At 36.7% G+C, this 56281-nt stretch carries 66 protein-coding genes (1 of these 66 cut by a window edge); 37 read left to right on the top strand and 29 right to left on the bottom strand.

The window, feature by feature from the left end; all coding sequences use genetic code 11:
• Positions 1-293, top strand: the 3' portion of a protein-coding gene (locus DN410_RS12725; RefSeq protein WP_140417451.1) for a YutD family protein. 16 nt of this gene lie to the left of the window's left edge; the window shows 293 of its 309 coding nt (coding positions 17-309); its start codon lies beyond the left edge, outside the window; the stop codon is at positions 291-293.
• 45 nt (positions 294-338) lie between these two features.
• On the opposite strand, the gene DN410_RS12720 is transcribed toward DN410_RS12725, so the two are convergent.
• From DN410_RS12720 to glpX, 3 genes are all read right to left on the bottom strand, one after another.
• Positions 339-836 (bottom strand): cytoplasmic protein, encoded by a 498-nt coding sequence (locus DN410_RS12720; RefSeq protein WP_149176789.1) that lies wholly within the window; start codon positions 834-836, stop codon positions 339-341.
• A gap of 369 nt (positions 837-1205) precedes the next feature.
• The gene (locus tag DN410_RS12710; RefSeq protein ID WP_000392610.1) at positions 1206-1472 is read right to left on the bottom strand and encodes a DUF3055 domain-containing protein; all 267 of its coding nucleotides are present in this window, start codon (positions 1470-1472) and stop codon (positions 1206-1208) included.
• A 17-nt stretch (positions 1473-1489) separates the two neighbouring features.
• A complete protein-coding gene (glpX, locus tag DN410_RS12705) occupies positions 1490-2461 on the bottom strand; it encodes a class II fructose-bisphosphatase (protein WP_000439091.1) in 972 nt (323 codons plus the stop codon).
• 147 nt (positions 2462-2608) lie between these two features.
• Here glpX and DN410_RS12700 point away from each other — a divergent pair, with 147 nt between their 5' ends.
• The 3 genes from DN410_RS12700 to DN410_RS12690 all read left to right on the top strand — a co-directional run bounded on the left by DN410_RS12700 (position 2609) and on the right by DN410_RS12690 (position 4634).
• Positions 2609-3049, top strand: a complete 441-nt coding sequence (locus DN410_RS12700) for a DUF86 domain-containing protein (protein WP_149176787.1) — start codon at positions 2609-2611, stop codon at positions 3047-3049.
• Between the two features lie 79 nt (positions 3050-3128).
• Positions 3129-3761 (top strand): helix-turn-helix transcriptional regulator, encoded by a 633-nt coding sequence (locus DN410_RS12695; protein WP_149176786.1) that lies wholly within the window; start codon positions 3129-3131, stop codon positions 3759-3761.
• 108 nt (positions 3762-3869) lie between these two features.
• Positions 3870-4634, top strand: coding sequence for a TIGR01457 family HAD-type hydrolase (locus DN410_RS12690; protein WP_149176785.1), 765 nt, complete (start codon positions 3870-3872; stop codon positions 4632-4634).
• 152 nt (positions 4635-4786) lie between these two features.
• On the opposite strand, the gene DN410_RS12685 is transcribed toward DN410_RS12690, so the two are convergent.
• A complete protein-coding gene (locus tag DN410_RS12685; protein WP_098265696.1) occupies positions 4787-5368 on the bottom strand; it encodes an NAD(P)H-dependent oxidoreductase in 582 nt (193 codons plus the stop codon).
• 196 nt (positions 5369-5564) lie between these two features.
• Here DN410_RS12685 and DN410_RS12680 point away from each other — a divergent pair, with 196 nt between their 5' ends.
• From DN410_RS12680 to DN410_RS12665, 3 genes are all read left to right on the top strand, one after another.
• Positions 5565-6353, top strand: coding sequence for an ABC transporter ATP-binding protein (locus DN410_RS12680; RefSeq protein ID WP_098068396.1), 789 nt, complete (start codon positions 5565-5567; stop codon positions 6351-6353).
• Entirely contained in the window at positions 6337-8910 is a 2574-nt protein-coding gene (locus tag DN410_RS12675; protein WP_149176784.1) for an FtsX-like permease family protein, read from the top strand. Before DN410_RS12680 ends, DN410_RS12675 begins: the two co-directional genes overlap by 17 nt.
• Positions 8911-9414: 504 nt before the next feature.
• The gene (locus DN410_RS12665; RefSeq protein WP_149176783.1) at positions 9415-9894 is read left to right on the top strand and encodes a GNAT family N-acetyltransferase; all 480 of its coding nucleotides are present in this window, start codon (positions 9415-9417) and stop codon (positions 9892-9894) included.
• Between the two features lie 20 nt (positions 9895-9914).
• On the opposite strand, the gene DN410_RS12660 is transcribed toward DN410_RS12665, so the two are convergent.
• Positions 9915-10406: a phosphatidylglycerophosphatase A family protein gene (locus tag DN410_RS12660; protein ID WP_000665103.1), complete on the bottom strand. Its 492-nt coding sequence runs from the start codon at positions 10404-10406 to the stop codon at positions 9915-9917.
• Positions 10407-10526: 120 nt separating this feature from the next.
• On the opposite strand from DN410_RS12660, the gene yutH reads away from it, so the two are divergent.
• On the top strand, positions 10527-11528 hold the full coding sequence (gene yutH, locus DN410_RS12655; RefSeq protein ID WP_149176782.1) for a spore coat putative kinase YutH: 1002 nt from the start codon (positions 10527-10529) through the stop codon (positions 11526-11528).
• Between the two features lie 61 nt (positions 11529-11589).
• Here yutH and DN410_RS12650 read toward each other — a convergent pair whose 3' ends face one another.
• Together DN410_RS12650 and DN410_RS12645 are read right to left on the bottom strand one after the other, a co-directional pair.
• A complete protein-coding gene (locus tag DN410_RS12650; protein WP_149176781.1) occupies positions 11590-11805 on the bottom strand; it encodes a carbonic anhydrase in 216 nt (71 codons plus the stop codon).
• Positions 11806-11998: 193 nt separating this feature from the next.
• Positions 11999-12235 carry a NifU family protein gene (locus DN410_RS12645; RefSeq protein WP_000431159.1) on the bottom strand — a complete coding sequence of 79 codons (237 nt, stop codon included), beginning with the start codon at positions 12233-12235 and terminating at the stop codon, positions 11999-12001.
• 206 nt (positions 12236-12441) lie between these two features.
• Here DN410_RS12645 and DN410_RS12640 point away from each other — a divergent pair, with 206 nt between their 5' ends.
• The 6 genes from DN410_RS12640 (at position 12442) to phnA (ending at position 16862) form a co-directional block, all read left to right on the top strand.
• On the top strand, positions 12442-12750 hold the full coding sequence (locus DN410_RS12640; RefSeq protein ID WP_149176780.1) for a YuzD family protein: 309 nt from the start codon (positions 12442-12444) through the stop codon (positions 12748-12750).
• Between the two features lie 52 nt (positions 12751-12802).
• Complete coding sequence (locus tag DN410_RS12635) at positions 12803-13597, top strand: nucleotidyltransferase domain-containing protein (protein ID WP_149176779.1); 795 nt, start codon at positions 12803-12805, stop codon at positions 13595-13597.
• 121 nt (positions 13598-13718) lie between these two features.
• Positions 13719-14387, top strand: coding sequence for a hypothetical protein (locus tag DN410_RS12630; protein WP_149176778.1), 669 nt, complete (start codon positions 13719-13721; stop codon positions 14385-14387).
• A 365-nt stretch (positions 14388-14752) separates the two neighbouring features.
• On the top strand, positions 14753-15538 hold the full coding sequence (locus tag DN410_RS12625; RefSeq protein WP_149176777.1) for a DUF2628 domain-containing protein: 786 nt from the start codon (positions 14753-14755) through the stop codon (positions 15536-15538).
• Between the two features lie 101 nt (positions 15539-15639).
• Positions 15640-16317: a hypothetical protein gene (locus DN410_RS12620; RefSeq protein ID WP_149176776.1), complete on the top strand. Its 678-nt coding sequence runs from the start codon at positions 15640-15642 to the stop codon at positions 16315-16317.
• A gap of 203 nt (positions 16318-16520) precedes the next feature.
• A complete protein-coding gene (phnA, locus tag DN410_RS12615; protein ID WP_000212737.1) occupies positions 16521-16862 on the top strand; it encodes an alkylphosphonate utilization operon protein PhnA in 342 nt (113 codons plus the stop codon).
• A gap of 197 nt (positions 16863-17059) precedes the next feature.
• On the opposite strand, the gene DN410_RS12605 is transcribed toward phnA, so the two are convergent.
• From DN410_RS12605 to DN410_RS12590, 4 genes are all read right to left on the bottom strand, one after another.
• Positions 17060-17857, bottom strand: a complete 798-nt coding sequence (locus tag DN410_RS12605; RefSeq protein WP_149176775.1) for an ABC transporter permease — start codon at positions 17855-17857, stop codon at positions 17060-17062.
• Positions 17841-18500 carry an ABC transporter ATP-binding protein gene (locus DN410_RS12600; RefSeq protein WP_149176774.1) on the bottom strand — a complete coding sequence of 220 codons (660 nt, stop codon included), beginning with the start codon at positions 18498-18500 and terminating at the stop codon, positions 17841-17843. Before DN410_RS12600 ends, DN410_RS12605 begins: the two co-directional genes overlap by 17 nt.
• A gap of 64 nt (positions 18501-18564) precedes the next feature.
• Positions 18565-18738 carry an aspartyl-phosphate phosphatase Spo0E family protein gene (locus DN410_RS12595; RefSeq protein ID WP_149176773.1) on the bottom strand — a complete coding sequence of 58 codons (174 nt, stop codon included), beginning with the start codon at positions 18736-18738 and terminating at the stop codon, positions 18565-18567.
• Positions 18739-18971: 233 nt separating this feature from the next.
• Positions 18972-20042 (bottom strand): NAD(P)/FAD-dependent oxidoreductase, encoded by a 1071-nt coding sequence (locus DN410_RS12590; RefSeq protein ID WP_149176772.1) that lies wholly within the window; start codon positions 20040-20042, stop codon positions 18972-18974.
• Between the two features lie 368 nt (positions 20043-20410).
• Here DN410_RS12590 and DN410_RS12585 point away from each other — a divergent pair, with 368 nt between their 5' ends.
• The 3 genes from DN410_RS12585 (at position 20411) to DN410_RS12575 (ending at position 22159) form a co-directional block, all read left to right on the top strand.
• Positions 20411-20650, top strand: a complete 240-nt coding sequence (locus DN410_RS12585; RefSeq protein ID WP_000595025.1) for a YuzB family protein — start codon at positions 20411-20413, stop codon at positions 20648-20650.
• Between the two features lie 247 nt (positions 20651-20897).
• A complete protein-coding gene (dapF, locus tag DN410_RS12580; RefSeq protein WP_149176771.1) occupies positions 20898-21764 on the top strand; it encodes a diaminopimelate epimerase in 867 nt (288 codons plus the stop codon).
• Positions 21765-21805: 41 nt separating this feature from the next.
• Complete coding sequence (locus DN410_RS12575) at positions 21806-22159, top strand: HesB/IscA family protein (protein ID WP_000573825.1); 354 nt, start codon at positions 21806-21808, stop codon at positions 22157-22159.
• A gap of 106 nt (positions 22160-22265) precedes the next feature.
• On the opposite strand, the gene DN410_RS12570 is transcribed toward DN410_RS12575, so the two are convergent.
• On the bottom strand, positions 22266-22829 hold the full coding sequence (locus tag DN410_RS12570) for a GNAT family N-acetyltransferase (protein WP_149176770.1): 564 nt from the start codon (positions 22827-22829) through the stop codon (positions 22266-22268).
• 744 nt (positions 22830-23573) lie between these two features.
• On the opposite strand from DN410_RS12570, the gene DN410_RS12565 reads away from it, so the two are divergent.
• Positions 23574-23927, top strand: a complete 354-nt coding sequence (locus DN410_RS12565) for a YxeA family protein (RefSeq protein ID WP_149176769.1) — start codon at positions 23574-23576, stop codon at positions 23925-23927.
• A 29-nt stretch (positions 23928-23956) separates the two neighbouring features.
• Here the strand turns inward: DN410_RS12565 and DN410_RS12560 are convergent, their stop codons facing one another.
• Complete coding sequence (locus tag DN410_RS12560; RefSeq protein ID WP_149176768.1) at positions 23957-24418, bottom strand: 2-thiouracil desulfurase family protein; 462 nt, start codon at positions 24416-24418, stop codon at positions 23957-23959.
• A gap of 80 nt (positions 24419-24498) precedes the next feature.
• On the opposite strand from DN410_RS12560, the gene DN410_RS12555 reads away from it, so the two are divergent.
• The gene (locus DN410_RS12555) at positions 24499-25380 is read left to right on the top strand and encodes a helix-turn-helix domain-containing protein (RefSeq protein ID WP_149176767.1); all 882 of its coding nucleotides are present in this window, start codon (positions 24499-24501) and stop codon (positions 25378-25380) included.
• A gap of 17 nt (positions 25381-25397) precedes the next feature.
• Here the strand turns inward: DN410_RS12555 and DN410_RS12550 are convergent, their stop codons facing one another.
• From DN410_RS12550 to DN410_RS12540, 3 genes are all read right to left on the bottom strand, one after another.
• Positions 25398-26645, bottom strand: coding sequence for an MFS transporter (locus tag DN410_RS12550; RefSeq protein WP_149176766.1), 1248 nt, complete (start codon positions 26643-26645; stop codon positions 25398-25400).
• 214 nt (positions 26646-26859) lie between these two features.
• Positions 26860-27336: a GyrI-like domain-containing protein gene (locus DN410_RS12545; protein ID WP_149176765.1), complete on the bottom strand. Its 477-nt coding sequence runs from the start codon at positions 27334-27336 to the stop codon at positions 26860-26862.
• 125 nt (positions 27337-27461) lie between these two features.
• Positions 27462-28451 carry an NAD(P)/FAD-dependent oxidoreductase gene (locus DN410_RS12540; RefSeq protein WP_149176764.1) on the bottom strand — a complete coding sequence of 330 codons (990 nt, stop codon included), beginning with the start codon at positions 28449-28451 and terminating at the stop codon, positions 27462-27464.
• A gap of 461 nt (positions 28452-28912) precedes the next feature.
• On the opposite strand from DN410_RS12540, the gene DN410_RS12535 reads away from it, so the two are divergent.
• The 5 genes from DN410_RS12535 to pepA all read left to right on the top strand — a co-directional run bounded on the left by DN410_RS12535 (position 28913) and on the right by pepA (position 33416).
• The gene (locus DN410_RS12535) at positions 28913-30121 is read left to right on the top strand and encodes an NAD(P)/FAD-dependent oxidoreductase (protein ID WP_149176763.1); all 1209 of its coding nucleotides are present in this window, start codon (positions 28913-28915) and stop codon (positions 30119-30121) included.
• Between the two features lie 123 nt (positions 30122-30244).
• Positions 30245-30751: an NUDIX hydrolase gene (locus DN410_RS12530; protein ID WP_149176762.1), complete on the top strand. Its 507-nt coding sequence runs from the start codon at positions 30245-30247 to the stop codon at positions 30749-30751.
• Complete coding sequence (locus DN410_RS12525) at positions 30748-31065, top strand: YuiB family protein (protein WP_000027019.1); 318 nt, start codon at positions 30748-30750, stop codon at positions 31063-31065. Before DN410_RS12530 ends, DN410_RS12525 begins: the two co-directional genes overlap by 4 nt.
• 85 nt (positions 31066-31150) lie before the next feature.
• Positions 31151-31777 (top strand): 3D domain-containing protein, encoded by a 627-nt coding sequence (locus DN410_RS12520; RefSeq protein ID WP_141439228.1) that lies wholly within the window; start codon positions 31151-31153, stop codon positions 31775-31777.
• A 154-nt stretch (positions 31778-31931) separates the two neighbouring features.
• Positions 31932-33416 (top strand): cytosol aminopeptidase, encoded by a 1485-nt coding sequence (gene pepA / locus DN410_RS12515; RefSeq protein WP_149176761.1) that lies wholly within the window; start codon positions 31932-31934, stop codon positions 33414-33416.
• Positions 33417-33501: 85 nt separating this feature from the next.
• On the opposite strand, the gene cdaS is transcribed toward pepA, so the two are convergent.
• The gene (cdaS, locus tag DN410_RS12510; protein ID WP_149176760.1) at positions 33502-34107 is read right to left on the bottom strand and encodes a sporulation-specific diadenylate cyclase CdaS; all 606 of its coding nucleotides are present in this window, start codon (positions 34105-34107) and stop codon (positions 33502-33504) included.
• 143 nt (positions 34108-34250) lie between these two features.
• Between cdaS and DN410_RS12505 the strand changes: the two genes are divergently transcribed.
• Positions 34251-35975: a phospho-sugar mutase gene (locus DN410_RS12505; protein WP_149176759.1), complete on the top strand. Its 1725-nt coding sequence runs from the start codon at positions 34251-34253 to the stop codon at positions 35973-35975.
• A 108-nt stretch (positions 35976-36083) separates the two neighbouring features.
• Complete coding sequence (gene galU, locus DN410_RS12500) at positions 36084-36971, top strand: UTP--glucose-1-phosphate uridylyltransferase GalU (protein WP_000757814.1); 888 nt, start codon at positions 36084-36086, stop codon at positions 36969-36971.
• Positions 36972-37061: 90 nt separating this feature from the next.
• On the opposite strand, the gene DN410_RS12495 is transcribed toward galU, so the two are convergent.
• Both DN410_RS12495 and DN410_RS12490 read right to left on the bottom strand, forming a co-directional pair.
• Positions 37062-37655 carry a biotin transporter BioY gene (locus DN410_RS12495; protein WP_149176758.1) on the bottom strand — a complete coding sequence of 198 codons (594 nt, stop codon included), beginning with the start codon at positions 37653-37655 and terminating at the stop codon, positions 37062-37064.
• A gap of 50 nt (positions 37656-37705) precedes the next feature.
• A complete protein-coding gene (locus DN410_RS12490) occupies positions 37706-38449 on the bottom strand; it encodes a DUF3298 and DUF4163 domain-containing protein (RefSeq protein WP_149176757.1) in 744 nt (247 codons plus the stop codon).
• A gap of 95 nt (positions 38450-38544) precedes the next feature.
• Here DN410_RS12490 and DN410_RS12485 point away from each other — a divergent pair, with 95 nt between their 5' ends.
• On the top strand, positions 38545-38928 hold the full coding sequence (locus DN410_RS12485) for a hotdog fold thioesterase (protein ID WP_001140615.1): 384 nt from the start codon (positions 38545-38547) through the stop codon (positions 38926-38928).
• A 38-nt stretch (positions 38929-38966) separates the two neighbouring features.
• Here DN410_RS12485 and DN410_RS12480 read toward each other — a convergent pair whose 3' ends face one another.
• Positions 38967-40343, bottom strand: a complete 1377-nt coding sequence (locus tag DN410_RS12480; protein WP_000287143.1) for a glycine--tRNA ligase — start codon at positions 40341-40343, stop codon at positions 38967-38969.
• Between the two features lie 348 nt (positions 40344-40691).
• On the bottom strand, positions 40692-41405 hold the full coding sequence (locus tag DN410_RS12475) for a DNA alkylation repair protein (RefSeq protein WP_149176756.1): 714 nt from the start codon (positions 41403-41405) through the stop codon (positions 40692-40694).
• A gap of 117 nt (positions 41406-41522) precedes the next feature.
• Here DN410_RS12475 and DN410_RS12470 point away from each other — a divergent pair, with 117 nt between their 5' ends.
• Positions 41523-41990 (top strand): hypothetical protein, encoded by a 468-nt coding sequence (locus DN410_RS12470; protein WP_149176755.1) that lies wholly within the window; start codon positions 41523-41525, stop codon positions 41988-41990.
• Between the two features lie 55 nt (positions 41991-42045).
• Here the strand turns inward: DN410_RS12470 and DN410_RS12465 are convergent, their stop codons facing one another.
• A complete protein-coding gene (locus DN410_RS12465) occupies positions 42046-43371 on the bottom strand; it encodes an ArsB/NhaD family transporter (protein ID WP_149176754.1) in 1326 nt (441 codons plus the stop codon).
• A 288-nt stretch (positions 43372-43659) separates the two neighbouring features.
• On the opposite strand from DN410_RS12465, the gene kapD reads away from it, so the two are divergent.
• Positions 43660-44283 carry a 3'-5' exonuclease KapD gene (kapD, locus tag DN410_RS12460; RefSeq protein ID WP_149176753.1) on the top strand — a complete coding sequence of 208 codons (624 nt, stop codon included), beginning with the start codon at positions 43660-43662 and terminating at the stop codon, positions 44281-44283.
• Between the two features lie 40 nt (positions 44284-44323).
• On the opposite strand, the gene kapB is transcribed toward kapD, so the two are convergent.
• Positions 44324-44707 (bottom strand): kinase-associated lipoprotein KapB, encoded by a 384-nt coding sequence (gene kapB / locus DN410_RS12455; protein ID WP_149176752.1) that lies wholly within the window; start codon positions 44705-44707, stop codon positions 44324-44326.
• Positions 44708-44877: 170 nt separating this feature from the next.
• Between kapB and DN410_RS27965 the strand changes: the two genes are divergently transcribed.
• Together DN410_RS27965 and DN410_RS12450 are read left to right on the top strand one after the other, a co-directional pair.
• Positions 44878-45054 (top strand): hypothetical protein, encoded by a 177-nt coding sequence (locus DN410_RS27965; RefSeq protein ID WP_000982763.1) that lies wholly within the window; start codon positions 44878-44880, stop codon positions 45052-45054.
• A 68-nt stretch (positions 45055-45122) separates the two neighbouring features.
• Positions 45123-45662 (top strand): superoxide dismutase family protein, encoded by a 540-nt coding sequence (locus tag DN410_RS12450; protein WP_149176751.1) that lies wholly within the window; start codon positions 45123-45125, stop codon positions 45660-45662.
• A 66-nt stretch (positions 45663-45728) separates the two neighbouring features.
• Here DN410_RS12450 and DN410_RS12445 read toward each other — a convergent pair whose 3' ends face one another.
• Positions 45729-46880, bottom strand: coding sequence for a MalY/PatB family protein (locus tag DN410_RS12445; protein WP_149176750.1), 1152 nt, complete (start codon positions 46878-46880; stop codon positions 45729-45731).
• A gap of 117 nt (positions 46881-46997) precedes the next feature.
• Here DN410_RS12445 and DN410_RS12440 point away from each other — a divergent pair, with 117 nt between their 5' ends.
• On the top strand, positions 46998-47249 hold the full coding sequence (locus DN410_RS12440) for a YugE family protein (protein WP_000537642.1): 252 nt from the start codon (positions 46998-47000) through the stop codon (positions 47247-47249).
• Positions 47250-47289: 40 nt separating this feature from the next.
• On the opposite strand, the gene DN410_RS12435 is transcribed toward DN410_RS12440, so the two are convergent.
• On the bottom strand, positions 47290-48129 hold the full coding sequence (locus DN410_RS12435; RefSeq protein WP_149176749.1) for an alpha/beta fold hydrolase: 840 nt from the start codon (positions 48127-48129) through the stop codon (positions 47290-47292).
• A gap of 109 nt (positions 48130-48238) precedes the next feature.
• Positions 48239-49231, bottom strand: a complete 993-nt coding sequence (locus tag DN410_RS12430) for a 2-hydroxyacid dehydrogenase (protein WP_149176748.1) — start codon at positions 49229-49231, stop codon at positions 48239-48241.
• Positions 49232-49497: 266 nt separating this feature from the next.
• Here DN410_RS12430 and DN410_RS12425 point away from each other — a divergent pair, with 266 nt between their 5' ends.
• The 3 genes from DN410_RS12425 to yugI all read left to right on the top strand — a co-directional run bounded on the left by DN410_RS12425 (position 49498) and on the right by yugI (position 51781).
• The gene (locus DN410_RS12425; protein WP_000255699.1) at positions 49498-49995 is read left to right on the top strand and encodes an Lrp/AsnC family transcriptional regulator; all 498 of its coding nucleotides are present in this window, start codon (positions 49498-49500) and stop codon (positions 49993-49995) included.
• Positions 49992-51182, top strand: coding sequence for an aminotransferase (locus DN410_RS12420; RefSeq protein ID WP_149176747.1), 1191 nt, complete (start codon positions 49992-49994; stop codon positions 51180-51182). The genes DN410_RS12425 and DN410_RS12420 overlap by 4 nt, the downstream gene beginning before the upstream one ends.
• Positions 51183-51436: 254 nt before the next feature.
• Entirely contained in the window at positions 51437-51781 is a 345-nt protein-coding gene (yugI, locus tag DN410_RS12415) for a S1 domain-containing post-transcriptional regulator GSP13 (protein WP_000003765.1), read from the top strand.
• Positions 51782-51893: 112 nt separating this feature from the next.
• Here the strand turns inward: yugI and DN410_RS12410 are convergent, their stop codons facing one another.
• Complete coding sequence (locus DN410_RS12410; protein WP_149176746.1) at positions 51894-52127, bottom strand: DUF378 domain-containing protein; 234 nt, start codon at positions 52125-52127, stop codon at positions 51894-51896.
• A 274-nt stretch (positions 52128-52401) separates the two neighbouring features.
• Here DN410_RS12410 and DN410_RS12400 point away from each other — a divergent pair, with 274 nt between their 5' ends.
• The gene (locus DN410_RS12400; RefSeq protein WP_149176745.1) at positions 52402-53754 is read left to right on the top strand and encodes a glucose-6-phosphate isomerase; all 1353 of its coding nucleotides are present in this window, start codon (positions 52402-52404) and stop codon (positions 53752-53754) included.
• 73 nt (positions 53755-53827) lie between these two features.
• A complete protein-coding gene (locus tag DN410_RS12395) occupies positions 53828-54241 on the top strand; it encodes a YugN-like family protein (protein ID WP_149176744.1) in 414 nt (137 codons plus the stop codon).
• On the opposite strand, the gene DN410_RS12390 is transcribed toward DN410_RS12395, so the two are convergent.
• Entirely contained in the window at positions 54228-55223 is a 996-nt protein-coding gene (locus DN410_RS12390; protein WP_149176743.1) for a potassium channel family protein, read from the bottom strand. The two genes, DN410_RS12395 and DN410_RS12390, sit on opposite strands and share 14 nt — an antisense overlap.
• A 92-nt stretch (positions 55224-55315) precedes the next feature.
• Positions 55316-55996 carry an MgtC/SapB family protein gene (locus DN410_RS12385; protein ID WP_149176742.1) on the bottom strand — a complete coding sequence of 227 codons (681 nt, stop codon included), beginning with the start codon at positions 55994-55996 and terminating at the stop codon, positions 55316-55318.
• Positions 55997-56281: the final 285 nt, after the last annotated feature.

Here is a 56281-nt window from a genome sequence, read left to right as displayed (position 1 = left end):
AGCAAGAGATTCATGCTACGGTGAGCATCAATAATGTTCAGTACGAAGTAATTAAAAACTTTCGTGACGGTTTTAGTGAAGAAGCATTTAAAGAGCGCTATGCAGAAATTTTAAATAAATATGATTACATCGTTGGGGACTGGGGTTATGAGCAACTTAGATTGCGCGGATTCTTTGATGATAGTAACCAGCGTGCGACATATGATACGAAAATTAGTACGTTATCGGAGTATTTATACGAGTACTGTAACTTCGGTTGCGCACATTTTGTATTACGAAAAGTGAAGAAATAAAAAAATCCTCTTACGATTGTAAGAGGATTTTTTGCATATTCTCGCTTACAAACAAATCGAGATATGATCGCCTTCAGAAAGTATTGTATTTGGTTTCATTTGTTGTCCGTTCAATTGAATATCCCCGTTTTTAATTTTATCCACAATGCGTGTACGGCTCCAGTCGGAAATATATGTGGATAATGCTTTATCCATTCGGTGGGAACCGAAAACGATATCTAATACGATTGTGATTTCAATTATGCCACTTTCTTTATGCTGTGTAATGGAAATAGTAGTACTTGTTTCTGTTTGATCTTCATAGGGCATATCAACCGTTTCTACATGATCAGTAAATGATTTATAAATACGAAGCTTTTGATTCCACGTATGATCTTTCGGACATTTATAAATAGCAAAGCGGTATATGTTTTTTCCGTTGGCGTTATGCCTACGAATATTTGTGTCGGTAAATAGGGTAGTGCGTCTGCAATTTTTACAATACTTTTCGATTGTATTTTGCTCGTTTTCATATAAACTCCAAGAAAGTTGTACTTTCTGCATTTTCCTTCACCTCTTATATTAGTGGCAAAGGAACGTAATACAGCTATTTGGATGTCTTGTAGTATGAAGGCATGAGAAATAGACAAAAATAAAAGGAGATTCCCTTAGGAAGCTCCGTAAACATCATACTACAGATGCGTTACGCTCCTTTGTAATGGGAATGGGCAGACTACTCCCTTGAAAAAGCACGGTGCTTTTTTGAGAGTAATGCTATCCAATTGCTGGTCCATTACAAAGTAAATGTTGGCATACGTAGATAACGTCCTTTCTATCCAAATAGATTTATTCTTCATTATAACATAGAAGATTGAAAATTCAAAACTCTTGCGATGAAAAAACACCAGCTAAAAAGCTGGTGTTTGAGATAAATTATATAAGTTCAAATAAAAATGAGCGTAGTTCTTCTGCAATTTCTTCAGTCATAGAAAATGCGTGCTCTAAGTAGCCTGGTTCGTTTAAATCGTCAGTGCCGATGATTGCGAATTTATTACGCTGCATATCAAGGACAATTGTTTTACCGTAATGACGATCGGAGTATAATAGCGCTAAATCGTGACGCTCATTTTCTCCCATAAAGCTAACGAAACGAGTTTTTGTAGCGACAGTGTCGTCGTACAGAAAGAAACGTTCTTCCATACACATGGCTCCTTTTATTAAATATCTAAGTTTAAGTGTGGCTTGTGATCTAAATGGTGATGCGTTTTAATGAATCGTACTGTTCTTGTTTTGTAACGCATTACGATAGAGTATGTTTCAGCTAAATCTCCGCCTAGGAATTTCACGCCGTCTAATAACTCACCAGCAGATACACCAGTTGCTGAGAAGATTGCATCATCACCAGATACTAAGTCTTCTAGCATTAGAAGTTGACGAGGATCTTCTAGTCCCATTTCACGACAACGAGCTTCTTCTTCTTCGTTCATTGGAACTAAGCGAGCTTGCATTTCACCTTCAAGGCATTTTAATGCTGCTGCAGAAATAACGCCTTCTGGAGCGCCGCCGATACCTACGAATAAGTCGATACCTGTTCCAGGTAGTGCTGTTGCGATTGACGCACCAACATCACCGTCACCAAATAATTTTACGCGTGCACCTTTTGCACGAACACGGTCAATAATATCTTGATGACGTTCACGTTCTTGAACGATAACTGTTAGATCGCGAATCTTTTTATTGTTAGCTTCTGCTACAATTTCAATTGTTTTTTCAATTGGATCATCTAAGCTAATTTTACCAGCTGCTTTTGGACCAACCGCGATTTTTTCCATGTACATATCAGGAGCATGAAGAAGGTTTCCTTTATCTGCGATTGCGATAACTGCCATTGCATTTGCAAGACCTTTTGCAACGATGTTTGTACCTTCTAATGGGTCAACGGCGATATCTACCTCTGGACCGTTACCTGTTCCTAGTTCTTCACCAATATATAACATCGGTGCTTCATCAAGTTCTCCTTCACCAATTACAACTGTACCTGCCATGTTTACTGAATCGAACATATCACGCATTGCTGTAGTTGCTGCATCATCTGCTTCATTCTTCTTTCCGCGGCCCATCCACTGTGCGGATGCTAATGCTGCTGCTTCTGTTACACGGACAATTTCTAGTGCGAGTTCACGTTCCAAGATTCCATTCCTCCAATTTCAAAAATCATACAAATATAACTATAACAAATAACGGAGAAAAGGTGAATTCGAAAAATTGTCGATTTTTTCAGAAGAAAGCGTTACAATTAAAATGTAAATGCTTTAATTTCCAGGTAGGTGACATTCATGTATTTTGTAGACAGAAAGAAAATAGAACAAATGCTAGTATGTTTAGAACGAGCAACAAGTACATTTCAAGAGAAAAAGATATATGAAACCGAGTTTGAATTTTACGCATTAGAACGCATAGCTCATCTTATGATTGATTGTGTATTAGATGTAGGGAATGCGATGATTGATGGATTTATTATGCGCGATCCAGGAAGTTATGAAGATATTATCGATATTTTGATGGACGAGCGAGTGATAAATGCAGAAGAAGGACAAGGGATGAAAGAAGTGATTCTCCTTCGAAAAATGCTTACGCAAGATTATATTCAAATGAATCATGATGAATTATATAAGACGATTCAAAAACATATTGCAGTGGTAGAGAAATATCCAGCAAATATTCGCGGTTATTTAGAAAAGGAATTAGGACCTGTATCTGCATTTGTACCAGAATAATTATGCTTATAAGATCCCCAAGGTACCTTTTTGGGGATCTTATATTGTATGTGAGAAAGAAAAGGGAGATGGATGAAGTATGGGGGGAGCACGTACGACGAAAGACGAGATTGTCCAATTGTTGAAAGTAAAGGGAGAGCATACAGTAGCGGAACTAGCTGACGTTTTAGAGATTACAGAAATGGCGATTCGAAGACATTTAAGTAATCTTGAAAAAGAAGGACTTATTTATTCGAAGATGGTAAGACAACATGTTGGAAGACCAACTTATTTGTATGGATTAAGTGAAAAGGGAGAAGACACATTCCCAAAAGAATATAAGCAATTTGCAATTGATGTGTTAGAAGATTTAGCTCGAATGGGCGATGAAAGAATACTTCGTTACGTTTTAAAAGAGAGAACGAAGCGTATGGAAGAACAGTTGCAAAAGAGAGTGAGTAATCAAAAGAATTTAGCATATAAAGTGCAAGAGATAGCAGCAATGCAAGAGAGAAATGGTTATATGGTTCAAATAAAGAGAGATGGAGAGAACTCTTTCGTAATTGAAAAACAAAACTGTCCGTTAAAAGAAATTGCAGAGAGATTCCCGCAAGTATGTGAAGATGAAAAAGAGATGTATAATCGTTTATTTGCAGGGGCAGATGTAAAGACGCTAGCAAACATGTGCGAGGGCGATTGCAGTTGTTCTTATCAAGTAAAAGAGAAAAAATGAACGTTATGGGGCGCTTTAAGGTAAAGCGTTTTTTTCTTTTGGAAAAACGGGTAATATAAGAGTAGTATGATAGGTGAGAACGTTAGCATAGAAGGAGAGACATAATCGATGTATAAAGGTTACTTAATTGATTTAGATGGTACAATGTATCGCGGAGAAGAACAAATTGAAGAAGCAAGCGACTTCGTAAAAGCATTAGGAGAGCGCGGTATTCCGTATTTATTCGTTACGAATAATTCAACTCGCAAACCAGAACAAGTGGCAGAGAAGCTTGTTCGTTTCGATATTCCAGCGAAAGCGGAGCAAGTATTCACAACGAGTATGGCGACAGCGAACTTTATTTATGAACGTAAACAAGATGCAACTGTGTATATGATTGGTGAAGAAGGCTTGCATGATGCACTTGTGGAAAAAGGATTTGAACTTGTGGATGAAAATCCTGATTTCGTTGTTGTCGGTTTAGATCGTGATATTACATATGAAAAATTAGCAAAAGCATGTCTTGCTGTGCGTAACGGTGCAACATTTATTTCCACAAATGGGGATATTGCTATTCCGACTGAGCGCGGATTATTACCAGGTAACGGTTCATTAACATCAGTTGTAACAGTATCAACAGGTGTAGATCCAATCTTTATCGGAAAACCAGAATCAATCATTATGGAACAAGCATTAAAAGTGCTTGGTACAGAAAAAGATGAGGCGTTAATGGTTGGGGATAATTACGATACAGATATTTTAGCAGGAATAAATGCTGGCATGCATACCCTTCTTGTCCACACTGGAGTCACAACTGTGGAGAAGTTAACAGAATATGAAGTACAACCGACGCAAGTTGTGCATAACTTGACGGAGTGGATTGAGAAGATGTAATGAAGAAAGCTGGTCCAAATTTTGGAGCAGCTTTCTTTTTTATTTCGTTGTGACTAGTGTCGATTTTTGTCGGTAAGTCGATATATTTGAAAAATTGCTGATATAATCTGAGTTGCGCTGATATATTTAGAAAATCGCTGATATAACTTTATTTAAAACGCACGATTCACAACGTCTTTCACTTCTTCAAGATATTGTTTACGCACATCATTATCCACAGAAGGGACACTTGTATAGAATGTATGCTCAAGTGTTTCAATACCTGTAAATTCAAAAATACCAACATCCGCTGTTTTCTTCATTGCGTCAAACATACCGCCTGCTGTGTATGCTTCTTTCGAATTCCCCATTGTAGATAATAATAAGCCTTTTTTACCGCTTAATAGTTTTTCAATACCATTTTCACCGTAAGCATAAGCGAAGCCATGGCTAAATACACGGTCAACGTATCCTTTTAAAATAGCAGGAAGTCCCGCCCACCAAACTGGGTAAATGAATGTAATGCTATCAGCCCAAGAGATATGCTCTTGTTCTTCTTTAATATCTTCGGGTGTGTTTCCTTGAGAAAATGAGATGAAATCGGAAGCGCCTAATACTGGATTGAAGTTTAATTCGTATAGATCGCGAACGCGTACTTCATGACCTTTTTCTTCTAATTCACTTTTTACCGTTTCTAAAATCGCATGGTTGAAGCTTTCTGTATTTGGGTGTGCATAAACGATTACATGTTTCATTGTTCTTCCTCCTATTTGTGGATATGTGAGTAGTTTTTTGTATTTGTGTAACTAGTATGGTTACTTTTTTTACGAGAGTCAATTTTTCTGACATGAGAAATGTTAGTATGTGACAAAAAAATACAAAATAGTAGGGATTTTGCATTTTTGAATAGAATATATAGATTGGTAAATAGAGAGAGAAGGGGATATAGGGATGAATATTATTGAAATTGAAAGGTTAGAAAAATCGTTTGATATTGGGGATAGTAAAGTAAAAATATTAAAGGGCATTAATCTTCAAATTCAAAAAGGAGATTTTGTTTGTATTATGGGGGCAAGTGGTTCAGGGAAAACAACTTTATTGCAGCTATTGGGTGGATTAGATATTCCATCGGTAGGTAGTATTCGAGTTGATGGTACAGAGATTTCAACATTAAAAGAAAAAGAGCTCGCTTTATTTAGAAGGCATAAAATCGGTTTTATTTTTCAACAGTTTAATTTAATTCCAGTGTTTAGTGCAGAGGAGAATGTAGGATTGCCGTTACTGTTAGATAATGTCTCGCAAAAGAAGGCAACGGTGACAGCAACTCGTTTATTAGAACTCGTTGGATTGAAGGGAAAAGAAAAGCATCTACCAGCACAGTTATCAGGTGGACAACAGCAAAGGGTTGCGATCGCAAGAGCTTTTGCAAATGAGCCGGCTATTATATTAGCAGATGAACCAACAGGGGCATTAGATTCAGAAAATAGCAAAAATATAATTGCGGCACTTCGTAATGCATGTGATGAGTTAGGACAAACAGCTGTCGTTGTAACGCACGACCCGTTCGTAGCGGCCCATGCGGATAAAGTTGTTTTCTTATTAGATGGTGAAGTGATTCATGAGCATGCTGAAAGTAAAGGATGGAAATTTCGAAATATCTCGCAACAAGTTACTCACATTCAAGAGATTATGAATCGTCACTTTAAAGTAGGAGGTAAAGGTGATGCGATGGGTAATTAAATATGCAGTGAAATCGATGAAACAAAATTGGTTGCGAAATATGTTGATTGCCCTTGGTGCAGCTTTAGGTGTTATGTTAGCGACTATGTTATTACTAGGCAATCAATCAGTAGAGCAAAGTGTGAAGGAACAAGTAGTAAGCCGGTATGGAGATTATAATTTGCAATTTGGCTATATAAAAAATGATATGTATTTAAATAATGAAAGTTTAAAAGGAATAGATGGCTTAGAAAATGCTGAAAAAATATCAAAAGTACTTATACCTTATCCTTTTCCAAATTATAAAGAGTTATCGGGAAAACCGTCCTATTGGGGTGTTGAGCAAGATTCTCCAGAAATGCATTCTTATAAAATATTAGAAGGTCGATATCCGAAAGAAGGGGCTGAAGTAGCACTGACAAAAGGATATACAGATCGTGAAAACATACGGGTAGGAGATTCGGTTAAGTTCCCATTTCCGCAGCATGGAGAAAAGACTGTGAAAGTCGTCGGGATTTTAAATCCGCCGTTAATGGCAGCGATGGGGCATAGTGCTTATTTTCCAATCCATTGGCTTCAAAAAGAATTAAATCTACCAAATCAATTCAATCTCGTTCAAGTGAAAACAGCCGATGTAAATGTGAAAAGAGCAATTGCTCTTGATGTAAATAAGAAGATAGAAAATATAAAGGTAGATCAACGTACTTATGTTGATAAGGCATTTGAACGGCTAAATGTAATGAAACCGTTAATTTTTAGTTTAGGTGGTATTGCTTTATTTGTTGTAGCTCTTTTAATAATGGGAAGTTTTTTCTTATCTGTTAGAAGTCGATTTAAGCAGTGGGCATTATTACGTGCACTTGGCAGTAATCCAAATCAAATTATATTAGTCGTTTTATTAGAGGCTGTATGTATTGGAGCGATTGGATCATTAGCGGGGGTTATTCTTGGAGCAGGTACGCAAACAATCGCTGCATCGTTCATTAATAAATGGGTGAATATTGAGGGGATAGGGAAAGCATCATTCTCGATTTCAGGTGAGATTTTACTCATTACGTTTTTATTAGGGATTGCTATGTCTATCATCGGGGCCATTATACCGGCTTTCATGGTTAGAAAGATTCCACCAGTTCAAGCGCTTCGGCCAGGGCTTCCTAGTAATGAGAAAAAAGAAAAGAGATGGAGTGCTTTTAGCCTTAGCATTTTAATCATTGGTACCGTTATTGGACTCACGGGTAACATATTAGAGCAGTACATCGGTTTTAATCCAAGTGCGATAGGAGCGCTGTTATTTGCAGTTGGTTTGTTATTCGCGATTCCGTTATTTATTCGTGTGATAGCACCAGTGATTGCAAAACCGTTTCAAATGATATTACGAATTGAAACGACGATTAGTAGCCGGAATGTAATTCGTTATCGGAATAAAGCAGCTGTGTCGGTTGCCATACTAGCATTTGGTTTTATGTTAGCGCTTGTTGGAACGATGTATGTAAATTCTATGTATGAAGGTATGAAAAAAGGATTACAAAAACATTTACCAGCGGACTTAGTAATAAGAATTCCGGTAGAGTCGCAAGGAATAGAAACATTACCGTTTAGTTGGATGGAGAAGGTTAGAAAAATTGATGGTGTAGAGGCGAGTGTCGGGAATGCTACTGACTTTACAGCAAAGCTTGTGAATTATGATTTTAAAAAAGCAAATCAAGAATGGTATGAATTTGCGAAAAAAAATAATTTTAACTACGATTCAATCGAAGTGGTAGGTAACGATATTGTGTCGTATGAGAAAGTAACAAAGGCGAAAGTGATTGCAGGGCAAAAATTAAACAAGCCATTACAAGAGGGAGAGGGAGTCGTTACGAAGGAAACGGCTAAAAATTTAGGACTTCAGTTACAGGATACCATTGAAGTACAAGGGAAAGGAAAAGAAAAGCAAACGATTAAAGTCGTTTCGATTATTGAGCAAGGATTAAGGCTAAGATCATCAGATGTTTTTGTTAATGAACAATGGGCCCGTGATAAGTTTCACGTGCAAGGATATGAAGCAATTCAAATTATGACAAATTCTAATCAATCATTTGAAGCGATTAAGAAGCAAGTAAAAGAAATTACAAAGAATAAAGAGAATGTAGAAGTTATTAATAGCTATGATTTATTAAAAGAACAGGAGCAGTTATTATCGCAAATGATGATGTTAATTCGTTTGTTAGTTGTCATTATTTTTATTATTTCTGGTATAGGATTAATGAATGCGATTGTCGCAAGTTTACATGAAAGACGTGCAGAAATTAGTATGATTCGTGCGGTAGGAGCTATTCCGAAGCAAATGAGACGGATTGTTTTATTAGAGGGAACCTTACTTGGATCGATAGCTGGTTGTATTGGCATTTTTGGCGGGATTTTGTTTAGCTATATCGTGTTATCAAGCTTAGAGTTAACGGTTATTATTATTCCATATAATCAAGTTGCGATACTGGCCCTAGCTAGCGTGATGCTTGGAGCAGGGGCAGCATTGATTGCTTCCTTACAATTAAGAAAGTTTAAATTAAGTGATACTTTAAAGGAGTTATCAGCATAAAAGATTGCTATACCCCGCTCATACAAAGAACAAATAAAACAAATAAAATGATGACAATACCAATGCCGAAGTTAAATACGAGAGTACTATCCATATATGTAACCCCCTTATTTGAAAGTAAAAAGCACTCTAGCGAAAGAGTGCTTTTTTATTTTGAGTCCACTTCAAAACTGTGAGAAAGGAATTCATGCGTGTAAAGAGTTACATTATTGTATGTGTGTATGTTTTGAAATGAGTAAGTCCTTGTGAAATATAGAAAAAAAGACATTCTTTCGAATGTCTTTCATGATGACAAAAGATGTCAATTGCTTGAATTTGATAAGACGTCAATTTTCCGATTAACGTCCTTTCTTAATCAAGAAGTGTAACAACAGCGATTTAAATAAATTTTAGCATGTTTGAAATGAGTGTGCGTATGTAATTATGCATATTACGATTAAAGGGAAATTGGATGTGAAAAATGAATGAGTATATATATAAAATATTCAATAAGGGGCGAGAGGGATGGATATACATAAGTTAACAGAAGAAGAAGCGATGGAAATAGCGATGTGGACGTACGAGGAGCCGTATAATGTATATAGTTTCTCAGGAGGGGCTGAAATAATAGAAGAGTTGCTGGACGGGACATATTATGGGTGTTGTGATGAGAGGGGAGAACTCATTGGCTATTTTTGTTTTGGAGTAAATGCACAAGTTCCAGGTGGAAGAGATGCTAATTTATATACGGGAGAAGATGTAGTCGATATCGGAATTGGCATGAAGCCAGCTTTAACAGGAAAAGGTATGGGGAGAACATTTTTTCAAGCTGGGATAGTGTTTGCTGCGACAGCATTTCATCCGAAACATTTGCGACTGAGTGTAGCAACATTTAATAAAAGAGCGATTACGTTATATAAGAACATAGGCTTTCAAGCAGGACCAGTTTTTTTGAGCCGCGGAAGAGAATTTATGCTTATGGAATATGAAAGGCCGTCAGTATGAAACTGACGGCCTAGATACTTTTATTCTGAATGCTCAGCTCTGTGCGCTAAGCGACTTGAAGCAGCGGCAGCAATTCCGCCAACGATATCATCAAGGAATGTATGCACCTTTCCAGTCGATTTATCATTTAAGTATTCTAAAATCCCAGGTTTTAATTTATCGATATATCCAAAGTTCGTGAAACCGATAGAACCGTACACATTAACGATAGAAAGTGCGATCACTTCATCAATTCCGTATAAGCCTTCATCACGTTTTACGATATCTTGTAACGGCTCACTTAACATTCCTTTTTCAGCAAGAACATCGAGTTCGATACCTGTAATCAGTGCATTTTGTACTTCACGTTTTGATAATACACGCTCAACGTTATAACGGCATTCTGACATCTCTAAATTTGGATGATATTTTTTTTGAAGAAAATGAACAAGCTCAGCAATATCGTCAATTGTTACACCGCGTTCTTGTAATAGTTGCAATGCTCTTTCTTGTAGTTGATTTGATTCTTTCATGTTTATCACCTTTTTTTCTTTTTAGTATTTGTATACGTTTCGTTGCTTTATCATGTGCATAGGAATGAAAGGCGAGCACAAGCTCATATATATAAAGAAAAACCATAGGTGGCGACTGCGATGATTCATCATATTTATGAGCATTATCACATGCATGTTAAAGAATTAATCCCCCTTGGCCCCTATAAAAGCTTTTGGATTCGCAACAAAATTTATGTACTTGTTCCAATTGGAGAAATGGAGGAAGAAGTACTTGTAGAGATGAAAAAGCTCAGTGACTATATGAACCAGCAAGGGGATATAACTGTAGCGACTTTCGTTCCGACTATACACGGCTACTATGTAAGTGAGATAGAAGAACAAAATTACTGCTTATTAAAAGGTATGCGCGCGTTAGAACGACATGCTATATCATTAGGAAGTGAGCTTTCTATATTCCATAAACGAGGTGCATTCTTTCCAGAAGAAATTGAGCAATTAAGCCGCATTGGTGAATGGAAAGCGTTATGGGAAAAAAGGCTCGATCAGTTAGAAAAGTTTTGGCAATCACAAGTGATGAACCACCCTACAGACGTATTCGATCAATTGTTTATTGAATCCTTCCCGTATTACTTAGGAGTTGCAGAAAATGCCATTCAATATGTTGTTGATACAGAAATGGATGATACGCCGCAACTAACTGATGCAGCAACAATTTGCCAAGAACGATTTACACCTTTATTATGGCATCAAACGAAGCGTCTCAAACTTCCTTTTGATTGGGTGTATGATCACCCAACTAGAGATATAGCAGAATTGATCCGCTATATGATGATAGAAAAAAAGAAAGACTGGGAGCAAACAATCGTTCAATTTGTTACAGATTATGAACGTAATTATTCGCTATCCTCATTTGGTTGGCGCTTATTATTTGCAAGGCTCCTATTCCCGCTCCACTATTTTGAAACAGTCGAACGATATTACCAAACAGGAAACGAAGAACAAAAAAGCATATATAGAGATCGCTTAGAAGCCATTTTACACGATGTGAACCGCTCAGAGCAATTTATGAGGCATTTTTATGGATCACTTCGTTTACCAATTGATAAGTTAGGGATTAGAAAATTAGATTGGTTATCTTAAAAATATAAAAAAGAGACCGAGTGAGGTCTCTTTTTTATATACCACAATTTTATGTAATACATTATGCCCCTACCTGTTGCTCTGCACATATATTTAAAATGAATTGATGTCTCTCGATTTTTTCATTTACTTTACTCAATAATTCTTGCTGGATTTCTTTAAATAAAAATTGATAGCTCGCATTCCATGTCGGTATAACGGATGAAAGGTCTAATAAATACTCTTTTTTCTTTTCTAGTTCTTGAATTGTTAAAAATGTGTTCCCCATTTTTGGCATGTGTCGTCCCCCTATGTTTTTCACTTTATATGTGTGAACGATTTACTATATAGTATCAATTATCGCATTTTTTGAGAAGGATTTCCAATTTTGTTTTATGATGTTAAAGCGGAATAGTTATGTGAATAAAAAAAGAGACCCATTTGGGTCTCTTTCTAGGAAGCGATTCTGAACGAGCCGCTTCCGCTTTAAATTAAAATACTTGTTCTACTTCGATAACGCCTGGTACTTCTTCAAGTAATGCGCGCTCGATACCAGCTTTTAGTGTGATTGTAGAACTTGGGCAGCTTCCGCATGCACCCATAAGGCGTAATTTTACGATACCTTCTTCAATGTCTACTAATTCAACGTCTCCGCCATCGCGAAGTAAGAATGGACGTAATTTATCTAATACTTCTAGTACTTGTTCTTGCATATGTGGGTTTTCCATTTTTATCGACTCCTTTCATCAGTTTTATTATAATCAAGATAGAGGGGAAAATCTATTTTTTCTGTTCTTGTTTTATTGTCGAAATATTTTATCATGTTTATAACGTGTTTTTTCAGTATAGGGGTATGGAATAAGTTTGTAAAATGATGTGCTTATGTAATAAGACATCTGAATATGCTGTTAGAACAAGAAGTGGGGGAGAAGAAATGGTTAATGTGCAAGTGTATGGGACGAAAGTAATTTGTGCAAGCTGCGTTGGAATGCCATCTTCAACAGAAACGTTTGAATGGTTACAAGCGGCGATTGGTCGTAAATATGAAGGACAAGAAAATAAATTTAAGTTTGAGTATATTGATTTTCAAGAAGAACAAAAAGATGAAGATAAGAAAGCATTCGCAGAGCGAGTAGTGGAAGAAGATTTATTTTATCCAGTCGTTCTTGTAAATGGAGAAATTGTTGGAGAAGGAAATCCTCGTTTGAAGGATGTTTACGAAGAAATCGAGAAATATTTATAAAGCAGGAAGTCTTTGCAAATTAGCAAAGGCTTTTTTATATGGAGGGATCGATGTGGAAAATATAGTGAAGCATGCTTTACCAGAAGAAGTAAAACAGTTAATGGGGCAGTACACTGCAGAATTAAAAGAGATTTTTTTAGATGAAAAAATAATCGGGGTATATATTTACGGATCCATCGCACTAGGTGCATTTCATAAGGAAACGAGCGATGTAGATTTTGTTACAGTAATAAGTGATTCCGTGAATGAGGCTGAAAAACAACAACTTGTAGAACTGCATAAGAAACTTAGTGGTAGTACGTTAGGTAAAAGAATGGATGGTATGTATATTCCGCTTGCTGATTTAGGGAAATACAATGATGAAATGAATGAGTACGTGTATTGTGCAGATGGTAAGGCGAATATAGGACATTGGGATATTAATGCAGTCACATGGTGGACATTGAAAAATCAAGGTATTACAGTTATCGGGAAAGAAGCAGAAGACCTTTCGTTTCAAATAAGATGGGATGATGTAGTAAATACGATGAAATACAACGTAGAACAGTACTGGAGCGGGAAGGCGAAGCGACCATATTTATTCTTTATAGAAGAATGGGTAGAATCAGCTGTCGTTACGATGGGGCGTATTTTATATACACTAGACCATAAAACAATTGTCTCAAAAGATAGAGGATTCCAATACTTGCTAGAACATTCAGCGGAAGAATGGGAGCTTTTATTAAAAGAAGTAGCGAGAATGCGGCAAAATCCAAAAGAAAAGCGAATGCTCTCAAGGTGGAGAAGGGCAGATATGACGAAGAGGTATTTGCTGCACTTAATTGAGATGTGTAGAGAGAAATGGTAGATGAATGTAAAAGCATCCTTTATGCAAAGGGTGCTTTATTATTTTAAAATAATGAAAAATCACTTTACAAGAAATGAGAAATCGAAAGATAATAGACAAAATATGTGCATGGAGGAAGATGATGAGTAAATATAAATTACATATAAATAAAGAACAATTATGGAAAGGATGCATTTTAAAGTCGATTGCAGGCGCAATTTTTGTAGCGCATGCGCCTGATTTTGCACATGAAAGTTCATGGGATGGATGTAACTATAGTATGCAAGATAGCCAAGGTGGAAGAGGGACAATTACGTTTCATCCGAATTATACGATCGCATGTCTTCAAGATGTGAATAGTGAGAGAATAGATGAGTGGATTGACGCGACAAATTATTTTGAAGGGGCACCTTCGGAAGTGAAAGAAACTGCGAAAGAGGAAGCACTTCAATACGTATTAGAAGAAATAGAAGGCGAAACAGTTCCTGTCATTACAACAGCATTTTGGATTGAGGAGAGCGGTGCGTATTCAATCGATTCATTTGAAGAAATGGAAGAGCACGGTGGATTCTTATTAGAAATTCCAATACTTGATATGGAATCAGCAATGGAAAGATTGGAAGAAGAGTATGAACTAACAGAGGAACAAATAGAACTCTTACAACTCGTGTATGAGAGAAAAATCAAACATCCAAATGAGGAAATTATATTGTCTAAAGAAGAAGTGGCGATGATTGGGACGGATGATAGTGAAGGATTAGAAGTTAGTAAAGCGTCGTTTGAAGAGATGAATATTACTTGGGAGTTGTAGTGTAGGAAAGGGTATAAAAGTGTGATAAAGGACTAGTGGGAAGTGCAATGCGAAGTTATATTGCTTTTTCTATTAGTTTTTTTATATAGTTGCAGCGAATTAAAACTGGTAGCAAAATAATATAAAATATAGATAGTTTCATGTGAAACATTTTTATTATCGAATATACAAAATGCTTAACTTAGTGTATTAAACGTATCATTCATAAGTATTCTAATATATTTAAAAGTAAAATGGAATAAGAAACGGATAATTGTTGGAATATGTTCGATTTCCGTTCATTTTTATGAAATATATGTACTTTTTGTTAGGTTCCTTCGTTCTGTATGTATACAATAAAGTTATATAGAAATAAGAGAAGGATGATGTACGTGAAGGACACTGTTTTACAAGAAACAATTTCTACGCAAGATTTACATAAAGTTGTTAAAAAGAATACAGCTTATTATGACTTTAAGTGGGGGAAAGTAGAAAATCCAGCGCAAGGAAATACGTGGAATTGGGTAGCCTTTTTCTTCCCAACTTTTTGGTTAGCTTATCGTAAAATGTATAAGTTGTTTATTATACTTACGTTATTGGCGGTACCTAGTATCGTTGTAACTCCTTTTATAGATATTCCCGATGGGATTTATTTAACATGTAGCTTAGCTCTTCAATTAGGAATGATGATATTTACTGGGTGGCAAGGAAACCGTCTATATTATAAGCATGCTGTTCGTGTTTTACATAAGGGAGAAGATATGCCTGATCATGAGAAGGCATATTACTTACAATCAAAAGGCGGCGCTAGTTTTGCTGGCATGATTGGTTTACAAGTTATAATTGGGATCGTGTTTGGTGGAGCGATGTTTGGACTCTCTCTTTTACCAACTGAGCCAAATATTAAAAATGTTGTTCGTTCAAGTGATGAAGGATTTACTTTAGAGGTTATGACTGATAATCCAACATGGAAGCTTGTGAAGAAAGAACAAGATTATGACGTAGTAGAGTTTACTGGTTATGATTATATGGAGAAGAAAAACGTGAAAATTAAATTTGCTGTTTATTTTAGTGAAGATTATTTTGAATGGCAAGAAGTACATGAGAATAATAAGAAATTAAGTGAAGAAGAGTTAGAAGAGTATCAATTTTACATTGAAGAAAATAGTTGAGGGTTCTAGTGAGAACTCGTTAGTTTTGAAAAGAAGAATCTTGTGAAGGTTCTTCTTTTTATATATTAGGAAAGTAAATGATATTAGGAGGAAAAGGTAGTATGATGGATGTTCATTTTTATGATTGGGCTAAGAAACGTCCTAAAAAACATTATAATCGATTACACGAAATGAGAATTTTTGAATTAATTTTTTCAAAGAAGTTAAGTAGGTTAGATCTTGGATTAGGAACTGTAGAAAATATTGATATATATTGTCTAGCTAATCCTAATAAAGATATTTCTTATGAACTACATGAGGCTCTGGGGAAGATTTGTATATACATGCCTTATGATTATATGCAATTTTTGAATCTGGAATCAGTTGATGAGAAATATAAGCATTTTTGTGAGTTGGTTCACCTCTATGTCGTACCAGCTATTGAAAAATATTCAAAATTATCAATAGAAATGATTAAAGAGCATGTGAATGAAGCACTTCAGGAAATTCAGAAAGAGAATTATGAGATTGTATTTTTAGTGGATAAAACCCCGAAGAAGAGCCCAAGTCGAAAGAAAACGGCTATATTAAAAGGAATTCATCGTTCGGAAGGATTTCAGCTAATGTGTGAAGTGTATAACGATAAAGGGCTAAGAGTGGTAAATAAATTACTCGTAGAAGAAGTAGGGAATGAAGTAGTCTACTCTAGATTTTTAGGTAAACTAAAATGGGAAAACGAGCACTTAATAGTAGTGAAATCTAAGACAAGTAGTTGGATGGAAGAAGTACATGTCGAATAAGCTAATTAACGAAACATGTGAATACAAAACACCATACGAATTGAAATTTTGTAAAATACAATAAAAAATGAGAATTTGAGGTAGGCTTGTCAATAACGTGAGACTATGGCACTATAAAGAAATGCTATACAAATTTTATTTATCGAGATGTAAACATCAATTTTGATTTTTACGTATAAATAATGAACGGAGGAAATGAATTTATGGCTACTTTACCAAATTGTCCAAAATGTAATTCAGAATATACGTATGAGGATGGCGTTCTTTTCGTATGTCCAGAATGTGCTCATGAGTGGGGCCAAGAAGCAGAAGCTGAAAATAATGATGGTGCAAAAGTTGTAAAAGATGCGAACGGAAACGTTCTTCAAGATGGCGATGCTGTTACTGTCATTAAAGATTTAAAAGTAAAAGGAACGTCTTCAGTTGTGAAGATCGGTACGAAAGTAAAGAGTATCCGTCTAGTTGATGGCGATCACGATATCGATTGCAAAATCGACGGTTTCGGAGCTATGAAGTTAAAATCACAGTTCGTTAAGAAGGCGTAAGTAAAAAGAGGAGGCGTATAGGCCTCCTCTTTTTATTATGTCATTTTTTGTCGGTAAGTCGATATTCCTTGTCGAATCGTCGATATATTTCAAAAATCGTTGATATATTTTGAGTTATGATAGATATATTCGAAAAATCGTCGGTATAATTTCACTTACCGAGAACGGTGTATCATTTGCTGAGCAAGAAGTATGATTCACCGCGCACCATAATCCACTTCTTTCAACTGACAACGCTTATTAAAGAACGTTTTATATCCGAGCTGCAAGAAGATAATAACAGCGAAAGCAGTACTTCCTGAAATACCGAGTATAATTGCGATTTGATATTGAATGGCTGTGAATGGTGATACACCAGATAATATTTGACCAGTCATCATGCCTGGCAAGCTTATAATTCCCATCCCGACCATAGAGTTGATTGTTGGTAAAATGGCAGAGTCAAAAGCGTCACGTATGAGCGGGGCAGCGGCTTCTTTCGGTGTTGCGCCTAGCATAAGTGCCCCTTCAATTTGACCTCTTTGCGATTTCATATTGTTTAAGAACGTATTGGCACCAAGAGAAACACCTGTCATGGCATTACCAACTAACATTCCCGTAATCGGAACGATATATTGCGGCGCATACCATGGGTCGTGCCCAATAATAACAAAGATAAATAGTAGAAGTGGCCCAATTGATCCAGCAACCATAGAAAGGGCGGCTACTCGTTTTAATTCTTTAGACATTGGGATGTTAACTCGTTTATAAATATTAAAAATTGCAAAGGTAGTAATAGAAGTAATGAGAGCAATTGTATAAAATGGGTTACTATTTTCAAATACGTATGTTAGGACGTAAGCAACGAGTACGAGCTGAATTGTCATACGGAACGTTGCGAGCGCAATTTGTTTTTCGCGAGGTATCCCTTTTAATTTCACAAGTCCAATTAAAACAAGAATGAAAATATATGCAGCGGCAAGTTGCCAAATTTGGAGTTCAATAACGCTCTTCAACTGAGAGCACTTCCTTTCTAGTTGCACCGTTTGCTTTACTAATCTCAATAATATCGTCCGCAATTTCTTCTGGAAGCTTTTGTGAGTGTGTGATAAAGATAACTGTTTTTTTCTTTTCTCTTGCCAGTATAGTAAATTGTTTCATAACACGGCGTTCTGTATCACTATCTAGCGCCGAAGTTGGTTCATCTAATAAATAGACAGGTGGATCCATGAGTACAATACGTGCAAAAGCAAGTCGTTGTTTTTCCCCGCCTGATAATGAATTAGCGTTGGCTTCTAATTTTTTTTCTAAGCTAACAGACGTTAATGCGCTTCGCAAAATATCATCATTTGGAAATAGTTTTTCAGAAAGACGAAGTCCCATTAATAGATTATCTTTAATCGTGCCATCAAAAATAGGTGGGGTTTGCCCAAGCATGACTACGTCCCGTCGTAATTGAATAGGGGGATAATCAGAAATTAGTTTTCCGTTATATTCAATTGTGCCGGATGTTGGAGATTGTAAATCATTTAGCATGCGGAGCAATGTACTTTTTCCGCTCCCGCTTTCACCGATAATACATGTGATTTTTTCTTTTTGAATCTGTAAATAAGGAATACTTAGTATATCTTTATATGTAATGTCTTTTAATATAAACATAGATGGCTCCTTTCTGATTCTAGTTATATCGTATCAAAAAAGAGAGGGAAATAGAAAAATAAGGTTATAAAGAGCACCGTTTCTTTTGCGTTTTAAGCTCTAGTAACAAGTTAAGTAAGCGATCTAATTCTTGGCTGAAAGAAATTACTTTATCATGAGTGAATCCGTACTTTTCAACAAGATAGACCAATTCTTTCTTCTTCATTTCTATTCGATCGTTTAGTTTCGTTACATTCATAAGTGAATTGTAATGCCTCCTAAAAAAGTATGTATTACATAAAAAATAAGACCGAATGAATTCGGTCTTAAAGGAAATAATAAAACAACTTATAAATAGCATACACTTTTCATCCGTAGTTTTTAATATAAAAATGAAAAATAAAACATGATTCATGTTGAGAAAAATATGTCTGATAATTATTTTTTACGGATGCAAAGAGGCTGCCTACATAGTAGACAGCCTTTAAAATATTAACCTTTATGATATTTGTACATCCAAAGAAGACCAGATTTTAATAATCTCGGTACACGCCCCATTAATGGTTGATTTGCTAGTAAACCAAATCCGTGCTTTTTACCGAGAGAACCGAGAACACCTTTTAATTTTATAACAGGTAGTTCATCAGGAAGTGGCTCATTATTCCAACGTTTTAATAATATTTGGACAATTTGCTCTCCTTGACCTTCAGCAAGCTGAGCAGATGGTGCATGTGGAAGTGCTGCACAATCTCCTACAACGTAAACGTGCTCGTTATTTGGAATATTGTGATATTTTGTTAAAACAACCCGTCCGCTACCATCTTGTTCAACTGGAAGGTTTCGAACAACTTCATTTGCTTGAATACCAGCTGTCCAGACGATTGCATCACATTCAAGTGGTTCATCGTGGTTGTACACAATATTCGGTTCTACTTTTGTAATGTTAGAGTTTCTTATAATGTTAACGTTATGCTTTACAAACCATTCTTCTACATATCTACTTAATTTCTCTGGATATGGGAATAAAATTCTATCTTTTCGATCAAATAAATAGATTTTTAAATCAGAACGGCTTTCGCGAAGTTCACTTGCTACTTCAACGCCACTTAAGCCAGCACCAACAACAGCAACTGTTGCATTCGGTTCTAGGCTATTTAATTGTTCATATGTCTTACGTGTTTGTTCAATCGATTGTAGACTGTGTGTATATTCCTTTGCACCAGGAACGTTATGATATTTATCTTCACAGCCAAGTCCAATAATTAAATCATCATATTGGATTGCTTCGCCGCCATCAAGATGAACAGCTTTTTCTTCGAGATCAATATTTGTTATTGTGCCGTATTGAATATTAAGGCGTGGGTGCTCAGGAAACGGTATGCGAATATGCGTTTCTGAAATTGTACCCGCTACTAATGCATAATATTCAGTTTTGAAACAATGGTATGGTACTTTGTCGATTAATGTCACTTGTACATCATCCGGAAGTTGGTTGCTTGGAAGTAGCCGTTGCAGAATTCTCATTCCACCGTAGCCGCCACCTAGTATTACGAGGTGTTTCATGATGGATTACCCCTTTTCTGTTGAAATATCCCCTAATCCTAAAATTTTATATTAATAAAATATTTCGACTTTACTCAATCAAATTATATCGAATTTGTGAACAAATAACAATGCATGAATGAATACTCTGTTGTACAATAAGAAGAAAAGTAAAGTAAACTGTTTTCTTTCTTTAGTTACTATTTCATTGTGAGGGGCGAAAAGCGCCGTCGTGAATATATTTATATAGAGAAAAATATTTACTTTGAAGTAAAACAGTGAAGGAATTGAATAGTTTAATAAGTGTAACGAAAACAACGAGAAACAGCTTAGTTTTCTTCTTATAGATGTCAGAAGGTAATTTGTTTTGTAGTACAGGGGGGAGAATTTTGATTAAACCATTAATTGAATTTTGTGTAGGTAACCTTGCAAGTGGTTCGCAAGCAGCTTTAGAGAAATTAGAAAAAGATCCTAATTTAGATGTAATGGAATATGGTTGTTTAGGATATTGTGGTATTTGTTTTGAAGGCCCATTTGCACTTGTGAATGGTGAAGTTGTACAAGGTGCGACAGTAGAAGAACTTGTAAATAATGTATATGATTATTTGGATGAAAATCCAATGTTTTAAGGTGTTGCGAATGAGCAGCGCCTTTTTCATTTTATTTTAGATAAAACGTTATTTTGGAGGGTAGTTTAATACTATAGATAAATAAAAAAAGGCCCTTTTAGAAGGGCTTTTTTCTTACACACTGTGTGTGTAAGAGTGGCTCATCGCCAAACGTTGTCAAATATGAGAAACGGGGGACATTCATATTGTGTTCTAAAAGCATGCATTCTATACTTAAAATAACAAATTATTTTTGGAGTGAATATAAATGAGCCAATTTTCTTTTACAAAAATGCATGGTCTTGGCAATAGTTATATATATGTAAATATGTTTGAAGAACAAATTCCTGAAGAAGAGTTAGCTCTTGTGGCGGAAAAGGTTTCAAATATTAATACTGGTATTGGAGCAGACGGGATGATTTTAATTTGCCCTTCAGACGTAGCTCCGGTGAAAATGCGCATGTTTAATAATGATGGTTCTGAAGGAAAGAGTTGTGGTAACGGTTTACGCTGCGTAGCGAAATATGCGTATGAGCATAAACTAGTAGAAGAAACAGTTTTCACAATTGAAACGTTAGCTGGCATTGTAACGGCGGAAGTAACAGTAGAAGATGGTGTCGTGACATTAGCGAAAATCGATATGGGAGCACCGCGTCTAACACGTGCAGAAATACCGATGCTTGGCGAAGGTGAAACGCCATTTATTCGTGAAAACTTCTTATATAATAATCATCGTTATGCATTTACAGCTGTTTCAATGGGAAACCCGCATGCGGTTATTTTGGTTGAGGATGTAGAACAAGCACCTCTTACAACACTTGGTCCAGTTCTTGAGACACATGAAATGTTCCCAGAGCGAGTGAACGTTGAATTTATCGAGATTTTGAATGAAGAAGAGATGAACTTCCGTGTTTGGGAACGAGGATCTGGTGTAACGCAAGCTTGCGGAACAGGGGCATGTGCGGCGGTGGTAGCTGCTATTTTGAATGGAAAGATGGAACGTGGTAAAGAAATTACCGTTCATTTAGCTGGCGGAGACTTAATGATTGCGTGGACTGAAGAAGGAAACGTGTTGATGAAAGGACCTGCGGAAGTAATTTGCCGCGGAGTGTATGAGTACAAGATAGAAGCGTAAAGATGTATAATGGACTAAGAACAGAAAGGAAGGTGTATTTCATGATTGAAGTAACAGAACAAGCAGCTTTTCAAATTAAAGATATGTTAAAAGATGCTGAAGATGGAGAGAAGTATGTGCGCCTTGCTGTACACGGCGGCGGATGTAGCGGTCTTTCTTACGGCTTAGGATTTGAAGTAGAACCAAAAGAAGACGACACAGTTCTTGAATTTTTCGGTGTTGAATTTGTTATCGATACAGAAAGTGCTCCCATTGTTAAAGGAGTAAAAATTGATTATAAACAATCTATGCTTGGCGGCGGATTCACAATCGATAATCCAAACGCAATCGCATCATGCGGATGTGGATCATCTTTCCGTACAGCATCGAATGCTGGTAAACCAGAAGAGTGCTAAGGTTTTAGCCGAAATAGAAAAAGACCTTTTTAGCGATTTTATTCCATCGCTAAAAAGGTCTTTTATTTTGCCGTAAAAGCCCAATTGGTGAGGGCTGATTAAAGTTTCACTTTATCTTTGCATAGATGCAAGTATCAGTTAGTTGTTTGCCGTCAGCTGAAAAATCTTCATTACGTAATATCCCTTCAAGTTCAAAGTCTAGTTTTTCAGGGATTGCACGACTTTTCGTGTTATTACATTCACATCGGATTTCAATCCTTCTAAATTTGAATAACTGAAATCCAAGGTTTGTTAACGCACTTACTGTTTCTGTCATATAGCCACTGCCACTAAATTGCGTGTTAACCCAGTATCCAATTTCACATTTAGAAACCTTCCAATTAATTCGGTGAAGGCTAGCTGTTCCAACAAAATCATTCGTCTCCTTATGGTAGATAAGATAGCGAAAGCTTTCTCTTTTCAAAAAATCTATATGCGCATTTCTCAGGAGGATTTCCGTTTCTTTAACAGTAGGAATGGACTGGAATAAAGACAACCATTGCTTTAATTCATGAATTGAATCTTTAATAGCTTCATGTACTACATTCCCTTCACCTGCTTGGAGTGGTGCTCGAAGAATGAGTCGGTCTGTTTCTATTTGTAACGGAACATCTAATAAAATAGGATCCATAGTATTTCCCCTCTCGAAAACTGTAAATTAGGACAGAATGAAACGTATGTAAAAAAACTTTCGCTCAAAAGTTAGAAAACAATAAATATATATTCACTTCATCATTTAGAAATCCCTTTTCACATATCGAGAACGAAACTACCAGTTGGTACAAAAAATAGCCGCCGAAGTAGCTTTAAGTTGTTCAACTCATGCATTATTATTTATTTATTTATTTGAGCTTCTTTTAAAGTTATCTTTTTTCCAGTTATAATTGAAAGGTAGAAAGAGGAGATATATGCTGGAGGATATTTTTGAATTTGTAGTGAAGTACGTTATAGGTCCTATTCTTAGATTTATAAGATACCTTGTGATAGATATTATAATAGAATGCATAATAGAAGGCGTAATAAACTGTATAAGGAAATTACGTGATAAAATCCGTGACAAGTGGCGAAACTGACGTGAAAGACGTTATTGGCGGTAATAGATACATGAAAAATTGGCAGTAAAGAGATAGAGGATAAAAAGCCTTAAGGGGGATGATTAATTCATTTCCTTTAAGGCTTTTATAATGAAGTAGCAGCTCATCCGAATTTAGAATCGGTACTGTCATTCCAATTGGTGATGGGATGACAGTTTCTAGAGTGAAGAAATAATTATTATCTTACAAAAGTGTAATGTTCATGTCATGTTTTTGAATTTCTTCTTTAAGCTTTGGGCTTTAAGATAAGAATATAAGAAAAAACATATGAGGTGAAGGAAATGAAAAGATACATTGCACTATTTAGTATTTTAGTTGTATTTGCAAGTCTGTTAGTTGGTTGTGATTTAAACCGTATGGGGAAAGATGAGTACTATGTTCAAATTACAGTAGATGGAAAAGAGTATAATGGTAAAGCTGATAATGGTCAGCCTTATAAGGATTACCAATATAAACTAATCGGATTTGATAAAGAAGGTAAAGAAAAAGAATTAGAATTTACTGCACAAAAAAACTTACGCAAAGATGCATTCTTACGTGTATATCACTCAGATAAAAAAGGTGTATCAGCTTGGGAAGAAGTAAAGAAAGACGAGCTTCCAGCGAAAGTGAAAGAAAAATTAAATGTGAAATAAGATAGATAAAGAGGAATTGACGAACAGGGTCAATTCCTTTTTTGATTTTCAAAATCCTCTTCTGAAATAACTTTAAATCCATGTCTTTTGAATAAAGCTGTTGTTACCCCATAACCAATTTGTTTATTCCCGTTAAATTCGCCAGTGTAAATCGTAGAACTACCACAAGATGGGCTGCGTTCTTTCAAAATAATATATTCTGGGTGTAAATTTTTAATTTGTTCTAGCGCTTTATAAGCACCACTCACGAAAGATTCTGTGACATCTTCACCGTCTTTTGTCATCACTTTCGCTTTTCCATCCAAAACGTCATCGCCATTCCCGCCAATAATTTCGGCTGAGGGACGAGGTGTTTGCAATCCTCCTAATACTTCCGGACAAATGAGGACTGTATCTTCTTGTTGCAAAAGCTCCTCTATTTTTGAAACGAGATTGTCATTGCCGTCATACCGACAAGCGATACCACCTAAACAAGCGCTAATTACGATCATATTTTCATCTCCAGTAAAAAAATATTAATTGTCACGCAAAATTCCCTTCCTGCCTCTTACTTATATATGAGGTGATAAAAATGGGAAGCTTATATAATTTAATGAAACCATACAGTGAATTTCAAAGTAAAGAAGAGTTCAATACATATCAAAAACAAGTTTTGAAGTGCTACCGATTTCAATTAAATAAAACTGATTCTATCATTATTCATTTTTTAGGAAAGTATGCGGTGAATGAGAAACAAAAAACGGTGGGGGTCGCTTGTCCGTTAATGGAGACGATTGCGACGAATGTTGGAAAGAGTATTCGTACAGTACGCCGTTCAATTGCAAAGCTAGAGGAACTAGGAATTATAAAGCGTGTTGCAACAAAAGAGAGACATAAGCGCGGCGGTTATAGTGCGAATTTATATGTATTTCTTACTTCTGCAATTGACCGCATGGATGACCGTATGAAAATGTCCGCATGTGAAAGTGAGAATCGTGCAGCGGGCTGTAGCGGAAAGGAGCAAAAAAGTGAGGGGGAAACAATTCTTTCTAAAAACATTCCACAAATAAAAGAGAAAAGAAAAGGAACGTACGAGCTTGATGAAACGTATTGTCGTCACGATATACCGAAGCCTTTTATATATGCACTGGTGCCAATGACGAGTAATCCGAAGAAGATTAACATACTTTGGAGTAAGGTGGAGCTTGCGTATAAAAAGAGTGGACTACTAGAGCAAGGGGTTTTACTAGATCAAATATTAGCTGATGAAGAAGTGTATGGAAATTTCATTTGGCGCGTGAAAAGTGTAGTGAGGGCAGATAAATATGGGGAAATTCGTAAAGACATTGGAGCACTTTTATATAGTACGGTGCGGGATTTATTTTTAGAGGTTGGATTAGAGTGGGGAGCTGCATTAAGGAGAAGTAAGGGGATATCGCTGTTTGATCCATTTGAAAAAGAGCCATGCGTATAACACATGACTCTAATTAGCTAATCGAACTTTCTTACAACTGGAACACGAATCGCTACAAATAGTACGAAGACAATAACCGCGATTGCACCACTTTTCATAACGGTTACGATTGGAATTCCTATTGCAAGCGCAATGGATGTGAATGCATAAGAGAGCGGAATAAAGCCCATGGATGATAGCATAAGCAAACTCATTACGCGTCCCATCATTTCTTCCTTTACTGTCGATTGAATCATAGCCATAAGCGGAACAATCGCCATTGCGATTGTAATACCGTAAAACATGCCGGCTAATAATGCTTGCCACAGTACGGTGCTAAAGTTGATGGATAAGAAGAATACACCAGACAGTAGCATCATGATAATGCAAAATAATCCGCGTCTACGATTAATATTTTTTAATCCGACAATGACAGCGCCTATTGCCATTCCACCGCCTACAGATGCTTCTAAGTAACTGAACTGGAGCGAGTCACCGTGCAGCACGTTTTTGACAAAGAGCGGGAAACCGACTTGCATCGGGCCGATTAAAAATAAGTTTAGAAAGGCGCTACAAATAAGGAAAGTGGAAAGGAATGGTGATTCCTTTACGTATAAGATTCCTTCTTTTATAGAAGTGAACATGCCTTTGTCTGTATTTTGCTGTTCTGGCACTGTAAATTGTATTTTTTGAACGAGTATGGCTGCGACGATTAGCAGCAAAATCGTGATCGAAAAGATTGTTTCATAGTTCGTAAATTTAATAAGAATACCGCCAAGTACAGGGCCTAAGATGACCGATGCTTGGTTTGTCATTTGTGTAAGTGAATTTGCTTGTGTTAAACGGCTTTTTTCTACTAGTTCTGGCAAAATTGATCCGTCTGCGGACCAGAAGAAAGCGTCAGCTAGTCCAAAGAATAAAGCGAATAAAGCAAATGTATATAGTGTTACATCACCAACGATAAACCATGTGAGAATGGTTGCGACAAGAATCGCTCGAATAATGTTGGAGTAAAACATAATATTTTTTTTCGGGAATTTATCAGCTACAGCGCCGCCGACAATCATAAAAATAAGCCTTGGAACACTAAGGGCTACGAAAACAACACCGAGTGAAGCTTCAAGGTTTAATGTTTTTGCTATGTACCACGTTTGTGAAAATGTAAAAAAGGCTAAAGCAAAACTTGAAAAAAGAGTAGCTGCCCAAAGAAAAAGGAAATTCGTATTTTTTAATAACGGTTTCGCATTTTCTTCTAAAGCAGATTTATTTTGTTGTAGTTCCTCCATATTGCTTCCTTTCTATGTGACAAATTTAAACTAAAAAATCTGTTAACAATCGTTTTGTCCCGCGTTAACGGATAGTAAAACCCCGAGTGGGTATAGTTTCACTTTATACAGTTTCTAATATTTCTATACTGCACTTTCTCATTGTAGACAATAATGTTGGATTTGCACAGTGGCTATTTAACGACAAAAAAAGATGCCGAAAGGGCATCTTTTTTTAAACTAGCGCAATATAAATATCCAATTGTACATTATTTGGATCTAACGCTCTTTCATCATAAAGCTCAAAGTCTGTTGTAAAAGCGCGTTTATTTTCTTTCGACCATTGCCAAATGTATTCCCAAGCCTCGCAAACGACTTCAGCAACTGGCCCTTTTCTCGTTGTAAATACCGCGTATGTAGCGGCAGGTATTGTTAAAGATGTCATATTTTCAGGAACGTTTTCTAATGAAGAAACGGGCATACCGATTGTAAATTGATATGTACCAGTTTCATCTGATTCGTAATTTGAATAGAAAGCGAATGTTTCTTTCGTTTGTTGATTTGGGATGTGATGCATCATTTGTTCTTGGAAGTATCGGTTCCAAAGCCCGGGAATTTTTCCTTCAGTAGATGCCTCTATTTCATTTGTCGTCGTAATCGAAACGCCGATTGCTTGGAAAGCTTCTTTTTTTATGATGATAGGTTCTTTCATTTTAAAATATCCCCCTTATTAAATAGAACATTTGTTCTTGCTAATTGTAACATATTTTGGAAGGGAACGGTAGCGTAATAAAAAAAGAACTCCTTCGCATAAAAGGAGTTCTTTTCATTTCTATATTAAAACATACTTGAGCTATGCATCGGTTGAAGTTTTGCATTTGGATCGAAGTAAGCTTTTGCATTGTTTACTGCTGTCGGTGCTTCACCGAAGCCGCAAGCAATGAGTTTTACTTTTCCTTCATATGTACAAATGTCACCAGCAGCATAAATGCCAGGAATATTTGTTTCCATTTTCGAGTTAACGAGAATGCTGTTTTTTTGAATATCTAAGCCCCAGTTTTTAATTGGACCAAGAGAAGAAACGAAGCCGTAGTTTACAATTACGTCATCCACATCAATGATAACTTTTTCTTCAGTTTTTACGTGTTGAAGAACGACTTGTTCAATGTTGTCATCACCAATGAGTTCAACTGGAACATACGGTGTACTTACTTCTGCGCGAGAATTCATTAAGTTTTCGACGCTATGTTCATGTGCACGGAATTTATCACGGCGATGAACGATTGTAACTTTGTCAGCGATTGGTTCTAACATCATTGTCCAGTCTACCGCTGAGTCGCCGCCACCAAATACTACGACACGCTTGCCAGCAAATTTATTCATATCATCAACAAAGTAATGTAAGTTTTTCTTTTCATATTTTGCTGTACCTTCTAATTCTAAGCGGCGTGGTTGGAAAGCACCATTGCCAGCAGTAATAATAACTGATTTGGAATAGTGCGTTTGTTTATTCGTAACAAGTTTAAATATACCGTCAGCTTGTTTTTCAAGGGTATCAACAGCTTCTTCTAAGCAAACGGTTGGATCAAATTTCTTCATTTGCTCTTTTAAGTTATCAACTAATTCTTGTGCACGCACTTTTGGGAATCCAGCTACATCATAAATGTATTTTTCAGGGTAGAGTGCGGATAATTGTCCTCCAAGCTGAGGTAAGCTTTCAATGATTTTTACACTTGCTTGTCTCATACCGCCATAAAATGCTGTGAATAGTCCTGTTGGACCGCCACCAATAATTGTTATGTCGTAAACTTTTTGATTTTCTGCCACTTTCATTCCCCCTATAGATGGAATTTTGATATTGATTTCATATATTGTTCATATGTACACGAAAATCCTGCAAATGATGACACTTTCAAATAAATGATAGCATATTTGAGTTCATAATACTTCTGAAAACGACTGAATTGTGTGTAAGTTTTCGCATAGATGTTTTTTACATTGTATAAAATATAGGGAAAGGAAAATACATGAAAAAAAGGCTGAAAAACCCTTGAAAACGCTATGTTATTTTAAAATATTGATAATTCTCCAGATGCTTGAATTCTGTAATAAAACCGACTAATATAGGGAAGTATTATGTTAAATTTCTATGACAAAATTCGTACGATTTTTTGACTGCGTTTTGTTACGATATAGAATGTGATAAATTCCACATTCTTGACAAATAGAGTTTTTAGTACTTGGTATTATTTTTATTACTATTATATAAAGAAAAGGGTTGTGATTTGGTGAAGACTCCAAAAATCGTAGTTTTAGGTGCAGGTTATGGCGGGATGATTACGACTGTTCGTCTGCAAAAAGCATTATCTGTAAATGAAGCTGAAATTACGTTAGTAAACAACAACAGCTATCACTACCAAGCGACTTGGTTACACGAGAGCGCAGCTGGTACATTACAAGATGAAAAAATCTGTCTAGATATTCAAGACGTTATCGATACAAATAAAGTGAACTTTGTACAAGATACAGTAGTAGAAATTAAAGCTGCTGAAAAACGTATTATCTTACAAAATGGCGAATTAGAGTATGATTACTTAGTAATCGGTCTTGGTTTCGAGTCAGAAACATTCGGTATTGCAGGATTAAAAGAGCATGCATTCTCAATTGCTAACATTAATGCAACTCGTCAAATTCGTGAGCATATGGAAGCTAGTTTCGCTAAGTATGCAACTGAACAACGCGATGAGTTAGTAACAATCGTTGTTGGTGGTGCTGGATTTACTGGTATCGAGTACGTAGGTGAGCTTGCAAACCGCGTTCCTGAACTTTGCAAAGAGTACAATGTACCACGTGAAAAAGCACGTATCATCTGTGTAGAAGCTGCTCCAACAGCACTTCCAGGTTTTGATCCAGCATTAGTAGAATATGCTGTGAAACAACTTGAGAAAAAAGGCGTAGAATTCCGCATCGGTACAGCAATTAAAGAAGGAACTGAAGAAGGTATTATCGTTGCAAACGGCGATGATACTGAATTAATTAAGTCTGAAACAGTAGTTTGGGCTGCAGGTGTTCGTGGTAATGGTATTGTGGAAGAGTCTGGCTTTGAAGCAATGCGCGGCCGCGTTAAAGTTGATGAGTACATGCACGCTCCAGGATACGAAGATGTATTCATGGTTGGTGATGCAGCGTTAATCATTAACGAGGAAATTAACCGTCCATACCCACCAACAGCACAAATTGCAATTCAACAAGGCTACAACATTGCACACAACTTAACTGTGTTAGTTCGTGGCAAAGGCGAAATGAAAAAATTCGCATTCGACAATAAAGGATCTGTATGTTCTTTAGGTCATGACGATGCAATGGGCGTTGTTATGGGTAAAAAGTTAACAGGTTGGAAAGCTTCCTTCATGAAGAAAGTTATCGATAACCGTTACCTATTCTTATTAGGTGGACCTTTATTAGTTCTTAAAAAAGGTAAATTGAAGTTATTTTAATATATAGTAGAAGAAAGCAGAAACGGCTATCAGCTGTTTCTGCTTTTTTCGTATTAAAAATATAGTATAATATATAAAAAGAAAGAATATTCTGTCCGTTCTAGTAGAGGAGGGTATTACATCATGGAGAAGCGAGGGAAAGTGTGGTTAGCTGTCAGTGGCCTAGTAGCTACAAAAGATGGCAGATGGCTGTTCGTTAAGAAAAAATATAGTGGATTAAAGGGGAAATGGTCTTTACCGGCTGGTTTTGTAAATGAAGGTGAGACGGTTGATGAAGCTGTGAAACGCGAAGTGTTAGAAGAGACAGGTATTGTCGCTCACGTGAAGGGGATCATTGGTGTTCGATCGGGTGTTATTCGTAATGAGATTAGTGATAATATGATTATTTTTCTTTTGGAGCCTGAAGGGGAAGATATTATTGTACAGGAGAAGGAATTGTCTGAAGTAGCGTTTTTACATCCAGATACGATTGCGGACGATCCAAATACGTCTGTGCTTATTACATATTTGTTAGAAAGAAAATCAGAATTACATCTTGAAATGGACAAAACATTAAATCCAGGAGAGCAGTTTGGTTATACGGCCTATCACGTATTTACGGCGCATGCGAAGGAGAGGGAGAAAGAGTGAGTATACCGGTACTACTTATTTCAATGATGCTATTTTTTATTTTGTTTTTTGGAATTGGATTTTTACTCAACATGATATTGCGAGCTACATGGGTAATGGTTATTGTGTATCCGATTGTTTGTATGCTCATTATTAATAAAGCGAGTGTGTGGGATTATTTTTCAAAGCCGAAAGAAACATTTTCTTCATTTGGGACAAGTGTATCGCATTTAGGACAAGCAGATGTATTTATTTTATCTACGGGGTTAGTAGGGGCTGCTTTAGCGGGAATCGTAATTAAGAAACTTCGGAAAAGTGGATATCAAATGTTTTAATCTCCAATTCACTTGGAGATTTTTTTTTGCATATTCTTTCATCGTATAGGGAATGATTAACGATGAAGGAGTGTGGAATATAAAAATGCTAAAACGATATTGTATTCGCATTATGATGACTTGTTTACTTGTATCCGCATTATGCGTAACATGGAATGCTTTCACAGGAGTTTCTTTATTAGAGATTGTAAAGAAATATGAGGGAACGAGTGCAAAAGAAGTACATGCAGCAGAAGTTAAGAGAAATGTTGCTCCGAGTAAAGAAGTGATAAATGCTTTAGAGCAGGCAAATGACTGGTCTAAATATCGTTCAATTGAAATGACTGCAACAGGTTATACGTCGGGAATTGAGTCGACTGGTAAGAGGCCGGGACATCCGGAGTATGGTATTACATATTCAGGTGTTAAGGTGAAAAGGGATTTATATTCCACGATCGCTGCGGACTTACGCGTATTCCCAATTGGAACGATTCTATTCGTACCAGGTTATGGGTATGGTGTAGTGGCTGATAAGGGCGGTGCAATAAAAGGAAACCGTCTTGATCTGTATTATGATACGGTGAAAGATGTTTATAGCCAATGGGGTAAGAAAAAAGTAAATGTGTATGTAGTTAAGGTAGGAAATGGTAAGTTTACAGAAGAAGAGTTGACGATGTTAAATCAAGATGAAACGATGCAAGTGTTTCGCGGACAATATTTAAAGCAAAGATAGTCTAGTGGTAATAACGCTAGACTTTTTTATTTTATAATAGAAGAAATGGCAGAAAGATGGATTGTGTAGGATGTAATAGAAGTTAGAATTGTCGCATTTTATCGAAAATAAAGTTATAATAAAGGTAGAGTAGAGAAATTTAGGGGGTCTGAACATGTTTCAAGTACAAAAAGAATTAGCAGGTCATGAAGCGGTAATTGTTGCTTTATTTGAGGAAGATACAACGAGTAGTTTTGTACAAGAATTGGATAAAGCGTTTGAAGGACAATTACAAGTTTTATTAGAAGAAAAAGAACTTTCTACGAAGAAAAAAGCTATTTCAAAAGTACATAGTTTAGGGAAAACAAATGTGAAACGTTATTATTTCGTCGGCTTAGGTAAGAAGGAGTCTTACACCACAGAAACGTTACGTGCGGCTCTTGGTAAGGCGTTTAAAACACTGCAAGCAGCAAAAGTACAAGATGCAGCAATCTTACTAGATTCTTTCGTAACAGAGAAATTGGATGCGATTGATGTAGCTCATATTGCGGCAGAAGTACAGGGTCTTGGTACATATGAATTACAAACGTATAAAACAGATAAAAAGGATCGTGTAGAGCTAGAGAAGTTCACGGCTATTACAGCGGAAGATGCACAAGAAATTGAAGCGGCATTAACGGTTGGCTACGTACATGGACGTGCAACAAATTCAGCTCGTACACTTGTAAATATGCCGCCAAACGTATTAACAGCGACGAAACTTGCTGAGTATGCTGTTGAATTAGCGGAAAAATATGATATGGATTATAAGGTTCTTGAGAAAGAAGAGATGGAAGATCTTGGTATGGGTGCGTTACTTGCAGTAAACCAAGGTTCTACTGAGCCACCGAAAATGATTGCTCTTATTTATAAAGGAAAAGAAGAGTGGACAGATGTAATTGGATTCGTTGGAAAAGGAATTACATACGATACAGGTGGTTATTCTTTAAAACCGCGTGAAGGCATGGTTGGTATGAAAGGTGATATGGGCGGCGCAGCTTCTGTTTTAGGCGCGATGGAGATTATCGGAGAACTTCGCCCAGAGCAAAACGTGATCGCTGTTATTCCTTCAACTGATAACGTTGTAAGTGGTACAGCATTTAAGCCAGACGATGTGATTACATCTATGAGCGGAAAAACAATTGAAGTATTAAATACAGATGCAGAAGGTCGCCTAGCGTTAGCTGATGGTATTACGTACGCGAAAAAACTTGGTGCAAACTACCTTATTGATGTTGCAACATTAACAGGTGGTGTAATTGTTGCACTTGGAAATCATACGACAGGCGCAATGACAAATAATGAAGAACTATTTGAACAAGTGTTAGAAGCTTCAATGGAAACGGATGAGCCAATTTGGCAATTACCGATTTTTGACCGTGATAAAGAACGTGTGAGAAATAGTAAATTTGCTGATTTAAATAACTCACCAGGTCGTGAAGGACATGCAGTGATGGCGGGTACATTCCTAGGTGAATTTGCAGAAGATACACCATGGGTACATTTAGATATCGCTGGAACATCTGAAACAACAGGTGCGCATGATTTAGGACCAGCCGGTGCAACAGGTGCAATGGTACGTACACTGGCAACACTTGTTGACCGTTTTGGAGAAGAATAATTTTTTGAAGAAAAGGCTGTCTCAAATGTTGGAGACAGCCTTTTCTTTTTTGTATAAATGGATTTATTCTACATTTTCATTCGTCTTATAAAGAAATCGTATATAAGGTCCCATTTAAAGCAAATGAAGTGCGACCTGTTTCTTCAGAGACAACTAATATAAGTGCATCGCTTTGTTCTGATAAGCCAATTGCAGCTCTATGACGTGTTCCTAGTTCAGGATCAACTTCTGTGCTTTTCGTTAATGGAAGAATATTAGCAGCTGAAACAATATGATTATTTTTAACGAGAACGGCTCCGTCATGGAGAGGGTTACCTGGATAAAAAATCGATTCGAGCAGTGGTGCGGTTAAATGAGCATTTAATGTTGTTCCAGTTTGAATACAAGATTCAAGTGTCTCGTTTCGTTCCACAACAATAAGAGCACCATGTTTTCTGGCACTTAAATGTTGGACAGCTGTTGTAATGAACTGTGAGCTTTCTGTATAAGGTGATAAATAAGCTTGAATATAGTATGTAGCTGCCAGTGTTTGTACATTTGCTAACATATGATGAATATCTTCCATCTTGCACAAAATACATTCATCTTCTTTATCAATTGCTTTTCTCATAATTGATAATTCTTTTTCAGCAATTTCAATCATTTGCTTTGTTTGTATTTTGAGCTCTTCTGACAAGCCCCATTCTTGCATAATCCTCATTCCCTTTAGTGGAGTATTTAATCATAGTGTATACAAATATTCCTAGTAAAATCCTGTTAGATTGTAAAAAATATTGAGATACAGGTTGTTTTTTTCATATAATAAAGGTATGACAAGCGAGAGGAGATAGAAGTATGAACTGGAAACAAGAATTTAGTCGCTGGCTTTCATATGCAGAGTTAGACGCAGAATTAAAAGAACAGCTAGAAAACATGAAACAAGATGAGAAGAAAATTGAGGATAGCTTTTATAAAAATCTAGAGTTTGGTACAGGTGGTATGCGTGGTGAACTTGGTGCTGGGACGAACCGTTTAAATGTATATACAGTTCGTAAAGCAACACAAGGATTAGCGAAGTTTATTGAAAAATTAGGTGAAGAAGCGAAGAAGCGCGGTGTTGTTGTAGCGTATGATTCTCGTCATAAATCACCTGAATTTGCAATGGAAGTAGCTGCTACACTTGGTGCACACGGTATTACAACATATGTGTTTGAAAGCTTACGTCCAACGCCAGTGCTTTCTTTCGCAGTTCGTCATTTACATACAGTGAGTGGAATCGTTCTTACGGCAAGCCATAATCCGCCTGAATATAACGGTTATAAAGTATACGGTGAAGATGGTGGGCAGTTGCCTCCAAAAGAAGCTGATGAATTAATTAGCTACGTAGACGCAGTAGAAGATGAATTAACAGTTGAGGTTGCTGATGTGGAGCAATTAAAAGCTGACGGTTTATTACATATCATTGGACAAGAAGTAGATGATGCATATGCTGCAGAATTGAACAATGTCATTATTAATAAAGAAATGGTGCAAAAGGTTGGTAAAGATTTAAAAATCGTCTTTACACCATTACACGGAACATCAAATATTTCTGTACGCCGTGGTTTAGAAGAAGTTGGATTTACAGATGTAACAGTTGTAAAAGAGCAAGAGTTACCAGATCCGAACTTCTCTACAGTAAAATCACCAAACCCAGAAGAACATGCTGCTTTTGAGTATGCGATTCGTGACGGTGAAAAAATTGGAGCTGATGTGTTAATCGCAACGGATCCTGACGCAGACCGCCTTGGTGTAGCAGTTCGTAATCATGATGGTGAGTTCCAAGTATTAACTGGAAACCAAACAGGTGCATTAATGCTAGATTACTTATTGTCTCAAAAGAAAGAAAACGGAACACTTCCAGAGAACGGTGTTGTATTAAAAACAATCGTAACGTCTGAAATTGGTCGTACAATTGCAAAAGCCTACGGTTTAGACACAGTTGATACGTTAACTGGATTTAAATTTATCGGTGAGAAAATTAAACAGTATGAAGAAAGCGGACAATATGAATTCCAATTCGGTTATGAAGAAAGCTATGGTTATTTAATCCGTCCATTCTGCCGTGATAAAGATGCAGTACAATCTGTTCTATTTGCATGTGAAGTAGCTGCATACTACAAAGCACAAGGCAAAACGTTATACGACGGTCTATTAGAAGTATTTGAGAAGTACGGTTTCTTCCGTGAAGATCTTGTATCGTTAACGTTAAAAGGAAAAGACGGAGCGGAACAAATTCAAGAGATGATGGCAACATTCCGTGAAAATCCTCCGAAGGAAGTAGCTGGCTTAACAGTCGTAGCAGTTGAAGATTATAAAGCAAGCATCGTCACATCTTTACAAGATGGACATAAAGAAGAGATTCACTTACCGAAATCAAATGTGTTAAAATATCAATTAGAGGACGGTTCTTGGTTCTGCTTACGTCCATCTGGAACAGAACCGAAAATCAAGTTCTACTTTGGTGTACAAGATAATTCTTTACAAAATAGTGAACAAAAGTTACTTACTATTAAAGAAGATATTATGAATCGTTTATAATATAAAGTAATTTTAAGTAGTAGGGAACAAAAGGGAGCGAAATCTCCCTTTTGTTCTATGTAAGGAAATGATCGTTATTGATTCTGACAGAAGAGAGGGTATTTTGTGATGAAAAAAGTAAGAAAAGCCATAATCCCAGCAGCGGGATTAGGAACACGTTTTTTACCAGCAACAAAAGCAATGCCAAAAGAAATGTTGCCGATAGTAGATAAACCAACTATCCAATACATCGTAGAAGAAGCAATACAATCAGGAATCGAAGATATTATTATCGTTACTGGTAAAACTAAGCGCTCTATTGAAGATCATTTTGATAATGCATTTGAGTTAGAGCAAAACTTATTAGAAAAGAAAAAGTATGAGTTACTTGAAAAAGTACAGGCTTCTTCAAAAATGGTAGACATTCATTATATTCGTCAAAAAGAACCAAGAGGATTAGGACACGCTGTTTGGTGTGCACGTAAATTCATCGGTGATGAGCCATTTGCTGTTTTATTAGGTGATGATATCGTTCAAGCTGAAAAACCATGTTTACGTCAATTAATCGAAGAATATGATAAAACGCTTTCTTCTGTTATTGGTGTACAAACGGTTCCAGAAGATGAAACACACCGTTACGGAATTATTGATCCGTTAGAGCAAGAAGGACGTCGTTACCAAGTTCGTAATTTCGTTGAGAAACCAGCAGCAGGTACAGCACCTTCAAACTTAGCAATTATGGGACGTTACGTTTTAACGCCTGAAATTTTCATGTTCTTAGAACAGCAAAATGTCGGCGCTGGCGGTGAAATTCAGTTAACAGATGCAATCCAAAACTTAAATGAAATTCAACGTGTATTTGCTTACGATTTCGAAGGGAAACGCTACGACGTAGGTGAAAAGTTAGGATTCGTTCAAACGACAATTGAAATGGCCTTGCAACACCCAGAATTACGTGGTGACATGGTTACAATGATGCAGAAAATTTTAGCAGAACATACGAATCAAGAGTCTTAATATAAAAAAGAGTTATCTCAGTATACTGAGATAACTCTTTTTTTTTGCTATTTTGCCGGGCAGCCCAATTGGTGAGGACTGATGAAAGTATTATGAAATCGTCGAATGAGAATGCTGATAAGCGGAACGGCGTACAGCATAATATATGCGAGGTGCAATAATAGCACCGATAATTGTGAAGACAATATCCTTTACTGCAAACCACATCATAATCATCCAAGCTGTTTTATAGCTCATATTACCGCCCATAAAGAGATTGACCGCCCCGTACATGTAAGTAGTACCGATAATATAAGTTAAAATAATTCCTGTGAAAGAGGCAATCGCAAATGTACGGAATGTTGGTCTTTCTTTTTGTTCTACTAATTTTCCTGATACGTAAGCAACGATAATAAATGCGATAATAAAACCACCAGTAGGGTCTAAAAGTGCCCCGAAGCCAGCTTTGAAGTTAGCGAAGATTGGTGCGCCGGCTACGCCAACGAGCATATATACCGTCATTGATAATGCCCCAAGTCTACTTCCAAGAAGAAGTCCTGCTAAAATCGCGAAAAATGGTTGCATAGATAATGGGACGCCCGCTACTTGTAAGAATGGTGCCCAAGATACAATATTTGCACCGATGGCCATAAGAGCAACGAACATGGCAGCTAATGCTAAATCTAAAACGTGAAATCTTCTCATAATGTTAACCTCCTGTTGTTTTTAGGTTAACATTATCGTAGCGAAACTATTTACTTGTTGTCAATCAAAATATTTTGATAAGAAGGCTTAATGTAGTCTCTTAGCAACGTGTATGGAATACGAAATTGCGGAATTCCACTTGAATAAGGAGCAATCTCATATAAAGGGAAATAAACGACGAGATTGCTCGGTTCTAAAAAGAAGTGGAACTTTTTCGTGCTCATTACCTTTTCAGTTGCATCAGGAAAATAAATGCTTTCATTTTGTTTAATTTGTCTTACAATCTCTGCACGGACTACTTCTTTGTATTTATCTTCTTGTTGAAATAAATCGTCTAAGTGTAGTAATTTTTTTTCGTTTAAATCAAATGTGTTTGCTTTCCACGTATAAAGACCGTGTGCTCCGCCTGTATATTGATAGTAATTCACATATAAGCTGAGAAAAGGTGGTTTATTTAAAGAAACTTTATAGTCAACATTTGCTATGTACGGATGAAATGGAGTACTAGATCCTTCTGTTTCTGTATAATATTTTTTTGCGTCTTTTTCTAATTTGTTTTTAAACTTATCCGTAGATTTTTTGTAATAGAAATTGAGCTTCTGTTGAAATTTAGAGTCGGAAAAGTTGTGAAAAGAAGGTCTGTTAATTTGATATTCTATATAAGGTTTCTTACCTTTTTGCGTGACAGTCTTCACATCGATTGTCAGGTTGGATGCTTTGGCTGCTAGTGTACAATTTGGTACAATAGTCAGCAAGGAGAACATGAGCAGCAGTATACAAAATTTCTGTTTCATTTAGGTGAAACCTCCTTATATAAGTGTTATAGGTAGTTTGAAAATAAATAGGTAAAATTATACATTTAATTAAATCGAGAGAAGGGGGAAACGAGATGGCAAAAACTTTAATGGATTCGCTTGGAATTGAGTTGTTAGAGATGACAGAAGAAAAGGTGGTTGCTACGATGCCCGTTGATGAGCGTACGCATCAGCCATTTGGATTTTTACACGGGGGTGCATCACTTGCATTAGCGGAAACAGTGGCAAGTGTCGGTTCATACAATTTAATTGATCAAGAGAAATGTATTTGTTTCGGTTTAGAAATTAATGCAAATCATATTCGTTCAAAGCAAGATGGAATTGTAACAGCAATCGGGACACCAATACATAGAGGGAATTCAACGATGGTTTGGGATATTCGTATCATTGATGAAAATGATGACTTATTATGTATTTCAAGATGTACAGTAGCAATTAAAGAAAAACGTGAAAAATAGAAAAGAGGCCGCTCAATAGAGCGGCCTCTTTTTTATAATTAGAACTGGATTTTCTTCTCTAAGAAACCTTTTAGTTCGCTAATTGGCATACGAACTTGTTCCATTGTGTCACGGTCACGTACTGTAACAGCTTTGTCTTCAACAGAGTCGAAGTCGTATGTGATACAGAATGGAGTACCGATTTCGTCTTGACGACGGTAACGTTTACCGATAGAACCAGTCTCGTCAAAGTCTACCATGAAGTCTTTAGCTAGTTCTGCGAATACTTCAGTAGCACCTTCAGATAGCTTTTTAGATAATGGTAAGATTGCTGCTTTATATGGTGCTAAAGCAGGGTGGAAACGAAGAACTGTACGAGAGTCGTTCTCTAATTGCTCTTCTTCATATGCATCACATAAGAATGCTAATGTTACACGGTCTGCACCTAAAGATGGTTCGATGCAGTATGGTACGTAACGCTCATTCGTTTGTGGATCGATATAGTTAAAGTCTTCGTTAGAGTGTTCCATGTGACGTTTTAAATCGAAGTCTGTACGAGATGCTACGCCCCAAAGTTCGCCCCAACCGAATGGGAATTTGAACTCAATATCAGTTGTTGCGTTACTGTAGTGAGATAATTCTTCTTCACCGTGGTCACGAAGACGCATGCTTTCTTCGTGCATACCAAGTGAAAGTAACCAGTTCTTACAAGTTTCACGCCAGAATGCGAACCACTCTAAATCTTCACCAGGCTTACAGAAGAATTCAAGCTCCATTTGTTCGAATTCACGTGTACGGAATGTGAAGTTACCAGGCGTGATTTCGTTACGGAAACTCTTACCGATTTGGCCAATACCAAATGGAAGTTTTTTACGCATAGAGCGTTGTACGTTTTTAAAGTTTACGAAAATACCTTGTGCTGTTTCAGGACGAAGGAAGATTTCGTTTGTGCTAGACTCTGTAACACCTTGGAATGTTTTGAACATTAAGTTGAACTGACGGATTTCAGTGAATTCTTCGCTACCGCAATCAGGACATTTTACTTCATGTTCTTTCATTAAGTCAGCCATTTGGTCGAAAGTAAGACCGTCAACAACCATTTCGATACCTTTTGCATCTAATGCATCTTCAATTAATTTGTCAGCGCGGTGACGAGCTTTACATTTTTTACAGTCGATCATTGGATCGTTGAAGTTACCAACGTGACCAGAAGCGATCCAAGTTTTTGGGTTCATTAAAATAGCTGCGTCTAAACCAACGTTGTGTGGAGATTCTTGAATGAATTTTTTCCACCAAGCTTTTTTAACGTTATTTTTTAATTCGATTCCAAGTGGACCGTAATCCCAAGTGTTTGCAAGACCACCGTAAATTTCAGAACCAGGAAAAACAAAACCGCGATGTTTCGCTAAGTTTACAACTTGTTCCATTGAATACATAAGAAAATCCTCCTTTTGAAAGTTAACGTATTGGCGATGAAGTGCTCAGGTAACTTGTGAGACGCGCAGTATATGCTTTGAAAAACATAAAAAAACGCTCATCCCAAGGCTTAATTGCCTAGGGACGAGCGTTTGCCCGCGGTTCCACCCTAGTTGATACACAAAAGGGTGCATCCACTTTATCACGTATTGCTCGAGACTGCCGTTTCCTTGCGGCTTCAGGCTTTCACTATCCCTGAATCGCTTTTTGTGCAAGTACTTATAAGTCCGTCATCGCTACTTATATTAATAATAATGAACATATTCTAACACGTTCTTTTTTAAATCTCAATAGAGGAACGCGTCTATCTATGATAGAGTCTCGCCTATTTTTTCGTTATTTATTCCGTAATTTTGTTTAATGTGCTTAATTGCTTCACGTTTACTGAGCGGAGCAAGCTCGTTATTTTGCACGTATTCCCATACTACATCTGGATTTGTTTTTGCATATTCACGAAGGACCCAGCCAATCGCTTTTTGAATGAAAAATTCTTTTGAAGAATGTAGTTGTCCAATAATCCAGAAAAGAAGTTCTTCATCCATCTTTTGTTTGTATTTCAGTTGGAACAAAATAGCTGCGCGTTGTAACCATATGTTGTCGGATGCAATCCATTTTGGAATATAGGCAGAAATTAATTCCGGATGTTTTAAAAAGATATTACCTAAAAATGTAGGAACGATGCTATCAACAGAATCCCACCAAGATTTCGTGACAATGAGTTCTTCCAAGAAGGGGATATGTGTTTCGTTTATATGCTTTTTATATTTTTGCATAATATCAAGAGCGGCTGCTTGAAATTCACGCTCTGGTAAGTCCCAAAGTTCACGTATGATAATTTGGAGGTCTTTTTGATTTGGGAGAGTATGTATTTGAATGACGTCTTTTAATAATTGTCTTCTCTCGGGAGTTTGAATACCGAGAAACGGGAAGTGGTTTTTCATATAACGTGCCATTGGTTCTGCTTTTTCAGGATTTTGATGAGCTGTAAAATGCTCTTGTAATGCTTTTACAAATGGATGCATAAGTGTTTCTCCTCTCTTATTATCTTTCTCTTATCATTATACAGAGAGTTTGGTTAATTTTTAAAACATAACTTGCAGTGTAATGAAATATGTTGAAAGTAGAGAGGAGAGGATAAGATGGAAGATCAAGGCGTACTAGCAGGTTTCTTTGCTCTTAGTTTTGCATTTATTCTTGTTATATTAATTTGGGCAATTATTGCGTATTTGTTAACGGCGTTTGCACTGTATACGATGGCGAAAAATGATGGTGCAACGGATGGTGTTCTTGCTTTTATTCCTTTTGTAAATAGTAAGATATGGGGCGATTTAGCGAAAGACAAATTACCTGATTTCTTGAAAGAAGAAGCAGGATGGAAAGTATTCGGCATATATGTCGCATGTTTCATTTTTAATTTCGTACCAATTCTATATTTAATAGCAACAGCTGTATCACTTGTATTATCTATTTATCTCATTTACGCTATTTTAGCTAGATATGGAACGAATGCAATCTTATTTACGATTATTCATACCATCACATTCTCGGTGTTCTTGCCGATTCACTTGTTCATTATTCGAAATGAGCCGGTGAGGTATAATGAGTAGTATATGTAATATTTGAGACAGAAAAAGCGCCCTGAAAGCAGGGCGCTTTTTTGTACTACATAAGGTAGCGTAAATAAATGTAAATATGAGAAATGATTAAGGAAACGATCATAATTGGGAAGCCGACTTTTAGGAATTCCATGTAGCTAAATTTATGTCCTTCGCGATTTGCGATTCCAGCTACAATTACGTTAGCTGAAGCTCCGATTAATGTTCCGTTTCCGCCTAGACAAGCACCTAATGCTAATGCCCACCATAATACATCGATTTGTGCGTCAGAAGGTGATAAACCTAGCCCAACTGCCATATCGTTAATAAGCGGGATCATTGTTGCAACGAATGGAATGTTATCGATTGTTGCAGAGGCGATACCAGATACCCATAAAATAAGGATAGATGCTTGAGAAATATCTCCGCCTGTTATACCAACTACTTTTTGAGCAAGTGTTTTGATCAGGCCGATATCAATAAGTCCTCCAACAAGCACGAATAGCCCTGCGAAGAAGAAGATTGTTACCCACTCTACACTTGCGAATACTTCTTCAATTTCATGTTCTTTCACACCGATTAACATAAGAACAGTAGCACCAGTTAAGGCAATGATAGCTGCATCAACATGGAAAATGGAATGAGTCATGAAACCTACAATCGTAAGTCCAAGTACTGTTAAAGATTTTTTCATTAATACAGGATCTTTAATGTATTGTTTTTCATCTAAGCTCATTAACTTTTTAACTTGTACAGGATCAGCAATTAATTGTTTGCGGTACATGAAGTAAAGTATCGTCGCTGTCACACCAATAATGATAATTACGATTGGCGCTAAGTTTAGCAAGAACGCATTGAAGTCTAAATGCTTATTTGCAGAACCAATCATAATGTTAGGTGGATCACCAATTAAAGTTGCTGTTCCTCCAATGTTTGAAAAAATAATTTCCGAAAGTAAATATGGAACAGGATTTACTTGCAGTATGCGCGTAATAGATAAAGTAACTGGAACAACTAGTAGTACAGTTGTAACGTTATCTAAAAATGCGGAGCCAAGCGCGGTAAGTAAGGAAAGTGAGATTAAAATTTTAATTGGATTTCCTTGTGCTCCTTTTGCTGCTTTAATGGCAACGTATTGGAAAACACCGGATTTACTCGTAATGTTCACCAAAATCATCATACCGATGAGTAGCGTAATTGTCCCCCATTCGATATGTTTCGTAAAGGCGTTGTGTAAATCAACGACTCCCATAATTACCATGAGTGCTGCACCAAGAAGTGCGATGACAGCGCGATTAATTTTCTCAGAAATAATAATGGCATATGTAATTAAAAAGACTGCGATAGCAAAATAATACTGCCAGTTTGCGAGCTCTTGCGTTGTTTCGTGCAAAACTCTCATCTCCTTTCATTCACTTTTCTTAGTGTGTCAAAAATTAACTAGATGAACACACATACCGTCATTATAAAGTAGGAAAATGGCGGATGTAAATGAAAGGGGGGATTTTGTCATATTTTCTGCATAGGTCATTTTTTCTTATTTTTTAAAATATTTGTGGGCATTTGACATATATATAAGATACATCCAATCTGAATATTTAAAATAGAATTAGCATTCGAGCTTGTTCGTGTAAGAGTATCAAATAGAAAGGAATGATAAAAATGATAAGGAAGGGATCGTATGGATGAACAACGATTTTTGTTTTTAGATTTTGAGTTTACGATGCCCCAGCACAGAAAAAAACCAAAGGGATTTTTCCCAGAGATTATTGAAGTAGGACTCGTTTCGGTTGTTGGCTGTAAGGTTGAAGACACGTATTCAGCTCATGTTAGGCCGAAGACTTTTCCTTCTTTAACGGATCGATGTAAGAAATTTTTAGGGATTAAGCAAGAAGTAGTGGATAAAGGAATTTCTTTTCCTGAACTTATTGAGAAGCTGGCGGAATATGAAAAGAAATGTAAACCGACAATTGTAACGTGGGGAAATATGGATATGAAAGTGCTGAAGCATAATTGCGAAATGGCGGGAGTACCTTTTCCATTCTTCGGCCAATGTCGTGATTTATCACTTGAGTATAAGAAGTTTTTTGGAGAAAGGAATCAAACAGGGTTGTGGAAGGCAATTGAGGCATATGGAAAAGTAGGGACAGGGAAGCATCATTGTGCGCTTGATGATGCGATGACAACGTACAATATTTTTAAACTAGTAGAAAAAGATAAAGAGTATTTAGTAAAGCCGGCACCTCCAACATTAGGAGAACTCGTTGATTTTTCAAAAGTGTTAAAGAAAGTGAGCACACAGTAACGACCAAATTGCACATTATGTAATTTGGTCGTTTTGTTTTTTAAAGTTTGTAATCTTGTTTCAATTGCGCTAGTGTTTCAAGACTACGTGCTGCAAAAGGCGAATCATCTTCAGAAAATGAATTCATTTGAGTTTCTAATGCTAACTTTAGTGATTCTGTATAATCGGGAATTTCTCCGTCATATGTTTTCACCATTTGCTCTGGAATGTTCGTTTGCTCACGAAAAGCTAAAGCGCGTCTTTCATGGAAAAATGGTACGTCAGCTTGTTTTACGTTATGTAAGTCGCCTTGCACCGGGTGCTTTACAACAGCTAATACTTTTACGACGTAACTACCAGGACGGCTATTTGTAACCTCGCCAATGTATTTTCCTGTTTTATAAATACCAGTAACGATTTCACCAATTTCAAATGTTTCTCTCATATTTTTCACCTCAAGTTTATAGTAAGGAAAGTGTGAGAAGGAGTCAAAGAAATGATTTGCTTTCGGAACGACCCTTGAGAATATGGATAGGTTCCACTATAATTTAAAGTGATGTAACAGAAAATTCTGATGTTTTATAAATCCTCTAATGAAGGAGTGTTCTATCCTATATGATGCCTTTATATTTTCCGGAAGATAAAACAGAATATATTATTCCAGGGATTGTTTGTGTTCTATTTATTATCGGTGCGGTTGCTACGTGGCGTATGTTTATTCGCGTTTCAAAACGAGAAGCGGAGCGATTACAGAAAGTTGAAGAAAAACTGTTAGCTGAAAAGAAACAGTAATGCATTTTTGTATGTTTCCCTCTATGCTCGGACAATCTAAGGGCAGAATGTATTTTGGAGGGAATAGAATGAAAAGACGGCTTTTTTTCAGTTGTTGTTTATTATTTCTGATGGCAGGTTGTGACCAAGGAAAGCCGAAAGAAATTGACGTGAAATTACATAATGCTTCAGGAGATGAAGTGGCAACTGCAAAAGTAGTTCAGCAAACAAGTGGAGTGAAAATTACGATTAAAGGGGAAGGTTTTGCACCAGGTCCGCACGGCATACATGTACATGAAATTGGAGAATGTAAAGCACCTCGTTTCGAATCATCGGGGAATCATTTTAATCCAGATGATAAAAAACATGGGCTTCTCAATCCGAAGGGGCCGGAAAATGGAGATTTGCCGAATATAACTGCAGACGGTTCAGGAAAGATTAAAGCGGAAATCGATGCACCGCATATAACGCTTGTAGAAGGAAAAACGACGATTCATAGAAAAGATGGCGCGTCTATTATTATTACAGAAAATCCGGATGATGGCATGACGCAACCAACAGGTAAATCAGGTGATCGAATTGCTTGTGGTGTAATTGTGAAAAAAGCATCGGATATGAGGAAAAAGTAAAAGCCGATAGTGGCAAATATAAATAAAAGGAGGTTGCCCTAAAAAATGGGACAGCCTCCTTTGCTATTATGAAAATGTATGGCGCAGTCTGTTTAAAATTTCTTCCAAAACAGATCTTGGACAACCGATGTTAATGCGAATATGTTCTTCTCCGCCTAATCCGTACTTCTCGCCAGGTTCAACCATTAGTTTTCCTTTTTCCTCAAGTAATGTGGTGCGCTCCCTTTGAGAAAGCTTTAGGCGAGAGCAATCAATCCATAATAAAAAGCTACCTTCTGGCTTTGTAACAGAAAGGGTAGGTATGTGCGTTTCAATGTATTCACATGCGAAACGAGCATTCTCTTCTATATATAAACGGATTTCACTTAGCCAATCGTTACATTCTGTATAGGCACTTTGCATCGCTGTATAGGCGAATATATTTAATCCGTGGAAGCCTTGTCTATATTGGATAGATGTAAAGGCTTGACGGAGTTTTTCGTTTGGAATGATAATAATCGATGCTTGTAATCCAGCGATATTAAATGTTTTACTCGGAGCCATACAAGTAATCGTGCGCGCTGCTAATTCTTCGGATAAGGAAGCGAACGGTGTATGTGTATGATCTGCATAAATAATATCGGAATGAATTTCATCTGCAACAACGATTATATTATATTTTGTACATAACGCGCCAAGCTGTGTGAGTTCCTCTTTTGACCAAACACGCCCAATTGGATTGTGAGGACTACAAAGAAGCATGAGTTTGACGCCTTGTTGAAATTGCTGTTCTAAATGCTCAAAGTCTATCGCATATGTATCATTTTGTTTCTGTAATGGACTCACGCATAATTGTCTATTGTTTGTTGTGACCATTTCGAAAAATGGGGGATAAATAGGTGGCTGTACGAGAACGGATTCATTTTCCTTTGTGAAGGCTTGTATGCTCGTACTAAGAGCTGGAACGATTCCTGCACTAAAGACAATCCATTCTTTTTGAATATCCCAGTTATATTGTTTCTTTGCCCAATTACAAATAATATCCCCAATAGTTTCAGGTGGAAGTGTATAGCCGAAAATGGGATGCTCGATACGTTTCTTTAAAGCGGATTGAATGGGTTTTGGTACTTCAAAATCCATATCAGCAATCCAGGCGTGAAGAAGTTCTTCATTTTTGTAAGTATCCCATTTTGTACTATGTGTTCCACGTCGATTTACTGTTTTATGAAATAGTTGCATAAGTTTGCCCCCTTCTTCTGTAAAACCGTTGAATTATGAAAGTTCTCTCTCTTCTTATAGAATAGCTGATGTGATAGGATAAAGAAAAGCATTAAAAAGTGAAAAGGCGGGAAGCGAATGGGTACATATGAAAAGATGATAGAGGTTGTGAAGAATTGGGATCCGTTTCAAATGGGACCGGAGTTTTATGAAACAGAGGCGAGCGATGTTGTGAACGTCGTAAGCGTGTTTGACGATCCAAAATACATCGCAAAGAAGATTCAACATATATACTTTATGTCTTTTGAGGAAGTACCTGCGCTTGAGAAATGTGAGAAGTTAGCTGTGGAGCTACTTGTAATAAAAGAAGGCGGAAGTTGTTCATTATAGGCTGTCGGAATTTCCGACAGCCTTTTAAATTATTTTTCGATTATTGTGCGGAAAATGCGATGATTTCTTCATAAACATGTTCGGGCTTTTCTTCAGGTAGTAGATGTCCTGTGTTTTCGTAAGAAATAAATTTCGAATTCGGTAAATCTTTGTGTAGACGATGACCTACATCTACAGGAACGACGCGATCTTTTTCACCCCAAATGAGTAGTGTAGGTGTTTGGATTTTTTGTAATTCAGTCGATGAGAGATCGCCTTCACGGTCGCGTATCATGCGAGTTAAAGCGGGGAATATACGGTTGTCATAAAATGGAGCAGAGTAACCTTCCTTCATTTCATCGTCAATTAATGAGTGATCATGAACGACATTCATTAAGTTGTGAACAATGCCGCGCCGTATAATCCAGTTCTTTACGTATAAATGAAAGAACGGTAAATAAGAAGAGTACAGTAAAGGTAAGGTTGCGCGTGCTAAATAGCTAGAGCTGCATAGTAAAATCGTCTTTGAGATTAGTTCAGGGCGTATACGATTTACATAAAGAGAAATTTGTCCCCCCATAGAGTGCCCAACTAACACAATATTTGAGAGAGATAGATGTTCAATTAAATCGATAATAATCGTTGCTAAATTGTGATAAGAATACTTAAAGAGATGGGACTTATCACTTTTTCCGAACGGTGGTAAATCAAGAGCCAGTACTGTTCCTGCTTTTGATAATAAAGGAATGAGACGGCGGTAACTGAATGAGGAAGATAAAAAGCCGTGAACGAGTACGAAAGTAGGACGTTCCGTTTTGTTATTATGTTCATACAATTCGTAATGAATCGTAGTGCCGCGAGTGGAAAAAGTGAAATAAGGACAAGTATATTCGTGATTCATTTTTTGTCACTCCATTGATTTTTGTTCATATCATTTCCAAGCACGAAAAAAATATGTTAACAAAAAAAGGCAAGATGACGATGTCATCTTGCCTTTTCGTTATTTATTATTATCCGCGAACAATATTAGGCGGTGTTTTTCCTTGTAATCCTGCGACTAAATTTTCAGCGGCTGTCATGGCCATCTGCTGCCTAGTTTTTAATGTTGCAGATCCGATATGCGGTAAAGTCACAACATTTTGTAATGATAAGAGCGGATTATCTTTTTGAACCGGCTCTTGTGTAAAAGTATCGATGCCTGCTGCAAAGATTTTCTTTTCTGTTAACGCATGGATTAACGCTTCTTCATTTACTGTTTTCCCGCGAGAAGCATTAATGAAGATAGCTGTTTCTTTCATTAATGAAAATTCCTTTTCTCCGATAAGGTGATACGTTTCATCTGTTAATGGAGTAAGAAGGACAATAAAGTCAGACTGTTTTAGTAGCGTCTGTAAATCACAATATGTAGCATCGAATTTTTGCTCTGCTTCCTCTTTACGGCGACGGTTGTAATAAAGAACATCCATATCAAATCCGAATTTCGCTCGTTTTGCAACGGCTTCTCCAATTCGGCCCATACCGATAATACCAATTGTACTATGGTGTACATCTAGGCCGAAGTGTTCTTTTCCGATTTCAGCGTTCCATTCACCGTTTTTCACATAGGAATCGAGTTCGCAAACGCGGCGCCCAGCAGATAGCATAAGAGCGAAAACGAGGTCAGCTACTGTATCATCTAGTACGTATGGTGTATTCGTTCCGATGACATTTCGCTTGGCCATTGCTTGTAAATCAAAATTATCGTAACCAACAGAAATGTTGCTTACTACTTTTAAGTTAGGAGCAGTTTCCAATAATTCTTCGTTAATAGTAGATCCGAAATTTAATAAACCGTCTTTATCTTGTATTTTCTCCAATAGAACATCACGAGGTACTTTCTCATTTTGCTCCCATTTTTCATAATCACAGTGTTCTGATAAATAGTTTTCTACAAATGTTGGAACTGGTTCAGCAATATAAACTTTTGGTTTCACGGTCCCATCCCCTTTCACTTTATCCTGCACTTTTTCACTGATTAAAGTTTCACTTTACTCCGCTTTAACGAGCGGTAAGACTCCCACCTAAAAAGACGGTTGAGGCAAAGAAGTGAGGTGGGAGATCAACTGCTCGCAAAAGCCCGATTGGTGCAGGCTGATAATCCATGGGGTGAACCTTTCCATGGATTAAAGTTTCACTTTATTTTGACATAATTCACTAAAAAAAGCTTCTTTTCAAACTGGAAAGGGTATTTGTATAATTTAGACACAAGAGAAAAGGAAGGATGATTTATATGGTGACTGAAAAAGAATTAGAACTATTAGCTTGTCTTGAAAAAAGTAGTCGATTATCTGTAGATACATTAGCGAAGCTGTTAAATATAGAAGTAGAAGAAGTAAAGAAAATGGTTGAAAAATTAGAAGCGGAAAAGATTATCGTGGATTATGTCACACATATTGATTGGACGAAGGTGAAAGAACATACAGGTTTAACGGCGATGATTGATGTAAAAGTTACGCCAAAGCATGGTGTTGGGTTCGATGCGGTTGCTGAACAAATTTATCGTTATTCAGAAGTAAAGTCTGTGTATTTAATGTCAGGGACATATGATCTTTCTATTACATTAGAAGGAAAGACGATGGGAGAAGTAGCGATGTTTGTTTCAGAGAAATTAGCAACAATTGAATCTGTCGTTTCTACAACAACTCATTTTATTTTGAAGAAGTATAAGCATGAGGGAATTATTTATGAAAAAAACGATGATGATAAGCGAATTGTGGTGACACCATGAAGCCGTTTGAACTATCTAGAGCAGCAGAATCTTTACAACCATCTGGTATTCGAAAGTTTTTCGATTTAGCAGCAAATATGAAAGGTGTTATTTCACTTGGGGTAGGAGAACCAGACTTCGTTACACCTTGGAATGTAAGGCAAGCATGTATTCGTTCTTTAGAACAGGGATATACGTCATATACAGCAAATGCAGGATTATTGGAGCTCCGTCAAGAAATAGCAAAGTATCTAAAAAAACAATTTGCAGTATCTTATGATCCAAACGAAGAAATCATTGTGACAGTCGGAGCGAGCCAAGCGTTAGATGTAGCGATGCGCGCCATTATAAATCCGGATGATGAAGTGCTCATTATTGAACCAAGCTTCGTTTCGTATGCGCCGCTTGTAACATTAGCTGGAGGAGTTCCAGTTCCTGTGGCGACTACTTTAGAAAACGAGTTTAAAGTACAACCAGAGCAAATCGAAGCAGCTATTACTGCAAAAACAAAGGCAATTTTACTTTGTTCACCAAACAACCCAACAGGTGCAATGTTAAATAAAGCCGAACTTGAAGAAATAGCAGTGATTGTGGAGAAATACAATTTAATCGTATTATCTGATGAAATTTATGCAGAGCTTGTATATGACGAAGTGTATACGAGTTTCACGAGCATTCAAAATATGCGTGAACATACGATTTTAATTTCGGGATTTTCAAAAGGATTCGCGATGACTGGATGGCGCCTCGGGATGATTGCAGCTCCTATTCAATTTTCGGAATTAATGCTCAAAATTCATCAATATTCCATGATGTGTGCACCGACGATGTCTCAGTTTGCAGCACTTGAAGCGTTACGCGCAGGGAATGATGAAGTAATTCGGATGAGAGATAGCTATAAGAAACGTCGCAATTTTATGACGACATCCTTCAATGAAATGGGTTTAACGTGTCATTTGCCGGGCGGCGCATTTTATGTCTTTCCTTCTATTTCTTCAACTGGATTATCTTCCGTGGAGTTTGCAGAACAGTTATTACTAGAAGAAAAAGTCGCTGTTGTCCCTGGAAGTGTATTTGGCGAAAGTGGTGAAGGATTTATTCGTTGTTCGTATGCGACATCGCTTGAACAACTGCTGGAAGCAATGAAGAGAATGGAACGATTCGTAGAGAATAAAAAAAGGACAAAACATAATACGTTTTGTCCATAAAAGGGGGGGAATACTAGAAAGCCATGTGTTAGTATTCTATCCCAATATTGGAAAATTATACTTACCTAAGGAAATTTTTTCATGATTTTTGAATGAGTTCTGTCATAGTGGTATAATTTACTAATATAAGGTATGCGTATCCTAGGTAGCTTTACTGACGGTACGTATTAACCAATCGGATATTTAACAATAAATACATCTGCTTTGCTATCTACAATTGTAGAGAAAATGGTAAACGTATGGGAGTGTTTCATATGTCAGAACAATATACAACAGGAGTGGTTGTAACAGGGAAAGTGACTGGAATTCAAGATTACGGCGCATTTGTAGCGTTAGATGCAGAAACACAAGGACTTGTGCATATATCTGAAATTACAAATGGATATGTAAAGGATATTCATGACTTTTTAAAAGTCGGCGATACAGTAGAAGTAAAAGTACTTTCAATTGATGAAGAACACAGAAAAATGAGTTTATCGTTAAAAGCGGCGAAAAGAAAACAAGGACGGATTCTTATACCGAATCCATCTGAAAATGGATTTAATACGCTGCGAGAAAAGCTAACAGAATGGATTGAAGAATCAGAGTTAACAAAGTAAAAGAGGAGCGCATATGAGCGTTCCTCTTTTACTTTATATTATGATATATATTTGCAAATATGATTGCATGCAATCATATTCGTATGTCGGAGGTGAAATAAAGACATACTGACTAGCGAATTTCGTTTGTTTCTCGGTGCGTACCAAGATTTTCAGATGGTTTAAAGAGTAAACCAAGGTTGATAAGCCCAGAAATACCAACGATGCCGTAAATAATACGTGCGAGAGCTGAGTTTTGTCCACCGAAAATGGCAGCCACTAAGTCAAACTGGAAGAACCCGATCAGTCCCCAGTTCACGGCACCAATAACAGTAAAGACTAATGCGATACGTTGCAGAGTACTCATGAGAAAGCCCCCCTTAATTGTGAAGCATGAGCAAGCGATGAGTTAATCAACTCTTTTATAGAATGGTGTAGTTATGTTGTTTTTATACATAAAAAATGTTCGAAATAGGATGTATATACATCTATACCGAAAAATACGAATTTTTATGCAAAAAATGAACTTTTTCTAAAAAATATATATTGGTTACGTTTACAAGGGTTGAATCGCTTGATTTACAACTTCAGTTTCGCTAAAGTGAATACAGAAATACATATCCATAATTGGAGGGAAAAAGATGAGTACACATGTAACGTTCGACTATTCTAAAGCGTTATCCTTCATCGGTGAACATGAAATCACTTATTTACGTGATGCAGTGAAAGTAACACATCACGCAATCCACGAAAAAACTGGAGCTGGGAACGATTTCCTTGGGTGGGTAGACCTTCCGCTTCAATATGACAAAGAAGAATTTGCTCGCATTCAAAAATGCGCAGAAAAAATTAAAAATGACTCTGACATTTTACTTGTTGTAGGTATCGGTGGTTCTTACCTAGGAGCACGTGCAGCAATTGAAATGTTAAACCATTCTTTCTACAACACACTTTCTAAAGAACAACGTAAAACTCCACAAGTGCTATTTGTTGGACAAAACATTAGCTCCACTTACATGAAAGATTTAATGGATGTATTAGAAGGGAAAGACTTCTCTATTAACGTTATTTCCAAATCAGGTACAACAACAGAGCCGGCACTAGCATTCCGTATTTTCCGTAAGTTATTAGAAGAAAAGTATGGAAAAGAAGAAGCTCGCAAACGTATTTATGCAACTACAGATAAAGCGCGTGGTGCATTAAAAACATTAGCTGATAATGAAGGTTACGAAACATTCGTTATTCCAGATGATGTTGGAGGACGTTTCTCTGTATTAACGCCAGTTGGTTTATTACCAATCGCAGTAAGTGGCTTAAATATTGAAGAGATGATGAAAGGTGCAGCTGCTGGTCATGATGACTTCGGGACATCAGAACTAGAAGAAAACCCAGCTTACCAATACGCAGTAGTTCGTAACGCTTTATACAATAAAGGAAAAACAATTGAAATGCTTGTTAACTATGAGCCAGCACTTCAATACTTCTCTGAATGGTGGAAACAGTTATTTGGTGAAAGTGAAGGAAAAGATCAAAAAGGTATTTTCCCATCTTCAGCAAACTTCTCAACTGACTTACACTCATTAGGTCAATACGTTCAAGAAGGTCGTCGTGACTTATTTGAAACAGTTCTGAAAGTAGGTAAATCTACACATGAACTAACAATTGAATCAGAAGAAAACGATTTAGATGGATTAAACTACCTTGCTGGTGAAACTGTAGACTTCGTAAACACAAAAGCATACGAAGGTACATTACTTGCACATAGCGATGGCGGAGTACCAAACTTAATCGTAAACATTCCTGAATTAAATGAATACACATTCGGTTACCTTGTATACTTCTTCGAAAAAGCATGTGCGATGAGCGGCTACTTATTAGGCGTAAATCCATTTGACCAACCTGGAGTAGAAGCATACAAGAAAAACATGTTTGCTTTACTTGGTAAACCAGGATTTGAAGAATTAAAAGCAGAATTAGAAGAGCGTTTAAAATAATAAAAAGCGACCGTCCGTCGCTTTATTCAAACTAGAATGGGTATGCTAAAGGAAAAGTCTAGGAGGGATGGACTTGATTCTGATTCAATCAAAGTTAGAAGGACGTACATATGCGTTATATAAGTTAGAAGAGGTTATGAAACCACTTGGGTATAGCATCGGTGGCAATTGGGATTACGATAAAGGGTGCTTTGATTATAAAATTGATGAAGAAGATGGGTATCAATTTTTACGAGTCCCGTTCACAGCAGTAGATGGAGAACTAGATGTACCTGGTGTAGTAGTCCGTCTTGAAACACCATATATTCTTTCTCATGTATATCAAGACGAACTAGATGATAATGTAAATACTTTAACAGCTGGAACGAGTGGGTTTGATCAATTTGCTGAGCCGAAAGATCCAGATGGAGATGTAAAAAGAAAGTATATCGATATTGGGAAAGTGCTTGTACAAGAATTAGAGCGTCATTTTACTAATGGTGAATAACAATGAGTATGTCGCTTTCGATGAGAATGAAGGAATGAACGGGATTAATCATATATTGATTGTCACGCTTTATACCCAGTAAGAGAATGTTTTGCTTTAAAAGAGTATAGCTACAATTTGCAAAAGTTTGTCCGGTGCAGGATGAGGGAAGCTCCATCAGTTGTAATTTATTATCAGAGATTTCATCGTAAAGTGAAAATAGTACACCTGAAATGGAAGGGAATAAAAGAGAAGCGGTAAATACATAGCTAGTTAATTTATTTCCTTCTATAATTTCTGACACGCCAGCTCTCGTTGCATTTTGGATTTGTTCAGTAGTAAGAAGTTCAGCGATGCAGTGAATGTTTGGATTCAGTCCTTTTGCAGTTAAAATATTTAAGATGGACTCTGTATCAGCTAAGCTTTCGTTTTTCTCTTTATCGGCTGTTATTAATATAGTGTGAGCGGTTGTAATGTTAGCTTTTAATAAAGTTTGATCATGATGCGGACAACCTTTTATAAATTCTAAATGATGAAATGGTTTAGGGAGTAAAGAAAGTGTTTCATCAATTAAAACGATATCAAGGTTTGGTTGTAATACGTGCATTTGTTTTACAACATGTTTTGCACGTTCATTCCAGCCAACGATAATCATATGACCGTTAGAGGTAGCGGCTTCTTCTCCTTTAATTTTCATATATTGTTTATTGATCATGTCGGTAGCGAATAGAACCATATAATAAGAACAGAATCCAGTTCCTAATAAAATAATGCCCATGCCAACAATTTTTCCTATCGTTGTATGTGGTGCGAAATCACCATACCCAACAGTGAAAATGGTAACGATAGACCACCAAATGCCGTCAAACCATGTGGTGAAGTTGGATGGCTCTAAGCTATGTATAAGAAAGCCAGAAAAAGTAGTAAGTACAATAATAAAACAAATTAAACGAAAAATAATGGAATCACGAAATGTATCTACTAAATTCGGACGGGATTTCAATTTCCTATTCCTCCTTACTTTGCAGGACTACATTCATTGTTACCATTATAGAAAAAAGAAAAACTCTCTAAATAAAGAGAGTTTGTTTTCTGTTACATACTTTCCACTTCAGTTTGTTGAACACTTTCAAGATGTTGGAGAGCGTAGTAAACGTCGGCAGTATGTCTTTTTTGATCGATACATAATTTAAGATGTAAATAGTGATACCCATTTTCTAATGTTTTAAGCTTCATATTCTTAACTTTTATATCCATTTCTTTTATTTCTTCAATGACGATTGGGATATTGTCCATATTTCGTACAACAAGCTTCACAGCGATATCACGTTGACGAAATGATCTAGGGCCTACATATTTCATCGCGAGTGGTATAAGTTCTACACTAATCATAAGGAAACACATCCCGAAAATTGCTTCGATATAAAATCCGGCTCCAACGGCGATGCCAATACCAGAAGCACCCCAAATCATAGCTGCGGTAGTAAGTCCCGCAATACTATCATTTCCTCTGCGCAAAATAACACCAGCACCTAAAAAACCAATGCCAGACACAATTTGAGCAGCAAGGCGAAGCGGATCCATATTTATATGATCAGTATGAGGTAAGTTGTAAGCTGCTTTAATAGAAACGATTGTTAGGAGGCAACTAATAATAGATATAACTAAGCACGTTTTTAAACCGAGTGGTTTTCGTTTTAATTCGCGCTCTAAACCGATGGCGAATCCTAAAATAGCTGAGAGGCCTAGTTTGATTAATAAATCGGTATAGTCCATATGTATTCCTCCTTGTATGATATGGTATATGAATAAAACGTTTATTATAGAAAGAAACGTTTTGGGATAGAGTGACTTTATATAGAATATATGTAGAAATTACTCATACATGAAAGAGATATTTCGTTTAAGTATATGATATTAAAAAAGAAATGTGGATGGTTTTAAAAAAAGTTTATAAAAGGTGTTGCATTTCATTTTTTTGCATGATATATTAATAACCGTCGCTGATGCGGAAACGCAGAAAACGACAAAAAAGAAATTGAAAAACTTAGTTGACATCGA

The sequence above is a fragment of the Bacillus sp. SH5-2 genome, from assembly GCF_008368905.1.
Taxonomy (GTDB): domain Bacteria; phylum Bacillota; class Bacilli; order Bacillales; family Bacillaceae_G; genus Bacillus_A; species Bacillus_A luti.
This window is presented reverse-complemented; position numbering and strand designations above follow the sequence as displayed.

Excerpts from the sequence above, each read along its gene's own strand:
- yugI (WP_000003765.1), top strand. The coding sequence starts at position 51,437 with ATGTCAGAACAATATACAACAGGAGTGGTTGTAACAGGGAAAGTGACT.
- DN410_RS12445 (WP_149176750.1), bottom strand. The coding sequence starts at position 46,880 with ATGCAACTATTTCATAAAACAGTAAATCGACGTGGAACACATAGTACA.
- DN410_RS12420 (WP_149176747.1), top strand. The coding sequence starts at position 49,992 with ATGAAGCCGTTTGAACTATCTAGAGCAGCAGAATCTTTACAACCATCT.
- DN410_RS12660 (WP_000665103.1), bottom strand. The coding sequence starts at position 10,406 with ATGAAAGAATCAAATCAACTACAAGAAAGAGCATTGCAACTATTACAA.
- yutH (WP_149176782.1), top strand. The coding sequence starts at position 10,527 with ATGATTCATCATATTTATGAGCATTATCACATGCATGTTAAAGAATTA.
- DN410_RS12505 (WP_149176759.1), top strand. The coding sequence starts at position 34,251 with ATGAACTGGAAACAAGAATTTAGTCGCTGGCTTTCATATGCAGAGTTA.
- DN410_RS12480 (WP_000287143.1), bottom strand. The coding sequence starts at position 40,343 with ATGTATTCAATGGAACAAGTTGTAAACTTAGCGAAACATCGCGGTTTT.
- DN410_RS27965 (WP_000982763.1), top strand. The coding sequence starts at position 44,878 with ATGATGCCTTTATATTTTCCGGAAGATAAAACAGAATATATTATTCCA.
- DN410_RS12640 (WP_149176780.1), top strand. The coding sequence starts at position 12,442 with ATGGTTAATGTGCAAGTGTATGGGACGAAAGTAATTTGTGCAAGCTGC.
- DN410_RS12570 (WP_149176770.1), bottom strand. The coding sequence starts at position 22,829 with ATGGATCCTATTTTATTAGATGTTCCGTTACAAATAGAAACAGACCGA.
- DN410_RS12680 (WP_098068396.1), top strand. The coding sequence starts at position 5,565 with ATGAATATTATTGAAATTGAAAGGTTAGAAAAATCGTTTGATATTGGG.
- phnA (WP_000212737.1), top strand. The coding sequence starts at position 16,521 with ATGGCTACTTTACCAAATTGTCCAAAATGTAATTCAGAATATACGTAT.
- DN410_RS12520 (WP_141439228.1), top strand. The coding sequence starts at position 31,151 with ATGCTAAAACGATATTGTATTCGCATTATGATGACTTGTTTACTTGTA.
- galU (WP_000757814.1), top strand. The coding sequence starts at position 36,084 with ATGAAAAAAGTAAGAAAAGCCATAATCCCAGCAGCGGGATTAGGAACA.
- pepA (WP_149176761.1), top strand. The coding sequence starts at position 31,932 with ATGTTTCAAGTACAAAAAGAATTAGCAGGTCATGAAGCGGTAATTGTT.
- DN410_RS12470 (WP_149176755.1), top strand. The coding sequence starts at position 41,523 with ATGGAAGATCAAGGCGTACTAGCAGGTTTCTTTGCTCTTAGTTTTGCA.
- DN410_RS12475 (WP_149176756.1), bottom strand. The coding sequence starts at position 41,405 with ATGCATCCATTTGTAAAAGCATTACAAGAGCATTTTACAGCTCATCAA.
- DN410_RS12595 (WP_149176773.1), bottom strand. The coding sequence starts at position 18,738 with ATGAATGTAACGAAACTAAACGATCGAATAGAAATGAAGAAGAAAGAA.
- DN410_RS12590 (WP_149176772.1), bottom strand. The coding sequence starts at position 20,042 with ATGAAACACCTCGTAATACTAGGTGGCGGCTACGGTGGAATGAGAATT.
- DN410_RS12400 (WP_149176745.1), top strand. The coding sequence starts at position 52,402 with ATGAGTACACATGTAACGTTCGACTATTCTAAAGCGTTATCCTTCATC.
- DN410_RS12555 (WP_149176767.1), top strand. The coding sequence starts at position 24,499 with ATGGGAAGCTTATATAATTTAATGAAACCATACAGTGAATTTCAAAGT.
- DN410_RS12620 (WP_149176776.1), top strand. The coding sequence starts at position 15,640 with ATGATGGATGTTCATTTTTATGATTGGGCTAAGAAACGTCCTAAAAAA.
- DN410_RS12695 (WP_149176786.1), top strand. The coding sequence starts at position 3,129 with ATGGGGGGAGCACGTACGACGAAAGACGAGATTGTCCAATTGTTGAAA.
- DN410_RS12495 (WP_149176758.1), bottom strand. The coding sequence starts at position 37,655 with ATGAGAAGATTTCACGTTTTAGATTTAGCATTAGCTGCCATGTTCGTT.
- DN410_RS12600 (WP_149176774.1), bottom strand. The coding sequence starts at position 18,500 with ATGTTTATATTAAAAGACATTACATATAAAGATATACTAAGTATTCCT.
- DN410_RS12485 (WP_001140615.1), top strand. The coding sequence starts at position 38,545 with ATGGCAAAAACTTTAATGGATTCGCTTGGAATTGAGTTGTTAGAGATG.
- DN410_RS12630 (WP_149176778.1), top strand. The coding sequence starts at position 13,719 with ATGAGTAAATATAAATTACATATAAATAAAGAACAATTATGGAAAGGA.
- DN410_RS12565 (WP_149176769.1), top strand. The coding sequence starts at position 23,574 with ATGAAAAGATACATTGCACTATTTAGTATTTTAGTTGTATTTGCAAGT.
- DN410_RS12450 (WP_149176751.1), top strand. The coding sequence starts at position 45,123 with ATGAAAAGACGGCTTTTTTTCAGTTGTTGTTTATTATTTCTGATGGCA.
- DN410_RS12550 (WP_149176766.1), bottom strand. The coding sequence starts at position 26,645 with ATGGAGGAACTACAACAAAATAAATCTGCTTTAGAAGAAAATGCGAAA.
- DN410_RS12710 (WP_000392610.1), bottom strand. The coding sequence starts at position 1,472 with ATGGAAGAACGTTTCTTTCTGTACGACGACACTGTCGCTACAAAAACT.
- DN410_RS12425 (WP_000255699.1), top strand. The coding sequence starts at position 49,498 with ATGGTGACTGAAAAAGAATTAGAACTATTAGCTTGTCTTGAAAAAAGT.
- cdaS (WP_149176760.1), bottom strand. The coding sequence starts at position 34,107 with ATGCAAGAATGGGGCTTGTCAGAAGAGCTCAAAATACAAACAAAGCAA.
- DN410_RS12530 (WP_149176762.1), top strand. The coding sequence starts at position 30,245 with ATGGAGAAGCGAGGGAAAGTGTGGTTAGCTGTCAGTGGCCTAGTAGCT.
- DN410_RS12490 (WP_149176757.1), bottom strand. The coding sequence starts at position 38,449 with ATGAAACAGAAATTTTGTATACTGCTGCTCATGTTCTCCTTGCTGACT.
- DN410_RS12440 (WP_000537642.1), top strand. The coding sequence starts at position 46,998 with ATGGGTACATATGAAAAGATGATAGAGGTTGTGAAGAATTGGGATCCG.
- DN410_RS12675 (WP_149176784.1), top strand. The coding sequence starts at position 6,337 with ATGCGATGGGTAATTAAATATGCAGTGAAATCGATGAAACAAAATTGG.
- DN410_RS12690 (WP_149176785.1), top strand. The coding sequence starts at position 3,870 with ATGTATAAAGGTTACTTAATTGATTTAGATGGTACAATGTATCGCGGA.
- DN410_RS12720 (WP_149176789.1), bottom strand. The coding sequence starts at position 836 with ATGCAGAAAGTACAACTTTCTTGGAGTTTATATGAAAACGAGCAAAAT.
- kapD (WP_149176753.1), top strand. The coding sequence starts at position 43,660 with ATGGATGAACAACGATTTTTGTTTTTAGATTTTGAGTTTACGATGCCC.
- DN410_RS12545 (WP_149176765.1), bottom strand. The coding sequence starts at position 27,336 with ATGAAAGAACCTATCATCATAAAAAAAGAAGCTTTCCAAGCAATCGGC.
- dapF (WP_149176771.1), top strand. The coding sequence starts at position 20,898 with ATGAGCCAATTTTCTTTTACAAAAATGCATGGTCTTGGCAATAGTTAT.
- DN410_RS12700 (WP_149176787.1), top strand. The coding sequence starts at position 2,609 with ATGTATTTTGTAGACAGAAAGAAAATAGAACAAATGCTAGTATGTTTA.
- DN410_RS12665 (WP_149176783.1), top strand. The coding sequence starts at position 9,415 with ATGGATATACATAAGTTAACAGAAGAAGAAGCGATGGAAATAGCGATG.
- DN410_RS12685 (WP_098265696.1), bottom strand. The coding sequence starts at position 5,368 with ATGAAACATGTAATCGTTTATGCACACCCAAATACAGAAAGCTTCAAC.
- DN410_RS12385 (WP_149176742.1), bottom strand. The coding sequence starts at position 55,996 with ATGGACTATACCGATTTATTAATCAAACTAGGCCTCTCAGCTATTTTA.
- kapB (WP_149176752.1), bottom strand. The coding sequence starts at position 44,707 with ATGAGAGAAACATTTGAAATTGGTGAAATCGTTACTGGTATTTATAAA.
- DN410_RS12650 (WP_149176781.1), bottom strand. The coding sequence starts at position 11,805 with ATGCCAAAAATGGGGAACACATTTTTAACAATTCAAGAACTAGAAAAG.
- DN410_RS12645 (WP_000431159.1), bottom strand. The coding sequence starts at position 12,235 with ATGGAAAACCCACATATGCAAGAACAAGTACTAGAAGTATTAGATAAA.
- DN410_RS12625 (WP_149176777.1), top strand. The coding sequence starts at position 14,753 with ATGTACGTGAAGGACACTGTTTTACAAGAAACAATTTCTACGCAAGAT.
- DN410_RS12435 (WP_149176749.1), bottom strand. The coding sequence starts at position 48,129 with ATGAATCACGAATATACTTGTCCTTATTTCACTTTTTCCACTCGCGGC.
- DN410_RS12575 (WP_000573825.1), top strand. The coding sequence starts at position 21,806 with ATGATTGAAGTAACAGAACAAGCAGCTTTTCAAATTAAAGATATGTTA.
- DN410_RS12560 (WP_149176768.1), bottom strand. The coding sequence starts at position 24,418 with ATGATCGTAATTAGCGCTTGTTTAGGTGGTATCGCTTGTCGGTATGAC.
- DN410_RS12410 (WP_149176746.1), bottom strand. The coding sequence starts at position 52,127 with ATGAGTACTCTGCAACGTATCGCATTAGTCTTTACTGTTATTGGTGCC.